Raw genomic sequence first — 57671 nt, 5'->3', positions numbered from 1 at the left:
GCCCGCGGCCTGGCCGCGCAGTTCGGCGAGGTCCAGCTTGGCGGGCATGAGCAGCGCCTCCGCCGAGCCGAGCGCGGCGTCGAACAGGGCCAGGCCCTCCGCGTCGGGCAGGCCGAGCATGCCGCCCCGCTTGCCGCGGTCGCGGTCGCCGCCGTCGAGGTGGGCGGTCATCCCGGTCGCCCCGGCCCACAGCCCCCAGGCGAGCGCGGTGCCGGGCAGTCCGGCGTCCCGGCGCAGCCGCGCGAGGCCGTCGAGGAAGGCATTGGCGGCGGCGTAGTTGGCCTGGCCGGGGTTGCCGAGGACACCGGCGGCGGACGAGTAGAGCACGAAGGCGGACAGGTCCAGGTCCTTCGTCAGCTCGTGCAGGTTCCACGCCGCGTCCACCTTGGGCCGCAGCACCTTCGCCAGCCGCTCGGGGGTGAGCGCCGAGACGACTCCGTCGTCGAGGACACCGGCCGTGTGCACGACCGCCGTCAACGGGTGCGCGATCGACTCCAGGAGTGTCCGGAGCGCGGTACGGTCCGCGGCGTCACAGGCCTCGATCCGCACGTCGGCACCCAACTCGGTGAGCCGGTCGCGCAGTTCGGCCGCGCCGTCCGCAGCCGGGCCCCGGCGGCTGGTCAGCAGCAGCCGTCGTACGCCGTGCTCGGTGACCAGGTGCCGGGCCAGCAGGGAGCCCAGGGTGCCCGTGCCACCGGTGATCAGGACCGTGCCGTCCGGGTCGAGGCGGCGGGTGTCGGAGGCGGGTGTCTCGCGGGCCAGGCGCGGGGCGGTGGCCTCGCCGTCGCGCAGCGCCAGCTGCGGCTCGCCGGTGGCGAGCGCGGCCGGCAGCAGGCCGGCGGACGCCTGGTCGGTGTCGACGAGGACGATCCGGCCCGGGTTCTCCGACTGGGCGGTGCGGACCAGGCCCCACACGGCGGTGCCGGCCGGGTCGGTCACGTCCCGGACCGCTCCGCTCGTCCGGACCGCCAGCCGGGACCCGTCGAACCGGGGCTCGCCGAGCCAGGCCTGGAGCGCGACCAGCGTCCGGGCGACCGCCTCGTGGGCGGCCGTGCCGTCGCGGCCCGTCTCCGAGACGTCCAGCAGCAGCAGTTCCGGCACCGACGCGGACTCCGCCAGCGCACGTACGGCGGACTCGTCGGCGACCTCGACCGGCGTCGCCCTGATCTCCGTGGGCAGCATCACCGGGACCCAGTCGACGCGGAACAGGGCGTCGTGGGCCGGGCCGGCCGCCGCGCCGAGCTGGTCGGCGGAGATCTCCCGCATGGCGAGTGTGCCGATGGCCGCCACCGGGGCTCCGGTGTGGTCGGCGAGGTCGAGCGCGAGACCGTCGGCGCCCGACCGGACCGCGCGGACGCGGAGGGCGGAGGCGCCGGAGGCGTACAGGGCGACCTGGTTCCAGGCGAACGGCAGCTTGGTGACGCCGTCCTCGTTCATGCCGAGGAAGCTGGTCGTCTGCAGGGCCGCGTCGAGCAGCGCCGGGTGGATGCCGAAGCCGTCCGGGGACTGGCCCTCGGGCAGGACGACCTCCGCGTACACCTCCTCGCCCTTGGTCCATACGGCCTGGACGCCCTGGAAGGCGGGGCCGTAGCCGTATCCGGCGGCGAGCTGACGGTCGTAGAAGCCGTCCAGGTCGACCTGTTCGGCCTGCGCGGGCGGCCAGCTGCCGAAGTCGAACCCGGCGTCCCGCGTCTGCTCGCTGAGGAAGCCGCTGACGTGCCGGGTCCACTCGGCCTCCGGGCCGGCGTCCTGCGGCGCCGAGTGGACGGCGACCGCGCGCCGGCCCAGCTCGTCGAGCGCCGCCACCGACACCTGGATGCGGACCCCGCCCTTCTCGGGCAGGACCAGCGGTGCCTCGATGACCAGCTCCTCGACCGCGCTGGTGCCGACCTCGTCACCGGCCCGCACCACCAGCTCGACCAGGGCCGCGCCGGGCACCAGGATCGTGCCGCCGACGACATGGTCGGCGAGCCACGGCTGGGTGCGCGCCGACAGCAGTCCGGTCGCCAGCACCCCGCCCGACTCGGGCAGCGTCACCCATGCCCCGACCAGCGGGTGGTCGGCGCCGGTGAGCCCGAGGGAGGCGGCGTCGCCGCTGCCGCCCCAGACCTGCGGCCAGTACCACTCGCGCTGGAAGGCGTACGTCGGCAGCTCCACGCGGCGCGCGCCGGTGCCGTCGAACAGCGCCTTCCAGTCGACCGCGCGGCCGGCGGCGTACACCGTGCCGAGCGCGGACAGCAGCGCCTCGGCCTCGCCCCGGCCGCGCCGCAGCAGGGTGGCGAGCCGGATGTCGGCATCGTCCAGGATCTCCTGGGCGAGGGCGGTGAGGACCCCGTCGGGGCCCGCCTCCAGGAAGGTGGTCACGCCCAGTTCGTGCAGCGCGGCCACACCGTCGGCGAAGCGCACGGCGTCCCGCACATGCCGCACCCAGTAGTCCGGGGACGTCAGCTCCTCCGCCGTCGCCAGCTTGCCGGTGACGTTCGAGACGACGCCGATGCGCGGGGTGTTGTACGTCAGCCCGGCCGCGATCTGCCGGAACTCCTCCAGCATCGGGTCCATCAGCAGTGAGTGGAAGGCGTGGCTGACCGTGAGGCGCTTGGTCTTGCGGCCCTGCGCCTCGAACGCGGCGGCCACGGCCTTCGCGGCGGCCTCCTCGCCCGAAACCACCACCGACGTAGGCCCGTTGATCGCCGCGATCCCGACCCCGTCGGTCAGCAGCGGCAGCACCTCGGCCTCGCACGCCTGTACGGCGATCATCGCCCCGCCCGCCGGCAGCGCCTGCATCAGCCGGCCACGGGCGGCGACCAGGCGGGCGGCATCTGCGAGGCTCCACACCCCGGCGACATGCGCGGCGGCCAGCTCACCGATCGAGTGACCGGCGACAAAGTCGGGCTTGACGCCCCAGGATTCCGCGAGCCGGTACAGGGCCACCTCGATCGCGAACAGCGCGGGCTGAGTGAACTCCGTCCGGTTCAGCTCCTCGCCGTCGACCTCCTTCAGCGGCTTCGGCAGATGCCGGTCCAGCTCCGCCACCACCGCGTCGTACGCCTCCGCGAACACGGGGTAGGTGGCGTACAGCTCCTGGCCCATGCCGATCCGCTGGGCGCCCTGGCCGGTGAACAGCACCGCCAGGCGGCCGTCGACGGTCGCCGGGCCGCTGTCGGTGGCGGCGAAGGCGCGCAGTCCGGCGATCGCCTCGTCGCGGTCGGCGGCGACCACCACGGCCCGGTGCTCCAGGCTCGCCCGGCTGTCGACCAGCGACCAGGCCACGTCCCGCAGGTCGGCCGGGTCCTCGGCGAGGTGGTCGGCCAGCCGGTCGGCCTGGGCCTTGAGGGCCTGCACCGAACGTGCGGAGACGACCAGGGGCAGCGGCCCGGTGAACTCGCCGCGCTCGACGGGCCGTTCCTCGACGGCCGGGGCCTCCTCGATGACCACGTGGGCGTTGGTGCCGCTCACGCCGAAGGAGGAGATGCCCGCGCGGCGCGCATGCCCTTCCTGGTGCGGCCAGGGCCGCGCCTCCGTCAGCAGCTCCACCGCACCCGCCGACCAGTCCACCTTCGGCGTCGGCTCGTCCACATGCAGGGTCTTCGGCAGCTCCTCGTTCCGGAGCGCCATCACCATCTTGATCACGCTGGCCACACCGGCGGCGCCCTGCGAGTGGCCGATGTTCGACTTCACCGAGCCGAGCCACAGCGGGTCGCGGTCGTCGCGGTCCTGGCCGTAGGTGGCGAGGAGCGCCTGGGCCTCGATCGGGTCGCCGAGGGCCGTGCCGGTGCCGTGTGCCTCGACGGCGTCCACGTCGGCCGGGGTGAGGCCGGCGCCGGCGAGGGCCTGCTTGATGACGCGCTGCTGGGAGGGTCCGTTGGGCGCGGTCAGGCCGTTGGACGCGCCGTCCTGGTTGACGGCCGTGCCCCGCACCACCGCGAGTATCTGGTGCCCGTTGCGGCGGGCGTCCGACAGCCGCTCCAGGAGGAGCACGCCGACGCCCTCCGACCAGGCCGTGCCGTCCGCGCCGGCGGAGAACGCCTTCACCCGGCCGTCCTTGGCGAGACCCCGCTGGCGGGAGAACTCGATGAAGGTGTCCGGGGTGGCCATCACCATCGCGCCGCTCGCCAGCGCCATCGAGCACTCGCCGCCGCGCAGCGCCTGTACGGCCATGTGCATCGCGACGAGGGACGAGGAGCAGGCGGTGTCGACGCTGAGCGACGGGCCTTCGAGGCCGAGGGTGTAGGAGACCCGGCCGGAGGCGACACTGCCCGCGGTGCCGGTCAGGCGCAGCCCCTGGAGTTCGGCGGGGGCCTGCTGGAGGCGGACGGTGTAGTCGTGGCTGATGATGCCGGTGAAGACACCGGTGTCGGTGCCGCGCAGGGCGGCCGGGTCGATACCGGCCCGCTCCAGCGTCTCCCAGGTGACTTCGAGCAGGAGCCGCTGCTGCGGGTCCATCGCCAGCGCCTCGCGCGGGGAGATCCCGAAGAAGCCCGCGTCGAACTCGCCGACGTCGTGCAGGAACGCGCCCCGGTCGACGTACGACTTGTCGACGGCGTCCGGGTCCGGGTCGAAGAGGGTGTCCAGGTCCCAGCCGCGGTTGTCGGGGAAGCCGCCCATGACGTCGACGCCCTCGGCGACCAGCCGCCACAGCTCCTCGGGGCTGGTGACCCCGCCCGGGAAGCGGCAGCCCATGGCGACGATCGCGATCGGCTCGTCGGTGTCCGTGGGGTGCCGGCGGGTGGTCGCGACGGCCGTCGCCGGCCGCTCCTCGATGCCCAGCTCGGTGCGGATGTGCCGGGCCAGGACGGCCGGGGTCGGGTAGTCGAAGACCACCGTCGCCGACAGCCGCACACCGGTGGCGGCGGAGAGCCGGTTGCGCAGTTCGACCGAGGTCAGCGAGTCGAAGCCGGCGTCCTTGAAGGCCTTCTCGCCGTCGATGGTGTGGGCGGCGGAGTGGCCGAGGACGGTCGCGGCCTGGCCGCGGACCAGGTCGAGGAGGTGCTGCTCCTGCTCCTCCGGTGACAGCGCCGCCAGCTCCTGGACCAGTGAACCGGTGGACGCCTGGCCGGACTTGGCGGCCTGCCGGGTCTGCCGGACCAGCCCGCGCAGCAGCAGCGGCACCGGGTTGCCCGCCGCGCGGGCCTGGAGCCCGGCGAGGTCGAGGCGTGCCGGGACCAGCGCGGCCTCGGGCGAGCGCAGACCCGCGTCGAAGAGGGCGTTGCCGATCTCGGCGGTGATGCCGAGCATGCCGTCGCGCTTGTTGCGCTGGAGGGCTGCGCTGTCCAGGTTCTCGGTCATGCTGCTGGTCTCGGACCAGAAGCCCCAGGCCAGCGAGGTGCCGGGCAGGCCGAGCGCGCGGCGGTGCCGGGCGAGGCCGTCGAGGTAGCCGTTGGCGGCGGCGTAGTTGCCCTGGCCGGGGTTGCCGAAGACGCCGGAGGCGGACGAGTAGACCACGAAGGCGGACAGGTCCAGGTCCTTCGTCAGCTCGTGCAGGTTCCAGGCCGCGTCCACCTTGGGCTGGAAGACCCTGGCCAGCCGCTCGGGGGTGAGCGCGGAGATCACGCCGTCGTCGAGGACACCGGCCGTGTGGACGACCGCCGTCAGCTGCTCGATCGACTCCAGCAGCGCCTGGAGCGCCGTACGGTCCGAGGCGTCGCAGGCCTCGATCCGGGCATCGGCGCCCAAGTCGGCCAGTTCGGCGAGGAGTTCGTCTGCTCCTTCGGCTGCCCTGCCGCGCCGGCTGGTCAGCACCAGACGCCGTACGCCGTGCTCGGTGACCAGGTGCCGGGCGACCAGGCGGCCCAGGGTGCCGGTGCCGCCGGTGAGCAGGACGGTGCCCTCCGGGTCGAGGGGGCGCGGCACGGTGAGGACGACCTTGCCGATGTGGCGTGCCTGGCTGACGAACCGGAAGGCCTCGGGGGCCTTGCGGACGTCCCAGACCCTGACCGGCAGCGGGGCGAGCGCGCCCTGCTCGAACAGGTCGACCAGGTCGGCCAGGATCTCCTGCACCCGGTCCGGGCCCGCCTCCACCAGGTCGAACGCCTGGTAGGCGACGCCGGGGTGGGCGGCGGCGACCTCGTCCGCGTCGCGGATGTCGGTCTTGCCCATCTCCAGGAAGCGTCCGCCGCGCGGCAGCAGGTCGAGCGAGGCGTCCACGAACTCGTGGGCCAGCGCGTCCAGGACGACGTCCACGCCACGGCCCTCGGTGACCTCGAGGAACCGCTCCTTGAAGGCGAGGTCGCGGGAGTTGCCGATGTGCCGCTCGTCGAGGCCGTTCGCGCGCAGCGCGTCCCACTTGCCGGGGCTGGCGGTGCCGAAGACCTCGGCGCCCGCGTGCCGGGCCAGCTGGACGGCGGCCATGCCGACACCGCCGGCGGCGGCGTGGACGAGCACCGACTCGCCCGCGCTCAGCCCGGCCCGGTCGAACAGACCGTAGTAGGCGGTGGTGAAGACGATCGGGACACTCGCCGCCTGCTCGTACGTCCACCCCGCGGGCATCCGCACCAGGTGGCGGTGGTCGGCGAGCGCCTGCGGTCCGAAGCCGTCGCGGAGCAGGCCCATCACCCGGTCGCCGGGCTTGAGCGAGGTCACGCCGGGGCCGGTCTCCAGGACCACGCCGGCGCCCTCGCCGCCGAAGTGCGCCTTGCCCGGGTACATGCCGAGCGCGATCAGCACGTCCCGGAAGTTGAGCCCGGCGGCGCGGACGGCGATCCGGACCTGGCCCTCGGCGAGCGGTTCGCCCAGCTCGGGGCTGGGCAGCAGCGCCAGGTTCTCCAGGGTGCCGGTCTCGGTGACGTCCAGGTGCCAGGCGTCGGTGCCGGCGGGGACGGGCAGCGCGTCGGAGGCCGTGGCGCGGGCCAGGCGGGGGGCGGTGACCCGGCCCGCGCGGACCGCCAGCTGCGGCTCGCCGGTGGCGAGGGCGGCGGGCAGGGCGGCGCGGGAGGCGGGCTCGTCGTCGAGCGCGACGACGGTGATCCGGTCGGGGTTCTCCGACTGGGCGGAGCGCAGCAGGCCCCAGACGGCCGAGGCGGCCGGGTCGGTCAGCGGGTCCCGGGTGAGGACGACCAGACGCCGGTCCTCGTGTTCGAGGTGGTTCTGGAGTGCGGCGAGCACCCGGGCCGTCAGGTCGAGGGCACCCGCGGGGCCTTCGGCGACGCCGGTCGGCTCGGTGAAGTCGGCGATGACATCGTCGGTCTCGGCCGCGCCGTCCTCCGTCGCCACCGGCGTCCAGTCGACCAGGAACAGCGCGTCGTGGACCGGTGTGCGGGCGGCGCCCAGCTGGTCCGCGGCGACCGGGCGCAGCACCATCGAGCCGATGGCCGCGACGGGGGCGCCGGACGCGTCGGCCAGCTCCAGGGAGACCCCGTCGGAGCCCGCCGGGACCGCGCGGACCCGCAGGGCGGAGGCGCCGGAGGCGTGCAGGGCGACCTGGTTCCAGGCGAACGGCAGCCGGGTCTGCTCGGCGTCGGCCTCCTGGCCGGGGCAGAACGTGCTGGACTGGAGGGCGGCGTCCAGGAGCGCCGGGTGCAGTCCGAAGCGGGCGGCCTCGGCGGCCGACTCCTCGGGCAGCGCGATCTCGGCGAACACCTCGTCGCCGCGCCGCCAGACCTGCCGTACGCCCTGGAAGACGGGCCCGTACTGGAGCCCGGCGGCGGCCCGGCCCTCGTAGAAGCCGTCCAGGTCGACCTTCTCGGCCCGCTCGGGCGGCCAGGCGGTGAAGTCGAACGCTGCCTCCTGCGGCTGCTCGGTGAGGCTGCCGGTGACGTGCCGGGTCCACGGGGTCTCCGCTCCGGCGTCCTGCGGGGTCGAGTACAGGCTGACGGTCCGTCGTCCGTCCTCGGCGCCGCCGACGACGACCTGGATACGGACGCCGTTCCTCTCCGGCAGGACCAGCGGGGCCTCGATGACCAGCTCTTCCACCGCACTGGCGCCGACCTCGTCACCGGCCCGCACGACCAGCTCGATCAGCGCGGCGCCCGGGACCAGGACGGTGCCCGAGACGGCGTGGTCGGCCAGCCACGGGTGGGTGCGCAGCGAGAGCAGGCCGGTGGCCAGCACCCCGCCGGAGTCCGGCAGCGGGGTGATCGCGCCGAGCAGCGGATGCCCGGCTCCGGCGAGTCCGGCACCGGAGACGTCGGCCGCGCCGCCGGCGTCCTCCAGCCAGTAGCGCTCGCGCTGGAAGGCGTACGTCGGCAGCTCGACCCGGCGGGCGTCCGTACCGGCGAACACGTTCTCCCGGTCGATCGCCACTCCGTGCTCGAACAGCCGGCCGAGGGCGGTCATCGCGGCCCGGGGCTCGGGCACGCCGCCGCGCAGCAGCGTGACGAACGCGGTGCCCTCGGCGTCCGGAAGGCAGCCCTGGGCGAGGGCGGTGAGCACCCCGTCGGGGCCCGCCTCCAGGAAGGTGGTCACGCCCAGTTCGTGCAGCGCGGCCACACCGTCGGCGAAGCGCACGGCGTCACGGACGTGACGGACCCAGTAGTCCGGGGAGGTGAGTTCCTCCGCCGTCGCCAGCTTGCCGGTGACGTTCGAGACGACGCCGATGCGCGGGGTGTTGTACGTCAGTCCCGCCGCGATCTGCCGGAACTCCTCCAGCATCGGGTCCATCAGCAGCGAGTGGAAAGCGTGGCTCACCGTCAGACGCTTGGTCTTGCGGCCCTGCGCCTCGAACGCGGCGGCGACCGCTTCCGCGGCGGCCTCCTCGCCCGAAACCACCACCGACGTAGGCCCGTTGATCGCCGCGATCCCGACCTCGTCGGTCAGCAGCGGCAGCACCTCGGCCTCCGTCGCCTGTACGGCGATCATCGCCCCGCCCGCCGGCAGCGCCTGCATCAGGCTGCCGCGCGCGGCGACCAGGCGGGCCGCGTCGGCGAGGCTCCACACCCCGGCGACGTGCGCGGCGGCCAGCTCGCCGATGGAGTGACCGGCGACGAAGTCGGGCCGGATGCCCCACGACTCGGCCAGCCGGTACAGGGCGACCTCGATCGCGAAGAGGGCGGGCTGGGTGAACTCGGTCCGGTTCAGCTCGTCCGCATGCTCGACGTTCTCGAACATCACGTCCTTGAGCGGCTTGGGCAGATGCCGGTCCAGCTCCGCCACCACCGCGTCGAACGCCTCCGCGAACACGGGGTAGGTGGCGTACAGCTCCTGGCCCATGCCGATCCGCTGGGCGCCCTGGCCGGTGAACAGCACCGCCAGGCGTCCGTCGGCGGCGACCGTTCCGCCCTCGCCGTCGGCGATCAGCCGCAGTCCGGCGATGGCCTCGGTCAGGTCATCGGCGACGACGGCCGCGCGGTGCTCCAGGGCGGCGCGGGAGGCGAACAGCGAGTGGGCGACGTCGAGCAGGTCGGCGGGCTCCGAGGCCAGGTGGTCGGCCAGGCGGGCCGCCTGGGCGCGCAGGGCCTGCTCGGAGCGGCCGGACACCACCAGAGGAAGCGGGCCCGTGAACTCGCCGCGCTCCACGGGCGGTTCCTCGGCGGCCGGTGCCTCCTCGATGACCACGTGGGCGTTGGTGCCGCTCACGCCGAAGGACGACACACCCGCCCGGCGCGCACGCCCCTCCTCCTTCGGCCACGGGCGGGCCTCGGTCAGCAGCTCCACCGCACCCGCCGACCAGTCCACCTTCGGCGTCGGCTCGTCGATGTGGAGGGTCTTCGGCAGCTCCTCGTTCCGGAGCGCCATCACCATCTTGATGACACCGGCGACACCGGCGGCGGCCTGGGCGTGCCCGATGTTCGACTTCAGCGAGCCGAGCCAGAGGGGACGGTCCTGCGGGCGGTTCCGGCCGTACGTCGCGATCAGTGCCTGTGCCTCGATCGGGTCGCCGAGCGTGGTGCCCGTACCGTGCGCCTCGACCGTGTCCACGTCCGCCGGGGTCAGCCGGGCACTGGCGAGGGCCTGGCGGATCACCCGCTCCTGGGACGGGCCGTTGGGCGCGGTCAGGCCGTTCGACGCGCCGTCCTGGTTGACGGCGGAGCCGCGGACGACGGCGAGCACGGGGTGCCCGTTGCGGCGCGCGTCCGACAGCCGCTCCAGCAGGACGACGGCGACGCCCTCGGACCAGGCGGTGCCGTCGGCGGAGGCGGAGAAGGCCTTGGCGCGGCCGTCGACGGCGAGGCCGCGCTGGCGGGAGAACTCGACGAAGACGCCGGGGGTCGGCATCAGGGCCGCGCCGCCCGCGAGGGCCATGGAGCATTCGCCGCCGCGCAGCGCCTGCACGGCGAGGTGGAGGGCGACGAGGGAGGACGAGCAGGCCGTGTCGACGGTGAGGGCGGGGCCCTCCAGGCCGAGGGTGTAGGAGACCCGGCCGGAGGCGACGCTGCCGGCGATGCCGATGCCGAGGTAGCCCTCGGTGCCCTCGGGGACCTGGTGGATGTCCGAGCCGTAGTCGTGATGCATCAGGCCGCTGAAGACGCCGATGTGCGAGCCGCCCAGCGAGGTCGGGTCGATCCCGGCCCGCTCGAAGGTCTCCCAGGAGGTCTCCAGGAGGAGCCGCTGCTGCGGGTCCATCGCGACGGCCTCGCGCGGGGAGATCCCGAAGAACCCGGCGTCGAAGTCGGCGATCTGCGGCAGGAATCCGCCGTGCCGGGTGTACGAGGTGCCGGGGTTGTCGGGGTCGGGGTGGTAGAGCCCGTCCAGGTCCCAGCCGCGGTTGTCGGGGAACTCGCTGACGGCGTCCACCCCGTTCGCGACCAGCCGCCACAGGTCCTCCGGGGTGACCGCGCCGCCGGGCAGCCGGCAGCCCATCGCGACGATCGCGATCGGCTCGTCGGAGACGGCGAGTTCGGGCAGCTCGGCCGGGGAGTCGTCGGACGGGGAGCCGATCAGCCGTCCGCGCAGATAGGCGGCGACCGCGACCGGCTTGGGGTGGTCGAAGGCGAGGGTGACCGGCAGGTGGAGTCCGGTGTCCTCGGTGAGGCGGTTGCGCAGTTCCACGGCGGTGGCCGAGGTGAAGCCCAGCTCCTTGAAGCTGCGGGCCGGGTCGAAGGAGGTCAGACCGGTGATGGCGCGGACCTGGGTGGCGACCAGCTCCAGCAGGGCGCGGTCCTGCTCCGCCTCGGGCAGCCCGGCCAGACGCGCGCGCAGCGCGTCGGTGGAGTCCTCGTCGGGCGCGGCGGCCGTGGTGGTGGGGGCGTCGACGACGTCCTCGAACAGCGCGGGCAGCGCGTCGGCCGCGAGCGGATCGAGGCGTACGGCGGTCAGCTGGGGCTGGGCGACGGTGTGCGCGGCGTCGAACATCGCCAGCGCCTCCTGCGTGCCCAGGGTGCCGGTGCCCGCCGGGGCCGGGGCCGGGGCGGTGTCGGCGGTGCCGTCCCAGGGGCCGAGCGCGAACGACAGCGCGGGCAGGCCGAGGGCGTGGCGGTGGCCGGCGAGGGCGTCGACGGCCGCGGCGGCAGCGGCGGCGGGGCCGTGGCCCGGGGCGCCGAGCAGGCCGTCCGCCGGGGGCACCAGGACGAAGGTCGCGAGGGTGGAGTTCTTGGTGAAGTCGTGCAGGGCGAGGGCGCCTTGGACGGCCTGGCGGCGGCCGCGCTCGGTGTCCAGGTCCTCGCGGCCGGCGGTGTGCACGATCGCGGTGACGGGGGCGGGGGCCTTCGGGAACACCTTGGCGAGGGACTTGCGGTCGGCGACGTCGGCCGCCTCCAGGCGTACCTCGACGCCCGCGCGGGCGAGGTCGTCGCGCAGGGCGACCGCGGCGGCGTCCTTGCGGCCGCCCCTGCTGACCAGCAGCACCCGGCGCGCCCGGTAGACGGCGACGAGGTGGCGGGTGAGGTGCTCGGCGGCGACCCCGTCGGCGCCGGTGACCAGGACGGTGCCGCTGGTGTCGGGGGCGGCGGCGCGGGCGCCGGGGGCGGTGGCGGCCGCGGCGCGGACCAGGCGGGGGCGCAGCACGACACCGTCGCGGACGGCGGTCTGCGGCTCGCGGGAGGTCACGGCGAGCGCGAGGGCGGCGGCGAGGCGGGGCTCGTCGGACTCCTCGTCGGCGCCGAGGTCGAGGATCAGGAACCGGTCGGGGTGGGCCGACTGGTAGGTGCGGACCAGGCCCCAGACCGCGGCGTGCGCGAGCCCGTCGAGGGCGTCGTCGGGGCCGGTGGCGACGGCGTCGCGGGTGGCGAGGACCAGCGGCACACCGGCGGTGCGCGGCTCGGCGAGCCAGGCGTCCAGGGTCTCGGTGAGCCGGGCGACCAGTGCCTCGGCGGCCTCGGCGCGGCGGGCCGCTCCGGTGCCGTGGGTGTCGTCGCCGAGCAGCAGCACGGCCACGTCGGGTGCGTCGGCGCCGCCCGCGAGTTCCTCGGTGAGGGCGTCGAGGGCGTCGATTCCGCAGGTGGCGTCGACATCGGCGAGCGCGGCGAGGCCGCCGAGCGAGAGGTGGGTGTCGACGGTCTGGCCGAGGGCCTCCAGGGCGGCGGCGAGTCCGGTGCCGTAGATGTCGCCGGCCAGCGCCCAGCGGGCGGGGGCGGCGGGCGGGGCGGGCACGGAGGGCAGCGGCAGCCAGTCGGTGCGGAACAGGGAGGCGTAGCGGCCGTCGCCGGAGGCGCGCAGCCGGGCCGGGCGCTCCAGAAGCACATGGCGCATGATCTTGCCGGAGGCGGTGCGCGGGACGCGCTCGACCTCGTACAGCTCCTCGGGGACCTTGTAGTACGCCAGGTTCTCCCGGCACACCTCGAACAGCCGCTCGAGGTCCAACCCCTGGGGTCCGGGGACCAGGAAGGCGACCGGGACCTCGCCGAGCACGTCGTGCGGGCGGCCCGCGACGGCGACGTCGGCGACGCCGGGCACGGTCCGCAGCACTTCCTCCACCTCACCGGGGTGGATGTTCTCGCCGCCGCGGATGATCAGCTCCTTGATGCGGCCGGTGACGGTGAAGTAGCCCTGCTCGTCGCGGCGGGCCAGGTCGCCGGTGCGGAACCAGCCGTCCTGGAGGGCCTCGGCGGTGGCCTCGGGCTGGTTGTGGTAGCCGACCATCACGCTGGCGCCCTTGACCCAGACCTCGCCCTCCTGCCCCACGGGCACGTCCTCGCCGGTGTCGGGGTCGACCAGGCGGACGTCGAGACCGGGCACGGGCAGACCGCAGGAGCCCTCGACGCGGGCACCGGTGGGCCAGTTGATGGTGATGGAGCCGCAGGTCTCGGTGGAGCCGTAGGCGTCGAGCAGCGGCGCGCCGAACGTCTCCTCGAAGGCGCGGCGCAGCTCGGCGGTGGTGATGGCGCCGCCGACCAGGCACATCCGCAGCTCGGGGGCGGTGAACCCGCGTTCCCGGGCGGCCTGGACGAGGTAGTGGTACATCGTCGGCACCCCGGCGAGGAAGGTGGCGTTCTCCTCGCGTACGGCGTCCAGGATCTCCCCGGCGGAGAAGCCGTCGACGATCCGGGCGGTGGCGCCGACGGCCGTCACGGTCAGCACGCAGACGATGTGGGCGAGGCTGTGGAACAGCGGCAGCGGCCAGACGACCCGGTCCTCGTGGGTGAGGCCGGGGATGGGGGCGTAGCAGGCGGCCACCGACGTCAGGCAGTTGCGCTGGGTGGACAGCACGCCCTTCGGCTTGCCGGTGGTGCCGGAGGTGTAGAGCATCCAGGCGACGTCGTCGAGCCCGAGGTCGTCGCGGGCGGGCTCGGCGGGCTGGGTCTCGGCGAGGGTCTCGAAGTGGACGGTCCCGGCGGGTGCGCCGACCGGTATGCCCTCGTCGCCGGTGACGACGACCTTCAGCTGCGGCCGCTCCGCCACGAGCCGGGAGACGACCTCCAGCTGCGCGGGCTCGGTGATCAGGACGCGGGCGCCGCTGTCGTCGAGGAGGTAGGAGAGTTCGGCCTCGGTGAGGCGCGGGTTGAGGGGGACGCCGATGGCCGCCGCACGGGTGATCGCGAGATAGCTCTCGACGAACTCCACACTGTTGCCGTGCAGGATCGCGGCCCGGTCGCCCGGTTGCAGTCGCAGGCCGGCCAGGTGACCGGCGAGCCTTCGAGTGCGGGCCTCCAGTTCGGCATGGCTCACACTCCGCCGCGCATCGCGGTACGCGACCTTGGCCCCGAAGCGATCGGCGTTCGCCCTCAGCAACTCGGGCACCGGCCGGATCAATTCGGTTCGCAGCATGGCGGACACCTCTCGTCGAGTGAAAGACTTCTGCAGCGGAGCCACCAGCGTCACATTTCCGCCGCCGATCGGATCCACTAAGAACCCCCCTAAGAAGGCCCTGTGTTGGCGCGTGACCGTGTGCCGGAATAGGGGGCTGTGACTCAATGCGAAGGTAATTGGCCCTGATCAAGAGCCACGCCGGTAAAGGCGATTCGAATGGAGCTGGCGATGATCTCGACTTCCCGTCCTCGTAATCAGGTCCCGGAGACTCCTGAGGTTCCTGTGATTACCGGAAGGACCCGACTCTTCGCGGTGCTCGGTGATCCTGTGCAACAGGTACGGGCGCCGGAAATGCTGAATCCGGTGTTCGCCGAACTCGGCGTGGACGCGGTGCTGGTGCCGGTGCACGCTCCGGTGGAGCACCTCGGCGAGGTGGTGCGCGGCCTGCAACGAGCGGGCAATGTGGACGGTCTCCTGGTGACCGTCCCGCACAAGGCGGCGGTGCGCGACTACGCCGATGTGCACAGCCCCGCGGTGCGGCTCGCGGGCGGCGCGAACGCGCTGCGCCGCGGGGCGGACGGGCGCTGGTACGCGGAGAACTTCGACGGCGCCGGCTTCGTGGCCGGCCTGGTCGCCGCGGGCCACCCGCCGGCCGGCAAGCGGGTGACGCTGCTGGGGGCGGGGGGTGCGGGTGGCGCGATCGCGGCGGCGCTGGTGACGGCCGGGGTGGCGTCACTGGATGTGGTGGACCTCGACGCGGCCCGGGTGCGGGCGGTCCTGAACCGCCTGACACCACACGCCGGGGACCGGATCCGCGGGGGCACCCCCGCAGCCGTACGCACGTCCGACCTGGTGGTGAACGCCACCCCCCTGGGCCTGCGCGAAACCGACCCGCTCCCCTTCGAACCGGCGGACCTGCTCCCTGGCACGGTCGTCGCGGACATCATCATGAACCCGCGAGAAACCCGTCTCCTCCGCACGGCCTCCGCTCTGGGCCTGCCGATCCACTACGGCGAGGCGATGCTGTCCCAACAGCTCAGGCTGTACAGGGAGTTCTTCGGGTTGCGGTCGGCATAGCCTGCGGGCGTGCGTGCCGCCTGGGGCGGCACAGCCGAACCGGGGGCAGTTCCCGGCCAGTGCCGCCACGGTGACCTCCCCATGGCCACCCCCTTCTTAGCCTGCGAGGCATGAATCCAACCATCGGCGACATGACGGCCCCGGGAGCCCCCGGCCCCCGGTTCCCCGAAGACATCGAAGCCCAGGTGAAGGCCGCGGTGGCCCGGCCGGCCGCCCAGCAGCCCGAGTGGCCGGATCCGTCCCGCGCCCGCGCGGCCCGGGACGCCCTGACCCAGCTCCCGCCCCTGGTCGTACCGGGCGAGGTGGACCGCCTCCAGACCCAGCTCGCCAGAGTCGCGAACGGCCAGGGCTTCCTCCTCCAGGCGGGCGACTGCGCGGAGACCTTCGACGGCAACACCGAGTCCCACGTCACCGCGAACATCCGCACCCTGCTCCAGATGGCGGTCGTGCTGACGTACGCCGCCAGCGTCCCGGTCGTCAAGATCGGCCGGATCGCCGGTCAGTACGCCAAGCCGCGCTCCAACTCCACGGACGCCCTCGGCCTGCCGGTCTACCGCGGCGACATCGTCAACTCCCTCGACCCGACCCCCGGCGCCCGCGTCCCCGACCCGCAGCGGATGCTGCGCGCGTACGCCAACTCGGCCGCCTCCCTCAACCTGGTCCGCGCGCTGTCCGGTTCGGGCCTGGCGGACCTGGGCCGGGTGCACGACTGGAACCGCGACTTCGTCCGCACCTCCCCCGCCGGCGAGCGCTACGAGGCCCTGGCCGCCGAGATCGACCGCGGCCTCGCCTTCATGACCGCCTCGGGCGCCGACCACGGCGCCCTGCACACCACGGAGATCTACGCCAGCCACGAGGCGCTGCTGCTGGAGTACGAGGACGGCCTGCTGCGCTGGGCGGCCTCCCCGGCCGGCGAGCAGCGGCTGTACGGCCTCTCCTCGCACATGCTCTGGATCGGCGAGCGCACCCGCCAACTGGACGGCGCGCACATCGCCCTCGCCTCACTGCTGGCCAACCCGGTCGGTCTGAAGCTGGGCCCGGGCACCACACCCGAGCAGGCCGTGGAGTACGTGGAACGGCTCGACCCGGACAACGTGCCCGGCCGGATCACCCTGATCACCCGGATGGGCAACGGCAAGGTCCGTGACGTCCTGCCGGAGATCGTGCAGAAGGTGGAGGCCAGCGGCCACCGCGTCGTGTGGCAGTGCGACCCGATGCACGGCAACACCGTCGAGGCGGCCAGCGGCTACAAGACCCGCCACTTCGACCGCATCCTCGACGAGGTGAAGGGCTTCTTCGAGGTGCACAAGGCCCTCGGCAGCCACCCGGGCGGCCTGCACATCGAGCTGACCGGCGACGACGTCACCGAGTGCCTGGGCGGCGCCGAGGAGATCGACGAGCAGGCGCTGGCCCAGCGGTACGAGACCAGCTGCGACCCGCGGCTGAACCCGAAGCAGTCCGTCGAACTGGCCTTCCTGGTGGCCGAGATGCTCCAGGCATGAGCCGAGCCCGAACAGCACGAAAGGGGGCGCCCGGAGAACTCCGGGCGCCCCCTTTTCTCGGCGCTCACTCGGGAATCAGCGCGGGGTGGTGCCAGGCGAGCGCGGTATAGCGGTCGGCCCGGTCCGTGGTGCTCTCGTCGGTGGTTCCGGAGTACGACCGGAGATTCCCGGTGAAAATGCTGATCGCGGCGTCGAGCGCGACGTTGAGCCCGATGCGCGGGTCTTCCCCTGCCGTGGAATCGGAGTGCTGTGCCTGCATTTTCCTGCCCCTCCCTGAATGGCCGCGAAACGTTCCTTCGTTCTGCTGAAGAACGTAGAAGTTCCGGCGCTTTCAGGGATCCCCTAGCCCACCCCAGAGGTTTCCCGAATTACCGCGAGGTGAGCGGTCGCTGGAGGGCGGGGCCGCGCGTCAGACCAGCTGCGGCCGGCGACCGAGGAGCCGCGGCTCCTGGTTGAGGATCGCGCGCTCCAGCTCCTGGAGGTCCCGCGTCGGGTCGAGACCGTGCACGTCTACCAGCGCCTGCCGGGTACGGCGGTAGGCGGCCAGCGCCTCGGTCTGCTGACCGCAGCGGTAGAGCGCGAGCATCAGCTGGTGGCAGAGCCGCTCCCGGGTGGGCACGACCGCCGCCATCTGCTCCAGTTCACCGACGAGTTCGCGGTGCCGGCCCAGCTCCAGCCCGGCGGCGGCCCAGTCCTCGTAGACGGTCAGCCGCTCCCGCTCCAGCTGGGCGAAGGTCGGCCAGCTGATGCCGGTCTCGGCGAGGTCGACGAGCACGGAGTCCCGCCACAGGGACAGTGCCTGGGAGAGCGAGTCGACCGCCGCGTCCGGGAAACCGGCGGCGAGTTCGGCACGGCCCTGGGCCGCCAGCCGGCGGAATCGGAAGGCGTCGACGGTGTCCGGCTCCAGGCGCAGCTGGTAGCCGTGCGGAGCTGTGGTCAGCCGGACGCCGCGCTCCTCGAGACCGTTGTGCTCGAAGATCCTGCGGATGCCCGAGACCGCGTTCTGCACCATCTTCCGCGAGGTCGTCGGCGCGTCGTCGCCCCACAGGGCGGTCACCAGCCTGCTGGTGGCGACGGTCTTGTTGGGGTTGAGCAGGAGATAGCCGAGGGTGGCCCGCTGGATGACGCCGCCCAGCGGCAGTGCTCGCTCTGCTGTGATCAGTTCGAGCGGACCGAGAAGGTTGAACCGCATACTATCCCCCACACATTGGACGGTTTCTCAACACACACTAGAAAACAAACCGGCTCCGCTGTTTGTCAAGCCGAATGGACGGAACCGTTGCGTGAACCTTGCTGCCACCCGCCCCGACCCTGGCGCCCAACTGGCATCAAGTGCCAATAAATCGGGCGCCTATGCCACGAGCACCTACCCTGCACCCAGCCAGGCGCCCTCCGCGAAACAGCGACTACAGTCTGATTTCGATCATTGCGTGGTCACCCGGCGGCCATGGAGCAGTAATCGCCCGTCCACCCGAAACGGCCCCGGGTGCCACCCGAGGCCGTGGATCTTTCCTGCCCCCCCTGAGCGCTGCCGCTACCGCTCGCCCACGGTGCTCGCCACCGGCACCCCGCACGGCGACGGCTCGTCCCCGACGTGCCCCGAGGCCACGAACAGATCGCGCGCCGCCGGGCCCACGACCCGTGGCAGCAGCAGGGTCCAGAAGCGCGTCAGCGTGGCCCGCTCCAGCCAGCGGCGGTCCCGGCCGCCCAGGGCCTCCAGACCGGCCGCCACGGCCACCACGGCCGTCGACAGGTCCCGGGTGGCCACCCCGGGCGTCAGGGCGCCCTCACGCGCGGCCTGTTCGACCGTGTCCTCCACCCACGCCTGCCAGTCCCCGCGCAGATCCCGGGCCGCCTCGGTGCGCTCGGGGCGGGAACCGAGCGCGAAGCCGGCGCGCAGGACGACATCCTGGGCCAGCCCCTGGACGAGGAGGTGACTGGCGTCGATCAGGACCTGCAGGGACAGGGCGTCGCGCGGCCGGGTGATCCACAGCAGCCGTTCCCCGGCCGCGTTCACCACCGCGTCCAGGAGTGCCGCCTTGTTGGCGAAGTGGAAGTGCAGCGCACCGCTGCTGACCCCGGCCTTGGCGCTGATGGTGGCGAGGGAGGCCACCTCGAACCCGTCCCGGTCGAACAACTCGGCCGCGGCGTTGATGAGTGCGTTGCGCGTCCGTATCGCGCGTTCCTGTTTGGCCATGGCGAACTCCGTTGCTCCACTGGGGGTCAGTGCTGCGGAAGACGGGGTTCCGTTCAGTCGCCGTCCGACAGCCGCAGACCCACCACTGTAACAAACCGGCGTCGCGGTTTCTGCCCCGCAACCGCCATCGACCTGGGAAAGCCCGGAAACACACCCGGGAGTTGCCGCCCCCGGGTGCGCCCGATGAGCGAGCACTGGACGCCCGCGGGGCAGACCCACCGTCGTACCGGATGCCCCGTACAAGCAAACGGGGCCCGCGAAAACGGGCCCCGTCCGGCACTACGGCACGCCGCGCTCCCGGCCGCCGCTCAGGGCGCGCCGGGCGCGAACTCGGCTCTCACGACGGTCTGTCCGCCGCCGTCGACCACCTCCACGATTGGCTCGATCCCACCCCCGGGCGGCGCTCCGCCCGGTCCACGACCACCCCGCGGCGGCGACTACCCCCGCAACCGCACCGGCAGCGCGCCGAAGCCGTTCAACAGGAACGTCGGCAGCGGGCGCAGCTCCTCCTCCGGGCAGCCCAGGACCAGGTCCGGAAAGCGCTCGAAGAGGGCGCGGAAGGCGATGGTGGCCTCCAGGACCGCCAGCGGGGCGCCGAGGCAGCGGTGCACCCCGTGGCCGAAGCCCAGCACGTCGCGGTCGGTGCGCAGCAGGTCGAAGCGAGCGGCATCCTCCCCGTGCCGCTCGGTCTCGCGCCCGCCCGCCGCGAAGCTGACCAGGATCGGGTCGCCCCGCCGGATCAGCACCCCGTCGAGGTCGATGTCCTCCACGGCGAACCGCATCGGCGAGTAGGAGGCCGGGCTGTGCACGCGCAGGGTCTCGTGCACCACGTCCTCCCAGCCGGCCCGGCCGGCCCGGATGTGCTCCAGCTGCCCGGGGTGGGTGAGCAGCGAGCCCACTCCGTTGACGATGAGCGTGGAGGTGGTGTCCTGCCCGGCGGCGATCATCAGGAAGAGCGTGCCGAGCAGTTCGTTCTCGCTGAGCCGGTCGCCGTCGTCCCGGGCGGCGATCAGCGAGGAGGTCAGGTCGTCCCCGGGCTCCCTGCGCTTGGCCGACACCAGCTCGGCCAGCAGGCGGAAGGCGGTGCCGCGGGCGGCCTCCATCGTCTCGGCCGTGACGCTGGAGGAGAACACCACCCGCAGGGCGCCGCACAGCGCGGTCCGCATCTCCCCCTCAGCGACGCCGAACAGCTCGCAGACGACCCGCAGCGGCAGCAGTTCGGCGAAGGCCGACCGCAGTTCCACCGGCCGCCCCTCCGCCCCGGCGTCCAGCGCGTCGAGGAGCGACGCGGTGATCTCCTCGACCCGCGGCTTCAGCGCGGCGGTCCGGCGGGCGGTGAAGGCGCCGGCGACCAGTCTGCGCAGACGCGCGTGCTCCCCGCCGTACGCGAAGAGCATGTTCTCGTTGGCGACCCAGGGAAAGAGCGGCCAGTCGGAGGTGATCCGGCCCTCGATGAAGGCGGGCCAGTGGCGCCGCGCGTCCTTGGAGACCCGCGGGTCCACGAGCAGGCGCTCCACCTGGCTCTGCCGCACGACCGCCCAGGCTCTTATCCCGCCCGGCAGTTCGACCTCGACGGCCGGGCCCCGCTCCCGCAGCATCGCGCCCTCGGCCGCGATGTCCCGGCCGGTCACGTCCAGCGCGTAGCGATCAGAAGTAACGTTCATTCTTTTGTGCTCCGTTCGGTCGTCGTCGCGTGCCGCCCCCAGCCGTACGCACACACACCGAGGAGATCGAGGAGCCCGGCGGCTGCTCCTCCCCCGTGGCGACGACCCGTCACCGGGCCGCGCCGTCACCGCGCGAACGCGTCGACATGTACATGTCACGCCGTCGACGCGCGCGCGTCACATCGCCGGCCGACGCGTGACAGCGCGTCAACCGGCTCCTGTTCCACGATTCCTGCCGGGCCGTAGTTCTACCGGGTCGCGCCCCTGTCGGGCAGGCGTTCCGGCGAACCGGTCATCCGTCGGCCGCGGTCGCGCCGGTCCGGCGCGCCGTCGGCCACTCCATGCTCGAACTTTCGTACGGCCGTCTGCCGTACGGTCACGCCGTCGCCGCGGTCCGGGCGGCCAGCTGCTCGTCGCGCAGCCGGACGGCCTCCTCGTAGACCCGCTCCGCACGGTCGGGAGCGAAGTCCAGCCGCACCAGGACACCCGGAACGGCGATGGCGGTGGTGAGGTTGCGCATCAGATCCGTCACCCGTTCCACCATGTCCGCGTGCCCGGTCATGATCTTGGAGAGCACCTGGACGCCGGTGAAACTACTGGTGAACAAGGTGGCCGTGGAGGTCACATCGACATGCGGCAGCAGCTCGCCGGCCGCCTTGGCCCGGGTCAGGACGTCGCTGTTGTGGTTGATCCAGCCCTGCATGGGCACCCGGCGGTCCAGTCCGTCCTGCGGGTTGCCCTGGTCCACGGTGAGCCGGATGCTGCCCCGCACCATCGGGTCACCGAGGCGCAGCAGATGGGCCAGGAGCAGCGCCTCGTCGACGCTCTGCTGGAGAAACAGCTCCTGCGGCGGGACCGGAGGCAGCGCGGACACCTGTCCGGCCAGCACCTCCTGGGCGAGTTCCTCCTTGGAGGAGAAGTGGAAGTACAGCGCGCCCTTGGTGACGCCGCACTTCTTCAGCACCTCCGAGATGGTCGCCGCCTCGTAGCCGACCTCGTCGAACAGCTCCGCCGCCGCCTTGACGATCTTCTGGCGCGTACGGATGGCCCGCTCCTGCTGTGCCACTGCATCCCTCCGTCACCTCTCGGCCAGGAAGAGACCGAGTGGTTTGTATTCCTGTCGCTCGCACGGAGTGATGAGTTGGCGCCCGGCCGCCCCACCCCCGTCGTCCTAGACCGGGCGCGCGAAACCGGTCAATTCACACGTCCGACCGGAAGAATAAAACCACCCAGCCGGTTTTGCAAGGTCTTGAAAACAAACCGTTTGGTCCGTAGTTTTTCTCCAGCGCCGCCAGCAACACCTACCTTTGGCTTGGCACTCACTGGGGGATCGTCGATGTTTCAGCAGGTTGAAGCACCGTTCAGAGGCACCGCTGAAGAATCAGACCGCGCGGACGGTTCTATTCCGCATCTGGGTACCACCGCACCGGTCATGACGACCGCACCGGTCATGGCGACCGCTCCGGTCATGACGACCGCAGCCGCCGGGACCACCGCGCCCGTCGAAGGCAGCGCCGTGGACGAGCTCACCCACCTGCTCTTCGAGGGCGACGAGCGGGACCGCGTCCACGGCCGGTGGCGCGCCCTGGTCGGGGGCGAGGAGTTCGCCTACCGTCCGGGGCTGACGCCCCAGGAGCGCGCCGAACTCTCGTACCAGCGGCTCCGCCTGGTCAACAGCGCCGTCCCGTCCGCCGAGACGCTCACCTACGACGCCCGCCGGCTCGCCGCGCTGCACGAGTGGACCGGCTTCGTCGACGGCGGCCTGTGCACGCTCGCGAGCATCCACTACAACCTCTTCCTCGGCAGCCTGCTCGACCACGACGGCTACCGCCGCGATCTGTCGCCCTACGCCGCCATGCGGCGCACCGGGGTGTTCCTGTGCACCGAGCTGGAGCACGGCAACGACGTGGCCAATCTCCAGACGGTCGCCCGCTACGACCGTGAGAGCGACGGGTTCGTCCTCCACACGCCGACCGTCGGCGCGCAGAAGTTCATGCCGAACACCAGCCTCACCGGCGGTCCGAAGAGCGCGGTGGTCGCCGCCCGGCTGCTGGTCGACGACGAGGACCAGGGCATCTTCCTCTTCCTCACCCCGCTGAGCGACGAGGCCGGTCACCTGCCCGGCGTTCGGGTCCGCCGACTGCCCGAACGCACCGGAACCCCGGTCGACCACTGCCTGACCTCCTTCGACCACGTCCGGCTGCCGCGCGAGGCCATGCTGGAGGCCGCCCACGGCCGGCTGGACGAGGACGGCCGGCTCACCAGCTCCCTCGGCAACCGCCGCAAGCGGTTCCTGCGGTCCGTCGGGCGCGTCACCGTGGGCAAGCTCTGCATGAGCGCCGGCACCCTCGGCATGGCGCGCGCCGCCCTCACCATCGCCGTGCGCTACGCCCACCACCGGCACATCGGCGGCACCAAGCCCGGCCAGCGCATCCCGCTGACCGCGCACCGCAGCCACCACGCCCGGCTGCTGCGCTCCCTGTCCACCGCCTACGCCATGACCTTCCTCCAGCGCTCGGTCGTCGACCGCTGGACGAGCCACGACGAGACCGACCGCGAACAGCGCGAGGAGATCGAGCGGCTGATCGCCATCGCCAAGGGCTGGATCACCTGGCAGGCCCGGGACATCACCGTCGAGTGCCGGGAGCGGTGCGGGGCGCAGGGCCTGTTCCCGCACAACAACTTGGCGGACCTTCAGCTGAACGTCGAGGGCGGTATCACCGCCGAGGGCGACAACCTGGTCATCTGGGTGAAGGCCGCCTCCGAGATGGTCTTCGGCCATGAGTCGGGGTCCGGACAGCCGGTGCCGCCCGCCGAACGGGACCTCGCCGACCTCGGCTTCCTGCGGGACCTGCTCGCCTCCGCCGAGCGGATCTGGCAGACCCGCGCCCGGGAGGCCCTGCGCGGCGGTCCGGCGGGCGACCCGATCGGCCGCTGGAACGCGACCTCCGGCGCCGCGCTGGAGATGGTCTCCGCGCACGCCCGCCTCCAGGCGGCGGACGCCCTGCTGGCCGCCGCCGGCCGGGCCCGCAACGCCCGCGCCCGGTTCCTGCTGGAGAACGTCTCCCGCCTCTTCCTGCTGGAGCAGCTGCGCCAGCACACCGGCGACCTGCTGGCCGCCGGGCTGATGACGCCGGAGCACGTGGTGTCCCTGCACAACACCGCGGACGGGGTCGTCGCCGATCTGGCGCCCCATCTGATGACGCTGGTCGACGCGTTCGACCTCCCGGAAGAGTTCCTCGCCCGGGTCCCGATCGCGGGCCCCGACTACGTCGGCCACTACCAGCCCGCCCCCGAGCCGGCCCGCCTCCCCATGGACCGCCCCGTCCCCGAGCCGGCGCTCGCCTGACCATCCCCCGCCCGCGAGGCCGCACCCACCCGGGTGCGGCCTCGCTCCCACACTCTTGACGTGTCCCTGGCGCGATGGCTTCATGGGAGCGTTCGTTCATGGGAGCGCTCCCACACCTTCTCTTTCCCACAGGTTTCTTGGCTCACTCTCTGGAGTCGCAGTGAGAACGACAAGAAGCACCACACAAGCCGCCTCACCGGGCACGACAAGAGCCGCCCGCCGCACCGGCCCCGTCACCGTCCTCCTGACCGCCCTGGCCACCCTCCTCGGCCTGCTCGCCCTGGCCCCGGCCGCCGCCCACGCGCAGCCGGCGCCGGACACCCCGGGTGCCGCCGCCACGGGCCTGCACATCAGCAACGGCCGCCTTCTCGAAGGCAACGGCAACGACTTCGTGATGCGCGGCGTCAACCACGCCCACACCTGGTACCCGGGCGAGACCCAGTCGCTGGCCGACGTCAAGAAGCTGGGCGCCAACACCGTCCGCGTGGTCCTCTCCGACGGCCACCGCTGGACCCGCAACAGCCCCGAGGACGTCGCCGCCGTCATCGACGACTGCAAGGCCAACCGCCTGATCTGCGTGCTGGAGGTGCACGACACCACCGGCTACGGCGAGGAGGCCGCGGCCGGCACACTCGACCACGCCGCCGACTACTGGATCAGTCTCAAGGACGTCCTGGCCGGCGAGGAGAACTACGTCATCGTCAACATCGGCAACGAGCCGTGGGGCAACACCGACCCGGCCGGCTGGACCGATCCCACCATCGCCGCGATCAAGAAGCTGCGCGCGGCCGGCTTCGAGCACACGATCATGGTGGACGCGCCGAACTGGGGCCAGGACTGGCAGGGCGTCATGCGCGCCAACGCCCAGTCGGTCTACGCCGCCGACCCCACCGGTAACCTGATCTTCTCGATCCACATGTACAGCGTCTTCGACACGGCCCAGGAGATCACCGACTACCTGAACGCCTTCGTCAACGCCAGACTGCCCATCCTCATCGGCGAGTTCGGCGGTCCGCCGGACCAGTGGGGCGACCCGGACGAGGACACCATGATGGCCACCGCCGAACAGCTCGACCTGGGCTACCTGGCCTGGTCCTGGAGCGGCAACACCGACCCGATCCTCGACCTGGCGATCGACTTCGACCCGGCGCGGCTCAGCTCCTGGGGCCAGCGCATCTTCCACGGCACCAACGGCATCGCCCAGACCTCCCGCGAGGCCACGATCTTCGGCGGCACCGGCCCCGACACCCAGGCCCCCACGGCCCCCGGCGCCCCGACCGCCTCCGCCGTCTCCCCCACCTCGGTCACCCTGACCTGGCCCGCCGCCACCGACAACGTTGCCGTCACCGGCTACGACGTGGTCCGCGTCAGCGGCACCGCGGAGACCGCCGCCGCTTCGACCACCACGAACCGCGTCACCGTCTCGTCCCTGGCCCCCGACACCACGTACACCTTCGCCGTCTACGCCAAGGACGCGGCCGGCAACCGCTCCGCCCGCTCGGCCACGGTCACCGTCACCACCGACGAGGACACCGGCACGCCGGGCGCCGGCTGCGCGGTCGGCTACCGCATCGTCAACCAGTGGCCCGGCGGCTTCCAGGGCGAGATCACCATCCGCAACACCGGCACCGCCGGCATCAATGGCTGGACCCTGGCCTTCGCCTTCCCGAACGGCCAGACCATCACCAACATGTGGGGCGGCACCCCGACCCAGAACGGCGCGGCGGTGACGGTCGCCGCGGCGTCCTACACCGCGTCGATCCCCACGAACGGCTCGGTGACGGTCGGCTTCACGGGCAACAGGTCCACGACGAACACGGCCCCGACGTCCTTCACCCTCAACGGCACGAGCTGCACGATCGCCTGACGCACGCTCCGGCCGGCCGGCGGGGACCCTTCGCTCCCCGCCGGCCGCCGGCATATCGCCGGGCTCTCAACGAGCGGCGCCCTGCCTCACAGGAGACGGTGCATCCAGCCGTGCCGGTCCTCGGCCATCCCCTCGTGCAGGGCGACAAGCCGCTCCCGGAGGTGCTCTGTCACCGGGCCGCACCGGTTGTCGTTGACGACGAACTCCCCGGTGGCGTGCTTGACCGTCCCGACCGGAGTGATCAGTGCCGCGGTACCGCAGGCGAAGACCTCGGTGAGTTCGCCGGACGCGGCCGTCTCCCGCCACTCGTCGACCGAGACGCGCCGTTCCTCCACGCCGTACCCGAGGTCGCGGGCCAGTGTCAGGATCGAGTCGCGGGTGACTCCGGGCAGCAGCGAGCCACTCAGCCGGGGAGTCACGAGCCGTGCCCGCGGGCCGGAGCCGAAGACGAAGAAGAGGTTCATCGCCCCCATCTCCTCCACCCAGCGACGCTCCACCGCGTCGAGCCAGACGACCTGGTCGCAGCCGTGCTCCGCCGCCAGCCGCTGTGGGGCCAGCGTCCCGGCGTAGTTGGCCGCGCACTTCACCGCGCCCGTCCCGCGAGGTGCCGCTCTGACGTAGTCCTCGGACAGCCAGACGCTCACCGGTTTGGCACCACCGGCGAAGTAGGAACCGGCGGGCATCGCCACGAGGACGTACAGGTACTCCGTCGCCGCGGCCACCGTCAGCTCGGTGGACGTGGCGATCATGAGAGGCCGCAGGTACAGCGACTGTCCTCCGCCGTCGGGCACCCATCGTTCGTCCTGGGCCACCAGTTCCCGCAGCGATTCCAGGAACAGTTCCTCGGGCAGTTCCGGCATCGCCAGGCGCCGTGCCGACGCCCGAAAGCGCCGCGCGTTGACCTCCGGGCGGAAGGACGCCACGGACCCGTCGGGCTGCCGGTATGCCTTCAGTCCCTCGAAGACGGACTGCCCGTAGTGCAGGACGGACGCGGTGGGGGCGAGCGCCAGCGGCTCGTACGGCCGGACGATCGCGTTGTGCCAGCCGCGGTCGCGGGTGTGCTCGATGGTCACCATGTGGTCGGTGACGTACTTGCCGAAGCCCGGATCGTCGAGCACCTCCGCCACGCGCTGCGGGCTCGCCGGGTTCGGATGGGCCATCCGGTCGAAGGACGGCGTCGTGACCACGGGGGACACCTCGACGGTCATATGCTCTCCCGCCTCTCGGTGCGTCTGGTGGCGACGAGCGGCAGGTGCTTCATGCCGGCGATGAAGTTCGAGTGCAGGTGCTGCGGCTCGCCCGCCGGCTCGAACCCGGAGAACTGCTGGAGGAGTTCCTCGAACAGCTCGTGGAGCGCGAGCCTGGCGACCGCGTGACCGACGCAGTAGTGCGGTCCGACGCCGAACGCCAGGTGATTACGGGGATCGCGCCGGATGTCGAACTCGTAGGGATCGGCGAACACGTCGGCGTCGCGGTTCGCCGAGCCGATCCAGGCCGCCACCGGCTCGCCCTGACGGATGGTCACACCGCTCAGTTCGACATCCGTCTTGGCGTAGCGGAGGAAGTGGCTGGCCGGGGAGGACCACCGCAGCGCCTCGTTGATGCCGCTCTCGAAGAGCTCGGGGTGAGCCGCCCAGTCGTCGTACTTGCCGTCCTTCGCGAGTTCCAGCATGGCCGCGTTCGGCACATGCGGTGTCGTGACGTTCGCGCCGAGGAGCAGGCTGTAGCAGTTGGAGACGATCTCGCCCGGACGCAGCTTGCGGCCGTCGTCCATCTCCATGGTGCGCAGGACGTCGATCAGGTCGCCGTTCCCCTCGCCCTTCCGTCGGCTCATCGACTGCTCGAAGGCGGCGAAGAGTTCACGGTGCGCACGCTGCAGGGTGGCCTCACCGCCCTCCGGCATGACGAACTCCGGGTCGTCCGGGGCGATGGCCTGGCTCGTCAGATAGGTCAGCTGCGGCCAGTCCTCACGGTCGAGGCCCATCAGGGTTCCGGTGACGGCCATCGGCAGCGCGCCGACGAGCTCGGCGAAGTCGAAGGGCTCACCGTCCGGCACGCTGTCGAGCAGGCGGTTCACCTCCTCGCGGATCGCCGGGCGGTGCCGCTCCAGGACCTTGCTGTTGAGCGCCCGCTGGACCGGAGAGCGCATCTTCGTGTGCCGGGGCGGGTCCGTCGCCGGCAGCTGTTTGCGGCTCGCGGGGTCCTTCTTGCCGAGCAGGTTCAGCAGGGTCCCGTGCTCGGAGGTGAAGACCCGGTGGTCCTTGAGCACTTTCGCCACATCGTCGTACGTGGTCGCCGACCAGTAGCCGAGGCGTTCGTCGACCTGCTGCCAGTGCACCGGCTCCCGTTCGCGCATGGCGTGCCAGATGGCGTGCGGATCGCCCTCGCCGTGCACGGCGGGGTCGACGAGGTCGACCTTGTCCAGGTCGACGGGCTCCTGTTCGGCCGGCCGCGTCAGTCTCATCGGTCATCCCTTCCTGAATTCGGGCTCGCGGTGCCATGGAATGCGGAAGGCGAGCAGGGCGCTCACGCCCGCTCGTTCTCCGTCGCGCCACCGGCGGGCGCTGTCGCCGGAGTCGCCTCGACGAGCTCTGCGAGCCCGGCCACCGTGGGGTTCTCGTAGAACAGCCGGGTCGCCGGCACGTCGACCGCCAGCGCCTTGCGGATCTGACTCAGTAGGTCGGTGGCGACCAGCGAATTGCCGCCCAGTTCGAAGAAATCGTCGTGCACGCCGACCTGTTCGACGCCGAGCGCGTCGGCGACCAGGTCGGCCAGCAGGCCTTCGACGGAGGTGCGCGGCGCCTCGTACTCGGCGTCCACCTCGCGAGGGGCCAGGTCCGGCGCGGGGAGCGCGGACCGGTCGATCTTGCCGTTGCGGGTGAGGGGGAAGCGGCCCATCACCACGATCGCGGCGGGGTTCATGTGCCGCGGCAGCCGCTGCCGCAGCGCGACGCGCAGATCGGGGACCAGGGTCTCGTCGTCGCCTTCCGGTACGACATACGCGACGAGGGCCTTCTCCCCCCGCGGGCCGTCCTCACGGACGATCACCACCGCTTCCTTGACGCCCGGCTGACCGGCCAGGGCGGCGACGATCTCACCGAGTTCGACCCGGTAGCCGCCCACCTTGACCTGGTCGTCGGAGCGCCCGCGGAACTCCAGGGCACCGTCGGGACCCACGCGCACCACGTCACCGACGCTGTACATCCGCTCACCGGGGAAGGCCGGGTCGGGGAGGAACGTCTGGGCCGTCTTCCGGGCGTCTCCCAGATAGCCACGGGCGAGGCCCTCACCGGCCGTGTACAACTGGCCCCACTCGCCGTCGGGGACGGCCCGGAGCTTCTCGTCGAGCACGTAGACACGGGTGCCGGTGATCGCCCGGCCGATCGGGACGGTGTCGCCGACCGGTTCCGTCACGTTGTGGCAGGTCGTGAAGCAGGTGTTCTCCGTAGGCCCGTACCCGTTGACGAGTCGCACGTGCGGGTGGGTCGCCCGGACCCTGTTGATGTGCGCGGGCGACAGGACGTCCCCGCCGGCGAGCAGTTGCCGCAGCCCGCCGAGGTCGTCGAGGTGGCCGTCGACCATGCGGTGGAAGAGGCCGGTGGTGAGCCAGAGCGTGGTCACCCGCTCGCGCTTGATGCATTCCGCGAGTTCGGGCAGCGACAGCGTTCCGGGCTCGTGGATGACCAGCCGGCCGCCGTGGAGCAGCGCTCCCCAGATCTCGAAGGTCGCCGGGTCGAAGGTGAGGTTGCACAGCTGCAGGAACGTCTCGTCAGGACCGAAGTCGGCGTAGTCGCCGTCCCGGACGAGCCGGCACACGCCCCGGTGGGTCACGCTGACACCCTTGGGCTGTCCGGTCGAGCCCGAGGTGTAGCACACGTACGCCAGGCTGTCGGCCGCGGTGCGCGGTGCGGGCAGGTCGGCGTCGGCGGGCGCCGGGTCCGCGGAGTCGTCGACGTTCACCACGGTGGCGTCGAGCTCGGGTATCCGGTCGATCAGGGGCCCGTGGGTGAGCAGCACCTGCGCGTCAGCCCGGTCGAGCATGTAGCGGAAACGTTCCTGGGGCTCGGTCGGATGCACGGGCAGATAGGCGCCGCCCACCTTGAGGATGGCGACCAGCGCGATCACCATCTCGAAGGAACGCTCGAAGCAGACGCCGACGACGCTTTCCTCACCCGCGCCGAGGGCACGCAGCCGACGCGCCAACCGGTCGGCACGCTCGTCGAGCTCGGCATAGGTCATGTCCTCGCCACGGAACCGCAGGGCCGTCGCGTCCGGGCGGCGGCGGACCTGCTCCGCGAACTGTGCGGTGATCGTGTCGCCCGGCAGGCCGGCCGCGTCATGCGCCGCCGCTTCTCCCCCATCGGCCCGGTCGGCCAGCGAAGCCGGCCGCATGTCCAGCCAGTTGGCCTCGACGTGGTCCAGGCACTCGGCACGTCCCGCCGGGCCGAACACCGTCTCCCATCCGGACGGCACCTCGGCGAAGTCGGGCCACAGCGCGTGCTGCTTCTCGGCGTTGACGACGACGCGGTAGGTGCCGTCCTGGTCTTCGAACAGGCTGGTCATTGTCTGTCCCCTGAAAAGTCTCTGCGGGCTGCTGCACGCGCCCTGTCTCGGTTGGGCCTTGCGGCGAGGTCGTGGACGCCGACCGGCGGTCCCGCGTGGGGCCTGACGAACACCACGAGCCGCTGCCCACGCCCAACGGGATTACCTTGGTCGGTCAGTACGTGGATGAGGTGGACGCCGTCCTCTTCCGGGCGCCGGGACGGTGCTACGGACCCGGATGGGCGTCCGCCCGGTGCTCAGAGGATGGCGAACAGGCCGGCCAGTGGAGCAGGTACGCGGTCGGGCTCGAGTGCCTCGACGAGGACGCGGCCGTAGTGGATCTTGCGTCCCTTCTTCGTGCCGAAAAAGCGCCGCAGCTGCTGCTGCGGAGTGCGGTCACGCTGTGCGGGCTGGCGCAGGAAGGTCGTCAGGGGGCGCAGTTCGCCCTCCTCCCGGACCAGCTCCTTGACCAGATCCGGGCCCAGCGCGCGGACGAGCTCGTCCTCCAGATCCGCCTCGCAGACGAAGAAGTCCTCCGGGTCGGCGTTGGCCCGCCACCAGCCGCGGGCGTAGAACTCGGTCTCCCCCTCGTCGCACAGTCCGGTCAGGCGCAGACCCAGGCCGGTCGGTCCGAGGAAGCGGGCGTAGCGGCCGACGCTCATCGCACCGCCCATCGCCAGGACGCAGACTCCCTCGGCCGCCAGGTCGCGGCCGTGGCTCGCGGCCAGCGCGTTGACCGCGGCGACGTCGCTCGGCCCTTCGAGCAGGACGGCCGTCCGGACGGGCAGTTCCTCGGCCAGCTCTTCGGCCAGCTCGCGTGCCAGGTCTGCGCCGACGCCACCGGCCGCCCACGCCGTGACCGCCTCACGGAACGACGTCATGTCAGCCATGGAACTCCTTCGCAGTGGAGAGCGACGCGACGGTCTGAGCGGTCGCCGGGCCGCCGTAGCCCACTCGGCCGCCGCGGTGATACGCCGAGCGCACGTGATCGCGGAGCCCACGTGGACCGGTGATCGGCGCGGCACGGACCGGCGTACGGTCAAACACTGTCACAGACCCGCCAGTTCGTCCCGCAGATCGTCGAGGCCGAGCGGGCCGAGCGACAACGCGGCCGTGTGCCAGGACTTCAGGTCCAGTCGCTCGCCGCGGGCCTCGTGCGCCGCCCTGGCCGCGGCCCGGCCGTCCAGCCAGGCCCGCTCACCGAGCTTGTAGGCGATCGCCTGGCCGGGCAGACCGAGGTAGCGCCCGATCTCGCTGTCCACGAACTCGGCCGTCTGTCCGCTGTGGGTGGCGAGGAACTCCTTCGCCAGCTCGGGCGTCCATCGCCGGCCCGCGCCGACGGGAGCGTCCTCCGGGAGGTCGAGCTCCAGGTGCGTGCCGATGTCGATGAGCACGCGGATGGCGCGCAGCATCTGCCAGTCGAGGAAGCCGAGGCGATCGCCGGGGGCGGACAGATGGCCGAGCTCGTCCATCAGCCGCTCCGCGTACATCGCCCAGCCCTCGGTGCAGGCGTCGATGCCGCCGAGGGTGGTCTGGTACGTCGACATCTGGTCGGCGAGGTACCGCCACTGGGCGAGCTGCAGGTGGTGGCCGGGCACGCCCTCGTGGTACCAGACGCTGCGCAGGCTCCACAGCGGGAACCGCGTGCGGCCCTGGGTCGGCAGCCACGTCCGGCCGGGGCGCGAGAAGTCCACGCTCGGCGGGGAGTAGTACGCCGCGGAGCCGCTGCCCGCCGGTGCGATGGCGGCCTCCACCACGCGCACCGGTGGCGCCAGCTCGAAGTACGTCCCGTCGAGGTCGTCGAGCGCCTGGTCCATCCACCCCTGCAACCGCAGGCGGATCTCCTCGACCCCGTCCACCGCTCCGCCGTGCTGGTCGAGGTGGCGCATCGCCTCGCGCGCCGTGGCCCCGGGCCGCACCCGCTCCGCTTCGGCTCGCATCTCGGTGCGGATCCTGCGGTACTCCGCCCAGCCCCACGCGTAGGTCTCGCGCAGATCGAGGTCGGCGCCGGTCCAGAACCGGGCCCACGTGCGATACCGATCGGGGCCCACCCCGTCGGGCTGGTCCTCGGCCTTGGGGAGATAGTCGCCGCGCAGCCAGTCACGCAGCTCGGCGACCGCGGCGGTGGCCAGGCCCGCCGACCTGTCCAGCTCGGAGCGCAGCGGCGGCGGCACGTCGGCGTCCGCGCAGAAGCCGGCGTACCAGCCCCGGCCGTCGCTGTCGCGGACCCATGCGTCGAGCTGGTCGGCGACGATGCGGACCTGTGCCGGCGCCGCGGTGAAGGTGTCCTTCTCCAGTGCCCTCGTCAGGGATTCGCGAAAGCCGTCGAGTGTCCTGGACACCCGGCTCATCCGCTGCGCGACAAAGGCCCAGTCGTCGGCGGTGTCCGTCGGCATCATCTCGAAGATTTCCTGGACGCGCTGTCGCAGGCCGTAGACGTTGACGATCTCACGCAGGTACTCGGCGTCGGCACTGATGGCCAGGTCGGCACCGAGGCGCTCGCGCAGCAACCGGCCGCACCGACGCTCCACGTCGCTCAACGGACCCGCGGTGGCCTCCTCGGCCCGGTCCAGATGGCGGAGGGTCGCGCGGGACAGGTCGTCCAGCGCGGCGCGACCCTCCGGCGACAGGTCGGGCATCTCGTCCTGCCCGACCGGCACGCCCAGGTAGGTCGCCGTGTCCGGGTCCAGGCGGGCCAGCTCATCGACGTAGGCGTCAGCCACATCCCGCACCACGCGGGATCCAGCCGGTATGTCGTCGCGCAATATCCGCACCTCACCATGCGTCAGTTGGTCAAACTGGATCCGCTCGGGGCACGTGGTCATATCCCGAACTCGCGGCAAGCCCCCTGTCAGCGGCAGCTGGAAGGTGTGCGCTCAACTGCCGACCAACGGATCATGGCGTGTAGACGCAACCACGTCAATCGTCAGATGGACGCCAACCCCGAACCGCCACAGGCCACGCCGACGGACCAACTGCCGTGCGATTGCGGGTCATTCGCCGGTCCTCGGAGCGAACGCGATCTCCTCGTTCCCGCTGATCCGCACCCGTCGGCGGCGCGGGTGCGGATCGGTCGAGGGGGCTCGTGGTCAGCGGGGCAGGAGCACACCGGTGTCCGCCTCGCGGGCGGCGGCGTGGACACGGGTTGCCAGGGCCACGTCGTGGACGCCCATGCCGAACGGGTTGATGACCGTCCGGTCGGTGGCGTTGATCGGGCGGGTGTAGGCGCCGGACAGCAGCGTGGCGAGGTCCGCGTCCACCTGGCGGGCGCCCGGGGCCTCGGTGCCCGGAGCGGTCGCCCGGCCGGCCTGGGCCAGGCGGCCCAGGAGCCGGGTGTCGTCCTCGCTGACCAGGTGCCAGTCGTCGACGAACAGGTGCTCAGCGCCCAGGAGTACGTCTTCGTCGGCGTCGTCCAGGGACACGTTGAGGAAGACGGAGCCCTCCGGCAGCCAGGCCAGCGGGACGTAGGAGGTCGTGGTCGTCGTGGTGGCCAGGGTGACCGGGGCCGAGCGGACCGCCGACTCCGGTCCGTCGGCGATCTCGACCTCGATCTCCGGCAGCGACGCGCGCAGTCCCCCGGCGAAGGCCGCGGCCCGGGAAGGCGACAGGTCGTAGGCGATCACCGACTTCATGGCGCCATGGGCCGCCAACAGGTCCAGGTGCGTGCGCGCCTGACGACCGCACCCCAGCACGGCCACCCGGTCCACCGTGGACAGCGGGCGCACGGCGCGCAGCGCCGCCACGGAGACCGCCGCGGTGCGCAGTGCGCTGATGTGCGCGCCCTCCATGATGCACACCGGTGCGGCGGTCTCCCGGTCGTACAACAGGATCAGGCCGGCGGCACGGGGCAGGCCGCGGTCCAGGTTGCCGAGGCAGGCATTGATGATCTTGCATCCGTACGTGCCCTCGTGCCGGGCGGGAAGGATGAGGCTGCGGGCCGCGGTTCCGTCCGGGGCGGTCCAGCGCAACGCCGCCTCGGCCGCCACTCCCGACCGGCCCGCGCGAACCCCGAGGAACGCCTCGGTGACCACCTCCAGCGGGTCGATCCGCGCGCACAACGACGCGACGGTCGCACCGTCGAGATACCTCAGCAGCGTGGACGAGTCCTGCATGGATACATCCTTTCTCCGTACGGAACAAGGGAATTGGGAATCTTGAAGTGCTCAGCCGACTCACTTACGGTCGTCCGCATGAGCCATCCGCAGTCCCGTCCCAAGAAGCCGCCCCGCTGGCTGCTGCGCCGTCCTGATCCGGACGCACCGGCCCGCCTCTTCCTGTTCCCCTACTCGGGCTGCGGGGCCTCGATGTACCAGGCGTGGCCGCGCCGCATCGGGGCGATCGACGTCTGTCTGATCCAGCCACCCGCGCGGCAGAACCGGATCGCCGACCCGCACTACGGGACCTACGAGAACATGGCGCAGGGGCTGATCGAGTACCTGCGGCCCTACCTGGACCGGCCGTTCGCGTTCTTCGGGCACTGTGGTGGAGCGCTCCCCGGTGTCGAGGTGACCAGGCAACTCGCCGCGGCCGGACTTCCGTTGCCCACCAGAGTCTTCGTCTCGGCACAGGTGGCGCCGCACGACGGACCGTACGGGCGGCTGCTGGAGCTGGACAGGGACGGGCTGCGCACCGAGCTCGAACATATCATCACCAACCTCGGCGGCCAGCCGACCGGAGCGCTCGTCGAGACGGGCCTCGAGGTCCTCGTCAACGACATCGAGGCCAACAAGCGCTACGCGCCGGGACACATCACCCTTCCCGCGGGCATCACCGCGATCGGCTGGAGCGAGGATCCCGAGATCCCCCCGAAGCTCATGGGCGGCTGGCAGGACACCTCGGCCGACCACCGGTTCGTCGAACTGAGCGGCGGACACTTCGAGTTCCTGTCGGCGCCGGAGGCGCTGCTCGCCGAGTTCCGGCGGGACTTCGGCGAGGTGGCGGAGGCCGGCGCGTAGGGACCGGCCCGCGGCCGCTCCCGCCCCTCCTCATCGGCTCTCCACCTCCCTGCCTTCCCTTCCCTCGAGCACGTCGGCGGTCCGGCCCGGGCGGAGTTCGTAGCCGCAGCCGGCCCGGCGTGCGCGGGGCGGAGGCGACGAGGGCAGGCCCGCCCAGCGGACGTGCCGGTCCGCGTAGTGCGGGCTGAGCGGGTGGCCGGACTGGCCGGCCGGCAGCTCGGCGGTGACGAGGTCGCCCGCCGTGACCACGACCCGCCCGGCCGCGCCGAACCCGGGCACGGCCGTGCGGACGCTGTGCAGCATCCCGGCCTGCGGGCGGGGGCGGATACCGAGCACGGCGTTCGCCCACGGCACCAGCGCGGTGAGCGGGTGTCCGAGGCCGACCCGGTTCAAGCGCCCCCACTTCGCCGGGCGTTCGCCCGCCGCCGCGTGCACGCAGTCGGCGACGAAGGCGTCGACGTCGGTGGTCCCGGCGGGCAGCAGCGCGACGTCACGGGCGTCCAGAATGGCGAGCAGCGGCCGGTCGAGGTCGCGGAACGGGAAGCGGAACGTGGGTTCATGCTCGCGGCAGACGGCGAGATACGGGGCGAGGACGCGCTCGGCGAGGACTTCCCGCAGCCGCACGAGCACGCCGAAGGCACGCGAGTCGGTCGCGGCGGTGCCGTCCCACTGCGCCAGCAGGGTGCGGACGGGGTCCGCGGGCCGCAGCGCGGCGACCGCGAGGTCGCGGTAGGGCAGGTACAGCTCGGCGGTGATGTCGTGCTGCAGGGCGTGCATCCCGGCCGCGTCGTGCCGTGCGGCCGCGCCGAGGACCGTACGGATCCGGCGGGCCCGGTGGCCGGGGTCGAGGTCGAGGCCGATCCGGAACTCGTCCTCGGGCAGGGCGGCGTCGTTGGCGGAGACGAGGATGCCGTCGGCCGGGTCCACGACGCGCGGGCGTTCCGGGCCGCGAAGGTGGCCGTCGGCCGGTTCGGTGCGCGGGCTGCCGGCGGGGCGGCGGGGCAGCAGCCCCGTCGCCAGGTGCGCCATCCGCTGCCGGTCCGTGACGAGGACGTTGAGGGCGACGCCGTGTGCGTCGTCGAGGACCGCGACGGCCTCGTCGAGGTCGCCGGCGTGGGCGAGACGCTGGAACCTGAGGTCGGCGGCCCGGGGGTCGTGGCCCGTCCAGCGGACGGCGACCCGCTCGCCGCACAGCGGGGTCTCGGACACGGGCGCCGTGCCGTCGGTGGTGATGTCCACGGCGACCGGTTGCCGGCCTCGTACGCGGATCTGCTCCGTCCTGGTGCGCAGGCCGTCGGGGCCGGCGGGCACCAGGTCGAGCACGTCGGCGGTGAGGTTGGTGACACCCCAGGCGATCCGCCCGTTGGTGCCGGCGAGCACGACCGGCAGACCGGGGCTGGCGAGTCCGCGCAGCCGGGTGCCGGGCCAGGCCAGATCGACCTCGTAGAGGACGTTGGGCAGGCCGAGCGCCAGATGCAGGTCGCAGGCGAGCAGCGGCTCGTCCCCCGGGGCGATCCAGCAGTTGGAGCCGGGGACGGCGCGGTCGAGCCCGACGAGGTCGGGCGCACCCGCTTCGCCGCGATGGCGCGCGAGGTCGGCGGGCAGGGCGGGAGTCTCGCCGCCGGGCAGGAGGAAGTCGGCGACGGGTGCGGGCAGTGCCCGGCGCACCACCGCCTCCGCCCGCTTGGCCTGCTCGTTCCAGGACAGCGAGTGGAACAGCAGGAGCGAGGTGAGCACGCTGTCCTCCACCCGCCACGGCCGCGGCCGGTAGGACAGGAACCGGCACTCGAACGGAGTCGCCTGCGCGAAGGCGGCGTTGACGCCGTCGGCGAACGCGGTGAGCAGCTCGCGCTCCGGCTCGGCGAGCCGCTCGGTCGCGGTACGGGCGGCCGCGGCGAGCCCGAGCCGGCGGTACTCGGTGTCCGACGCCAGGGCGGCGCGGCCCCACACCTCCGCGAGCCGGCCGCTTCCGGTGCGCCGCATGAGGTCCAGCTGGAAGCCGCGGTCACGGCCCATCGCGTGGCCGAGGGCGCGGACCGCGTCGAGGTGGGTCCGCGCGGTGATACGGATGACGCCGTCGGCGCCGCTCTCGGCCCGCACCGGCGCGGTCAGCCCGGGCACCTCGGCACCGTCCGGACACCCGGGCGCCGACTCCTTGAGGGCGCGCAGCATGCGGCGCTCGATGCCGATCCGGCCGCGGTTGCGGTGCGCGTAGCCGGCGAAGCCGGCCGCGCCCGCGACGGCCACGGCCGCCGACGCCCAGGGCCAGGCGAGCAGACCGGCCGCGAGCGCCGCCGTGGCCACGCCCGCGGCGCCCGCCACCCGCGCCGTGGGCAGCCGCCAGAGCCGGCGCAGGCGCGGACGGTGGGCCGGGCACGTCGTCACGCGGTCTCCAGGAGGGCTGTCGCGGTGTCCCGTACGGCGGTCACGACGGCGGTCAGCAGCTCGCCGGCCAGTTCCGCGGAGGTGGTCGCGGGCTTGTAGCGCAGCTCGAACAGCAGCTCACCGCCGACGGGTGCCATGCCGACGACGAAGTCGGACGCCGTGGCCACGACCCGGGCGCCGAGCACATCGCGCTCGGACCGGTACGGCGCGAAGACGAGACCGTCCCCGGGGGTGACGGAGGCGGTCTCCTCCTGTGCGACGAGCATCGCCTCGAACACCGGGCCCGCGTCCGGGTGCCGCTCGCGGATCTCGGCGAGCACCTCCTCGAACGGCAGCTCCTGGTGGTCGAGCGCGGCGACGCAGACCTCGCGGGCCTGGCGGCTGACCGCGACCGGGTCGGTGTCGTCCAGCCGCATGCGCAGCACGACCGTGTTGGCGACGAGTCCGACGACCTCGTCCAGGCCCGGCTCGACGCGGTTGGCGAGCATGGTGGCGACGCGGATGTCGCTCTGGCCGCTCCACGCTCGCAGCGTCGCCGCGTACGCGCCGAGCACGAGCATGAAGTCGGTCATGCCGTGCTTGCGCGCGGCGGCGCGGACGGTGCGCAGGTCGTCGGCCGAGAGCGTCGCCCTGGTCGACGCCGACCGCAGCCGTTGCACGAACGACGCCGTGCCGAGCGCGGCGAAGCGGCTGCCGGGGCCGTCGGCGAGGGCGGGCCACGGCGGGGTGAGCCGGTCGAGCCAGTACGCCCGTTGCCGGGCCGCCTCTTCGGTGGTGAGCCAGTCTGCCCGGTCCTCGGCGAGCCGGCCGCTGCCGCGGGGGGTCGGCCGGGGCGCGGGCGCGCCGTCGGTGGCCAGCTCGCGGTAGATCCGGTCGGCCTCGGACAGCAGCAGGGTCAGCGACCATCCGTCGCACACGATGTGATGGATGTTCAGGAAGATCACGTGCCGGTCGGCGGCGAGCCGGTGCGCGACGACCCGCAGCAGGGGCGCCCGGTCGAGGGGCAGCGGCTCGCGCGCGGCGGCGGCCATGAGCTGTTCGCAGCGGCGCTCGGGGCGTTCCTCGGCGGTGAGGTCCTGGAGGTCGACGGTGATCGTGACGTGGGGTTCGACGACCTGGACGGGGCCGTCGCCGGTGTCCTCGATCCGGGTGCGCAGCGCCTCGTGCCGTCTCGCCAGCTCGGCGAAGGTCCGCTCGAGGAGGGCCAGGTCGAGCGGGCCGTCGGCGCGCAGCGCGCCCGCCATGCCGAACAGGCCGATGCCGGGAAGCTGGTGGGTGATCTCCCACATCTGGCGTTGGGCGAGGGAGAGCGGATGGCGGGACGCCGCCGTGGCGGACGGGGCCACCGCCACGGCCGGCGAGGCCGGCGCGTCGCCGCCGCCGTCGGCGAGGGCGTCGGCCAGGCCCGCGATCGTGGGCGCCGCCATGAAGGTCCGCATGGACAGCGCGCCGTGGCGGGCGCGGAGGCGGCTGACGACCTGCATGGCGGTGAGCGAGTCCCCGCCCGCGTCGAAGAACGACGTCGTCGTGTCGAGGCCGGTGGTGCCCAGGACCTCGCTCCACACCTCGCGGACGCTCGCCAGCAGCCGGCTGCCGGACGGCGTGGGAGCCGGGGCGGCCGGGGGCGGGGCGACCTCCTGAGCCGGGGCGACCGGAGCGGTGGTGTCCGGAGCGGTGGTGACCGGAGCCGGGGCGACCGGAGCCGGGGCGGCCTTCGCCTGGGCGGCCGGGGCCGGGGCGGTCTCGGCCGGAGGCCGGCCGGACTCCATCAGCCGGGCCAGGTCGGCGATGCCGGGCAGCGGTGCGTCGCGGAAGGGACGCTCGGGGTCGGCGGTGATCGCGGCGAGCGCCCTGCGGTGCACCTCCGCCGCCAGCACCAGCGTGCTCTCCGGCAGCACCGAGGCGTCGTACTCCATCAGCAGCCGCAGCTCGCCGGTGCGCACGTCGACGGTGAAGGCCGAGCTGTAGGCGTAGTGGGTGGACTCCAGCTCGTCCGAGTCGAGCAGCTCCAGGACGCCGTCGCCGACCAGTCGGCGGGTGTTGTGGTAGTCGGTGAAGTTGAAGCTGGAGTCGAACATCGGCACGGCACCGTACGCGGCCTGGATCGCGGCGTTCGGATACCAGCGGTGGCGCATCATCGCCTGTTCCTCCTCGTGCGCGCGCACCGCCAGTTCCGCCCACGTCTGACCGGCGAGCGTCACCCGCAGGGGGAGCTGGTTGAGGAACAGGCCGAGCACGCGGTCGGAGTCCTGGGTTTCCGGCCGGCACGCGACCACCATGCTGGTGGCCACGTCGTCGGCGCCGGTCAGCCACGACACGACCCGCAGATGCGACGCGCACAGCAGGGCCTTCACCGGCACGCCCAGCCGTGCGGCGGTGGCGCGCAGGGCGTCGAGCTGTCCCGTGAAGGGCACGTGGAACTGGCGCATCACGGGCGTGCCCGACCGCTCCGGGGCGACCAGCCGGGCCTGCGTGACCGTCCGTCCCGCCCAGAACTCCCGGTGCCCCTCGTCGGCCGCGGCGCGCTGTTCCAGCGCCACGTAGTCGCCGAAGGTGGTGCGCGGACGCGGCAGCGGCGGCGCCGTGCCGGCGGCGAGCAGCGCGCGGTACTGGGTGAGCAGGTCCTCGAAGAAGATGTTCACCGACCAGCCGTCGAGGATGGCGTGGTGGTGGGTGAAGATCAGCTGGTAGTCCGCCGCGGACGTGGTGAGCACGACGAGCCGGAACAGCGGCGGCGCGGACAGGTCGAAGTCCGTGGCGGTCTCGCGCGCCACGACCTGCCGGATCCGCTCCTGCTGCTCGTCGGCGCCGAGCCGGGTGAGGTCCTCGAACTCGATGGGCGCGGTGATGCCGGTGTGCACCCGCTGCACGGGGCCCAGCGGGTTGGCGAGGTCGAAGCTGGTGCGCAGCACGGGATGCGCGTCGGTGACGGCCTGCGCGGCCGCGCGGAACGCGGCCGGGTCCATCACGCCGCGCACCCGGTAGCTGAGCATGATGTGGTAGACGCGGGCGTCTGGCGCCAGCTCCTGGTGGTAGATCATCCCGGACTGCAGAGCGGTCATCGGGAACGCGTCGACGACGTCCGGCGGGAAAGCGGTGTCCGCCGGCAGCAGCGCGAACGGCTCGCGTCCGGCGGCGAGGTCACCCGCGTCGGTGGCGCGCGCGGCGAGTGCGGTGACGGTCGGCGCGGCGTAGACGTCCTGCACGGTCAGGCTCAGGCCCCGGTCCTTGGCGAGGCCGACCAGGCGGATGGCGCGCATGGAGTCGCCACCGCCGTCGAAGAAGTCGGTGCCGGTGGTGACGGAGGGGTCGGCGAGCACGTCGCGGAACACGTCGAGCAGCACGGTCTCGCGCACGCCGGTGGGGACGGCACCGCCCTCGGTCGTCCTGACGGTGGTCGCGGCGGCGGCGACCACGGCCGCGCGGTCCAGCTTTCCGTTCGTGGTCAGGGGCAGTGCGTCCACCGCCACGACGGTGCGCGGCACCATGTAGCGGGGCAGCGTCCGGCGCACCGCGGCGAGCAGCTGCGCCGGTTCGGGAGCGGCGTCGGCGGCCGGGACGACGACGGCCACCAGGTGCGCGCCGCTGTCGTCCGTGGTGACGGCCGCGCCGGCCGCGGCGACGCCGGGCTGGGCGGACAAAGCGGCCTCGATCTCGGCCAGTTCCACCCGGAAGCCGTTGACCTGGACCTGCCGGTCGCGCCGGCCGAGGTAGGCCAGGGTGGTGCCGTTGCGCCGCGCGAGGTCGCCGGAGCGGTACATACGGGCGCCCGGTACGCGGCTGAAGGGGTCCGGCAGGAACCGCAGCGCGGTCTCCCGGGGCCGGCCGACATAGCCGTCGCTCACCTGGGGGCCGCCGACGTAGATCTCCCCGACGCACCGGTCGGCGACCGGCGTTCCGTCGTCGTGCAGTACGTGCAGGGCGGTGCCGGGCAGCGGTGTCCCGATGTCCGACTCGGCCGTGCGTACGTCGTCGGGGCGCAGCCATCGCCAGGAGGCGTGGACCGTGGTCTCGGTGATCCCGTACATGTTCACGAGCTGGGTGCGGTCCCCGACCTCCGCGTACCAGCGCTCGACGAGCCGCCGGTCCAGTGCCTCGCCCGCGAACAGCACGTAGCGGATGTGCGCGGTGGAGTCGGGGCGCGCGGCGAGCGCGGGGAGCATCACGGTGAGCGCGGACGGGGTCTGGCTGAGCACGGTCACCCGCTCGCGGGCGCACAGTTCGGCGAACTCCTCCGGCTCCCACGTCGTCAGCTGCGGGACCACGACGAGCCGCCCGCCGTGCAGCAGGCAGCCGAACATCTCGTACATGGACACGTCGAACGAGCAGGCGTGGAAGAGGGTCCACACGTCGTCCGGGCCGAAGCCGTATCCGCCCGCGGTCGCGTCGAGCAGGCTGAGCACGTTGTGGTGGGTGACCCGCACGCCCTTGGGCCGGCCGGTGGAGCCGGAGGTGTAGATCACGTAGGCGGCGGCGTGCGCGGGCACGGGGGCGAGCGGGGCCGTGCGCGAGGCGAGTTCGTCCAGAGTGGCGCGCTCCCCGGGCACGGTGTCGTCCGCGGTGAGGGTGAGCCGGGCGCCCGAGTCGTTCAGTACGTCGGTCACGCGCGCCGTCGGCCAGGACTCGTGGAGCACCAGGCAGGCACCGCCCGAGGCCATCACGCCGAGGATGGCGACAACGAGGTCGAGGCCGCGCGGCAGCGAGACGGCGACGACGTCCCCGGCCCGCACCCCGCGGGCGCGCAGCCCGCCCGCGGTGGCCTCGACCCGCTGCTGGAGGTCCGCGTAGGACAGGACGCCGTCCGGTGCGGTGACGGCCACCGCGTCCGCGCGGGTACCGGCGATCCGCGCGAGACGGCCGGTCAGCGACTCGTCGGCGCGCGGCACCCGGTCGGGCTCGGCGACGGCACCGGGCGCGGCCACGCCGAACGGACCGACGGCGAGCCGGGTGACCGGGACGGCCGGGTCGGCGGCAGCGGCGGTGAGCACGGCGACGGCGGTGGCGCCGAGGGCGGCGACGTCCGCGTCGGCCACGGCGCGCCGGTCCGACTCGATGTCCACGGCGAGGGTGTCGCCGTCGTCGCGGACCAGGAAGTTCAGGTCGTACTTGGCGCCGACCTGCTCCACCTCGATGTGCTCGATGGCCAGCCCCGGGAACTCGGGAGCGGGCGGGGTGGCTCCGAGGTCGGTGAGGATGACGTTGAACGAGGCGGCGGAGCCGGCGACGTCGTCCGGTACGGGTGCGTTGCGCACCGCGCCGAGGACGGCTGTCCTGGTCCGCCGGACGAGGTCGTCAAAGGGGGCGGCGCCGGCGTCGAGGCGTACGGGCACCATGTCGAGCAGCAGGCCCACGACCCGGTCGAGGCCGCTGCGGTCGCGGCGGGAGGTCGGCATGCCGACGACGAGGTCGTCGCGGCCGGTGTAGCGGGACAGGGCGACCGCGATGCCGGTGGAGACGACGGTGAAGAGGCTCGCCCGGGTCTTCTCGGCGAGACGCCGCAGGGCCGCGGTGGTGTCGGCCGGTACGACGACGCGATGGGCGCGGCCGCGCTCGGCGGCCTCTCCGTCGAGCGGCGGGGGCAGCGGGAGCGCGCCCAGCGACGCGTCGTCGAGCCGTTCGCGCCAGTAGCGGCGGGCGGCGGCCAGGTCGGCGTAGGCGAGGCGGTCGGCCTCCCAGCGGGCGTAGTCGACCATGGTCAGGGGCGTGTCGGCGGGCGGCGGCGCCACTCCCGCGACCCGGCTCGCGTAGCAGCTCGCCAGGTCGTCGAGGAGCGGGCCGAACGACGGGCCGTCGGCGATGACGTGATGGAGCACGACGAAGAAGACGTGGTCCTCCGCCGCCAGCCGGAACAGGCGCATCGCCACCGGGGGCGCGGTGTCCAGGGCCAGGGGCTGGTCGGCGAGCCGCGCGCACTCGGCCACGCACGCGTCCAGCCCGGGCGCCTCGACGACCGTGAGCGGGGGCTCCACCGACGGCAGGATGCGCTGCCGCGGCTCGCCGCCGGTCACCGGGAAGGCGGTGCGCAGCGAAGGGTGCCGCTCGTGGATGTCCCGCAGCGCGGCGACGAAGGCGTCCCGGTCGAGCGGGCCGCGCAGGCGCAGCGCCGCGCACAGGTTGTACGTGCCGTCCTCGGCGAAGTACGTGGTGGCCCACAGCGACCGCTGGGCGGCGGTCAGCGGCCCGGTGTCCCCCGCGGGCACCGGGGGCCAGGCCAGCCGCTCGCGCCGGCCGACCAGGTCGGCCAGTTCGTCGCGGTGCCGCTTCATCTCCGCCAGCAGCTCGGGCGGCAGCGCCTCGCCCCGGACGCGGTAGCGGAGGCGGTCGTCGGCGAGGGTGAGCGCCACACCGAGGTCGTCCAGGCGGCGCAGCACATCGCGCGCGGTCACAGCTCTCCCTCGAAGACCGGCTCGGCGGCGGGCCGGGCGGCCCGCAGGCGGTCCAGCTCGGCGGCGACCTCGGCGACCGTGCCCAGCTCGAAGAAGTCCTCCAGCTCCAGCTCCAGGCCGGTCAGTTCGGTGAGCCGGTGGAGCACCTGCACGGCGAGCATCGAGTGGCCGCCCAGCGCGAAGAAGTCCTCGTCCACGGGAACCGTGTCCAGCTCCAGCAGTTCACGCCAGACCGCGGCGACCTGATCCTGAGTCGACACCTTCATCACCTCTCGTCCAGAGCCAGTACCGCGTCGGGGTTCGCCGCGCCGGCCCGCAGCACGTCGGCCAGCGCCCGCGTCCAGCCGGTGACCGTCGCGGTGTCGAGCACCTCCGGCCAGAACAGGACCTCCAGGCGCAGCCGGTCGGTCTCGCCGGAGACGTCGATCATCAGATCCAGGTCCATCACGGGGTCCGCCAGCTCGCGCGGCACGACCTCCAGGTCCGCCAGCGACACCCCGGTCCGCCACGCGCCCTGGTGGGTGACCTTGACCTGGAACAGCGGGAACCGGCCGGCCTTGCGCGGCGGGTTCACGGCCGCGACCAGCTTGTGGAACGGCAGCCGGTCGTGTTCCTGCGCGCCGAGCACCTGCCGCCTGGTCAGGTCGAGCAGTTCGCCGAACGTCGGTGCGGCGCCGGGCGCGAGACGGACCGGCAGCTGGTTGACGAAGGTGCCGATCAGCTCCTCGCTGCCCGGCCACGAGCGGTTGACCGAGTCGATGCCGAGCACCAGGTCGGTGGCCGAGGTGGCGTCGCGCAGCACCACGTAGGAGGCGGCGAGCACCGCCATGAACGGGGTCGCGCCGTGGGCGCGGGCCGTCGCGGCGAGGGCGCTGGTCTCGTCCTCAGTGAGGCGGGTGACCACGTGGTCGGTGACGAACGCCGGCTTGGCCGGCCGCGGGCGGTCCAGCGGCAGGTCGATCGCCGGTGGCGCGCCGTCCAGCTGCTCGGTCCAGTACCGCGTGCACTCCTCGGCGTCCGGGCCCGCCAGCCAGGTCCGTTCCGCCTCCACGTACCGGGAGAACGAGGTGCGCGGCAGCGGCACGTCGGTGAGGCCGGCGAGCCACCGCTCGTAGTACTCGGCGATGTCGCGCTTGAGTACTTCCAGGGACCAGCCGTCGGCGACGAGGTGGTGCAGGGCGAACGTGAGGACGTGGTGGTCGTCGGCGACCCGCTCCAACCGGACCGTCGTCAGCGGCGGTTCGGGGGTGCGGGCGGAGATCTCGAAGTCGCCGAGCGTGCCCGTCTCCAGCACGATCTCGGCCTTGGGCCATACGACGGCCTTGGGGACTCCGCGCTCCTGCGTGAAGACGGTACGCAGCGGCTCGTGCCGGGCGACGACGGCGGCCAGGGCGTGGCGCAGCGCGTCCAGGTCGAGCCGCCCGCGCAGGTCGAGCGAGAGGATCAGCAGGTTGGGCGCCTTCTTGCGGTGCAACTGCTCGAAGAACCACAGCCGTTCCTGACCGGAGGAGAGCGCGCCGACCGGGCGCGGTGCCTCCTGCGGGGCGGCGGGTTCCGCGGCCTCGATCGCGGCGAGCAGGCCGCGCGGGGTGGGCCGGGACAGGAACGCCCGCAGCGAGGTGCCCTCCGCGCCGAACCGGGCCCGCGCGGTGGAGACCAGGGTCATCGCCAGCAGCGAGTCGCCGCCCGAGGTGAAGAAGTCGTCGTCGGGGGCGGCCGAGGCAGCGCCCAGGGTCTCGGCGACCAGGGCGCACACCGCGTCCAGGGTGGTGGCCGTGGCCGGGGCCGGTGCCACGTCCTCGGTGCGCAGGTCCTCCAGCGCCCGGTAGTCGATCTTTCCGGAGGTGTTGACCGGCAGCCGGTCGAGCACGGTGACCTCGTGCGGCACGAGGTACCGCGGGGCGGCGGCGCGCACCGCGGCGAGCACGTCGGTCTCGGCGTTCAGCGTCACGAACGCCCGCAGTCGGCCCGCGGTGTACACGCAGGCCGCCGAGCGCACCTCGGGGACGCGCAGCAGTTCGGCTTCCACGTCGCCCAGTTCGACGCGGTGGCCGCGGATCTTCACCTGCCGGTCGCGGCGGCCGTGGAAGTCGATCGTGCCGTCGGCGGCGCGGCTCGCGCGGTCGGCGGTGCGGTACAGCCGTGCGCCCGGGGTGCCGGACAGATGGTCCGGGACGAAGGCGAGCGCGGTGCGCACCGGGTCGCCGATGTAGCCGCGGCCGACCCCGTCGCCGCCGACCAGCAGCTCGCCCTCGGTGCCGGTCGGCACCTCGCGGCCGTCCTCGTCCACCACGTAGAGGCGGGTGTTGAGGATCTCCCGGCCGATCGACGGCCAGGGGCGTGCGGCGCTCTCGTCCGCGGTCACCACGTGGTGGGTGACGTCGTCGGAGCACTCGGTGGGACCGTAGGCGTTGACGATCGGGATGTCCGGACAGTGCTCGTACCAGCGGCGCGCGACCGCGCCGGGCAGTGCTTCCCCGGTGGCGATGAGGTAGCGCAGCGAGGAGAGTCCGGCCCGCAGGTCGTCGTCGAGCTGGGCGGTGAGCACGGCGAGGAACGACGGGACGATCTCCAGCACGGTCACCCCGTGCCGGCGGACCCACGCCACCAGCTCCGCGGGCTCGGCGATGTTCTGCGGCGAGGCGACCGCGACCCGCCCGCCGACGGTGAGCGCGGTGAGGGTCTGCCACACCGAGATGTCGAACGACAGCGGCGCGGTCAGGCCGATGGCGTCGGCCGGCCCCAGACCGAGGTCCTCGATCTTGGCGGCGATGTGGTTGTCCATGCCGCCGTCGGCGACCATGGCGCCCTTGGGGGTGCCGGTCGACCCGGATGTGAAGATCACATACGCGAGCCCGTCCCTCGGCCGGTCCGGCACCGGCACCGGCACCGGCTCAGCGGGCCGTTCCGTGGCGACGAGCACGCTCGGGGCCGGGTCGAGCCCGTCGGCGATCCGGGCGGCGAACTCCTCGTGCCCTGGCGCGACGAGCAGCACCCGTACGTCGGCCGACGCGCACATCTGGTGCGCGCGCCGCACCGGCACGCTCGGCTCCACGGGGACGAACGCGGCGCCGGCGAGCAGCACGCCGAGCATCATCGCCACATAGCCGGGGCCGCGGTCGGCGACCAGCGCGACGACGGTCTCGCGTCCGGCGCCGGCGGCCCGCAGCGCCGCCGCGTGCCCGCGGGCCACGGCGTCCAGCTCGGCGTAGCCGGTGGTCACGCCGTCGGCCACCACGGCGGGAGCGCCGGGACTCTCCTCGCGGCACCGGGCGAACCGCGACAGCACGGGACTCACGACCGGCTCGGTCATGATCAGCTCCTTTCCACCGCGTTGCTCGCGGGAACCAGCTCGGCGAGCGACGCGGCGTCGGCCGAGACCAGCGCCCGCACCGCGTCCTGCACCCGGCGGGCGAGCTCCTGGACGCCCGCGGCGTCGAACCTGCTCGTCCGGTAGCGATAGGACACCTGGTAGCCGCCGTCCCGCTCCTCGATGTCGACGAGCAGCGGGTACGGGGCGGCGACGGAGTCCAGGTCGGTCGTCTCGACCTCCAGGCCGGCCAGTTCGACCGGCCGGCCGGGCGGCTGCATCACGAGCATCACGTCGAACGGCGAGCCGTCGCCGTCCGGCGTCGGCGTGAGCAGCGGCACCAGTTCCTGGAACGGCACGTTCGCGGACCGGTAGGCGCGCAGCGCGCCCGCGCGGACGGCGGCCAGCGCGTCGGTGACCGGGTCGGCCGGGGACAGGTCCACGGCCAGGACGGAGACGTTCAGCAGCGGGCCGACGACCTGCCGCCACTCGGGCCGGTCGCGCTGGGCGATGAGCGTGCCGAGCATCACCAGCTCCCGCTCGTCCGATCCGCTGTGGGTGAGCGCGGCCAGCGCGGTCGCGAACACCATGTACGGGGTGACGCCGGTGCGGCCGGCCAGCTCGCGTACGGCCTCGGACAGGCCGGCGTCGAGCCGGTCGGTGTGCTTGCCGGCCTCCTCCTCGGCGGATGCGGGGGGCACGGCCCGGTCGGGCAGCGGGGACCGCGCCGCCGGGCGGCCGATGACGTCCTGCCACAGCGCGGCCAGTTCGTCGCGGTCGCGCTGGTCCCACCACGACCTCTCGTCGTGGCAGTAGTCCGCGAAGCCGTAGCCCGCCGCCGGGGGCGTCAGGCGGTTGTAGCGGTCGGCGAGGTCGCTCAGGAACACGGTGAGGGACCAGCCGTCGCACACGATGTGGTCGATGTTGACGAACAGGCCCCAGTCGCGTTCCCCGAGCCGCGCGAGCAGAGCGCGGAACGGCAACTCCCGCCGCAGGTCCGCGACCACCGCGGCCTCTTCGGCGACGAGCTGGTCGAACACCTCGTCGCCCAGTTCGGCCACCGGGCCGCGCAGGTCCAGGCGGGAGAGTTCGAACTCCTCGGCCGGGCGCGCGGTCCAGGTCAGTTCGCCGCCGTCGGTGGCGAACCTGGCCAGCAGCACGGGATGCGCGGCCAGGGTCGCGCGCAGCGCCGACTCCAGCGCCTCTTCGTCCAGCTCGCCGCGCAGCCGCAGCACGCCGGGCATGTTGTAGGTCGGCCGGCCGGGGTCGATCTCCCGCAGGAACCAGAACCGCTGCTGGGCGGCGCTCGCGGGCACCGGACGGGTCGGGTCGGCGGGTGTCCGCTCCGGTGCGCGGTGCGCGGTCGCCGGGTCGGCTGTGCGTACGGCGGCGACGAAGTCGCGCAGGCGGGGATGGGCGAACACGACGTCGACCGCCAGCCGCACGCCGATCAGCGCGTTGACCCGGTCGGTCATGGCGAGCGCGAGGAGTGAGTGGCCGCCCGACTGGAAGAAGCTGTCGTCCCAGCCGACCGCGTCCCGTTCCAGCAGATCCGCCCAGAGCGACCGGATGGTCGCGGCGAGGGGATCGTCCAGTTCCGTGGTCTCCCTCGTGGTCGCCGGAGCCGTGAACTCCAGCGAGCGGTAGTCGACCTTCCCGTTCTTGGACCGGGGCAGGCGGCCGAGCTCGGCGATGATCGTGGGGATCATGTGCCGGGGAAGCAGTTCGGCGAGCACGGCGCGGAACCTCTCGTCCTCGTCGAGATCGAGCACCGCGGCCGGGCCGTCCGGCGCGCCGGGACGGGCCACGTAGCCGACGAGCGAGGCGCCCGTCGGTCCGGTGTGGACCTTCACCGCGGCCTCGACGACACCGGGGCACTGCCGCAGGGCGGCCTCGACCTCGCCGGCCTCGATCCGCTGGCCGCGGATCTTGATCTGGGTGTCGGCACGGCCGAGGAACTCCAGGTCGCCGTCCGCGTTCACCCGGCCGAGGTCACCGGTCCGGTACAGCCGCCCGCCGGGCACGGCCGCGTACGGATCGGGCACGAACATCTCGGCGGTGCGCCTCGGGTTGCCGCGGTAGCCGCGGCCGACCGCTCCCCCGCCGACGTACAGGAGGCCGACCACGCCGGGCGGCACGGGCTGGAGGTGCTCGTCCAGGACGTACACGGTGGTGTTGGCGAGCGGGCGGCCGACCGAGGTGGTCATCGGCGCGTCCGGGCCGGCCGCGCACAGCCCCGCGGTGACGTCGTCGGTGCACTCGGCCGGTCCGTAGGCGTTGTGCACGGGGATGCCGGGCAGCTCCCGCACCCAGCGCCGCAGCACGTCGTGGGTCAGGCTCTCGCCCGTGGACAGCATCACGCGCAGCGCACCCGGCGTCGCGGCGAGACCGGCGTCGAGCAGCGCCATGATGTTGGACGGCACCAGTTCGAGCATCGTCACGCCGCCGTCCACGACGGCCTTCAGCAGGCCGGCGGGCGACTGCGAGTCCGGCTCGGGCACGATCCGCACCCGGCCGCCGATCATCAGCGGGGTCAGCAGCTGCCACACGGAGATGTCGAACGACACGGGCGCGGTCTGGGCCACGCAGTCGTGCTCGGTGAGCCCGAAGTGCTCGACCATCTGCCACATGTGGTTGGTGACGCCGTAATTGGTGGAGACGGCCGCCTTCGGCACACCGGTGGAGCCGGAGGTGTGGATGATCGTCGACGTGGCGTGGTCGTGGCAGAGCCGCGCCGGCCGCGTGGTGCTGCTGCCCGAGGCCAGCTCGGCGAGGTCGAACATCTCGCGGTCGCCGAACAGATGGCGCCCCGAGGGGGTGGCGATGATCGCGGCGGGCCGGACCGCTTCGACCATCGCCTCGGCGCGGCGGGGCGCCTCGCGCGGGCTGATGGGTACGTAGGCGCCGTCGGCCTTGTGCAGGCCGACCAGCGCGACCAGGTAGTCGGCCGACCGGTCGGCGCTCATCACCACGGCGCGGTCGGTGCCCACGCCGGCCGCCCGCAGCCGCTCGGCGACATGGTTGGCGCGGGCGTCCAGCTCGGCGTAGGTGAGCCGCACCCGGCCGTCGTCGACCGCGACACGGTCGGGGGTGCGGGCGGCCCATCGCTCGAAGGAGTCCAGGTAGTTCTCCGGCCGCGGCACGTCGGGACCGACGGCACGCCGGACGAGGTCCGCGGCCTCCTCCGGGGTCAGCAGCGGCAGCGGCGCGGTCCGTCCCGCGCCGATCGCGGCGAGCAGCGTCGGCAGCGTGCGCGCCACCAGCTCGGCCTGCTCGTGGGAAACCCTGGCGGAGTCGTACTGGAGCTGGAAGTCCAGCCGGTCGTCCCGGACCGCCACGTTCAGGCCGAGGTCGGACTGGGTGGTGTGGTCGGGGACGGCGTAGCCGTGCAGGGTGGCGGCGCCCGCGGGCAGTTCGGCGTGCTCGTCGCCCGTCACGACGGCCGCGGCGCCGGGCAGGGACGTGGTGTAGCAGGTGAACATGGCCTGGAAGATCGTGGCCGTCGCGGTGTCGCGGTCGGGGTTGACCAGCCGCACGATGTCGGACAGCGGCTGGTCCGCGTGGTCCAGTACGTCGAGGACGCGGCGGTGGGTGCCGGCGGCGAACTCGGTGAACGGCACCTCGGCGCGGTACGTCGAGCGGACCGGCACCACGTTGACCAGGTAGCCGACCCAGTCGGCGCGGGCGGTGTCGGCGCGCCCCGCGGTGGGGACGCCCACAAGCAGGTCGGCCTGCCCGGACAGGCGGTGCAGCAGCACCTGGTAGGTGGCGAGCAGCAGGTTGTGCAGGGTCAGCCCGTGCTCGCGGGCGAACGCGGTCAGCGGTGCGGCGGGCACGGAGAACGCGAGTGACGCGCGGGGCGCGCCAGGATCGGGCGTGCCGAGGTCGGGCAGGGTGAGCGTGGGCAGCTCGCCGTCGAGTTCGGCGCGCCAGAAGTCGCTGTGGTCGCGTGCCGGGGCCGGGGCGGACACCGGACGGGACGCGGGCGGTTCACCCGCCAGTTCCGCGGCCAGGTCGGCCATGACGATCGCGAACGACGTGACGTCGCACACGATGTGGTGCAGCGACAGCACGAAGAGCCAGTCCGCGTCCCGGCGCAGCAGCGCGGCCCGCAGCGGGGTGCCGCCGGCGAGGTCGAACGCGCGGGTCGCGAAGTCCCGGTACCACTCGGCTTCCCGCCCCGGCTGCCAGCTCCTCGCGTCCACGGCCGTCACGTCGACGGGGGCCGGGTCGCACACCTCGGCGTGCGGGGCGCCGTCGCGGGTGGTGATCGCCAGTCGCAGGCTCGGGTGGCGGGCGGCCACGGCCGTGAGCGCGGCGGCGAACGCGTCGGGTGCGACGGTGCCGGTGACACGGAACGCGCGGGTGACGTTGTAGTCGCCGCCGGGCGCGGCGCGGTGCAGGAACCACAGGGCGCGCTGGGAGGCGTTGAGTTCGTAGCCGCCGTCGTCCGTGCCGTCTCCGGGGACGGCCGGGGGCGTCGCGGTCGCCGCTTCGGCGAGTGCGGCGAGATCGGCGATCGAGTCCGCCCGCAGCGCGGCCGTCGGCGCCAGTTCGACACCGAGGGCGTCCTCCAGGGCCTGGCGGATGCGTACCGCGGTCAGGGAGTCGGCGCCCAGGTCGGCGAGCGAGGCGTCGGCCGGCGGCGGCTCGGGCAGGCCGAGCAGGTCCCCGATGTGGGCGCACAGCGCCGGCGTCAGCGCGTCGCCGGCCAGGCGTTCCGTGAGCGACGACGTGCGGCCGGTGAGGGTGTCGTCGAGCAGTACGGGCAGGGCGCCGTCGAGGTGGCGCTGCCGTGCGGCGTACCGCTGGACCTTGCCGCTGGAGGTCTTGGTGATGGTGCCGGGCGGCACGATGAGGACGGTGCGCGCCGTGACGCCGTGGACGCGGGACAGCGTGGAGCGCACCCGCCGGGCGATCTCGCCGTACCGCGCGGGCGGGGTCGTCGCCAGGACCTCCTGGCACACCACGACCGCCTCGTCGCCGTCGTCGTCGACGCCGAACACCGCGCACCGGCCCGGCCGGACGTCCGGGTGGCAGACGCCGGCGTCGGCCTCCAGGTCCTCCGGGTAGATGTTGCGGCCGCGCTGGACGATCAGGTCCTTGCTGCGGCCGACGACGAACAGCTCGTCACCGTCGCGGAAGCCGAGGTCGCCGGTGCGCAGGAAGGTCCCGAAGGCGGTCCCGCCCCAGTAGCCCGCGCCGTTGCTGTCGCCCGCGACGGCGATCTCGCCGACCTGGCCGGCGTCGCGTTCGGCGTCGCCGTCCGGGTCGAGCACCCGTACGTCGGCGTGGTCGGGCATCCGGTAGGCGGTCAGTTCCCGTCCGTCGTCGAACGTCCGGGAGAGCGCGGGGGCGCCGGTCGTCACGAGCAGGGTCGCCTCGGCGAGGCCGTAGCAGGGCAGGTGCGCCTCGTGCCGGAATCCGGTGTCGCGGAAGGCGTCCGTGAACGCCCGCAGGGTGCGCGGGTAGACCTGGGCCGCGCCGTTGAACGCCACCCGCCAGGCGGACAGGTCGAGTCCGGCCTTCTCCTCGTCGGTGACCTTGCGGACGCACAGGTCGTAGGCGAAGTTGGGGCCGCCGCTGATGTCCGCTCGCTCCTCGCTGATCGTCTTCAGCCAGCTCGCGGGGTTCCGCAGGAACGACAGCGGGTCGAGGATGACGCCCTTGGCGCCGGCGTACAGCGGTTGCAGCATCGCGCCGATGAGGCCCATGTCGTGGTGCAGCGGCAGCCAGCTGACGATCGTGGAGTCCCGGGTGACGCCGAACGACCGCTGGATGGCCGTCTCGTTGTGCATCAGCGCGCCGTGGGTCACGATGACGCCGCGCGGGGTGCTGGTGGAACCCGAGGTGTACTGGAGGAAGGCGATGTCCTCGGCCGCCGCGACCGGCAGGTCCGCGCCGTCGTCGGCGGCGGCGGGCTCGATCCGGTCGGCGAGCAGCCAGTCGTGTGCCGCGGCGAAGTCGCGCAGCTCCGGGTCCTCGCCCACGGTGACCAGGTCCCGCACGAACGACGGCGCCACGACGAGCGAGACGTCGCAGTCCCGCGCCACGTTCAGCACACGCCGGCGCGCGCCCTCGTCCATGGGCAGCGGTACGGGCACGGCGATCACGCCCGCGCCGAGGCAGCCGAGGAACGCGGGGGCGAATTCCGGAGCCGTCGGGAACAGCAGCAGCACGCGCGCGCCGGGCCGCACCTTCGCGGTGAGCGCACGGGCGACGGCGAGGGTCCGGGCGCGCAGCTCCGCGTAGGACAGCTCGACTCGGGGACCGCCGCCGACGGGCGCGACCGACAACGCCACCTTCTCGGGTGAGCGTCGGGCGTGCTCGTCGAGCCGTGCGACCAGTCCTCCGGGAACGAACCCGGTCATCCCTCTTCCTTCCAGTCGAAGCGAACGGCCGCCTCACTCGCGCCGAACATGAGCCGTGGGTCGAGCAGGCGCGTGCCCGCCGGGTCGACCGCGAAGTCCACCGTGGTGTCGAGCAGTCGGCGCAGCGCGGCGCGGATCTCCACCCGGGCGAGCGGCGCGCCGAGGCAGTAGTGGATGCCGTGGCCGAAGGCGATGTGCGGGTTGGGCGAGCGCTCGATGTCGAAGACGTCCGGCCGGTCGAAGACCCGCGGGTCGCGGTTGGCGGCCGCGATCCACACGGACACCGTCTGCCCGGCGGGGATCTCGTGCCCGCCGATCACGACGTCCTGGGTGGTCTTGCGATCCACCCTCGTGGTCTCCGACCGGTATCGCGAGACCTCGTCCACGGCCGAGTTGAGCAGGTCGGGCCGGGCCCGCAGCAGGGCCAGCGACTCCGGGTGCCGGGCGAGGACGATCATCGAGTTCACCAGCGTGAGGGTCGCGGCCTGTCCGGTGGACATCAGCAGGGCGACCAGGCCGGCGATCTCCTCGTCGCCCAGGCGCTCACCGTCCACTTCGGCCGTGATGAGCCCGCTGGTCAGGTCATCCGCCGGGGCTGCTCGCCGCTGGGCGATGAACCGGTGCAGGAACGCCTCGGCGATCTGCGTCTTGGTCAGCACGTTCTGCAGGCCGTTGCGCTCGGCGCCCGGGTCGGCGAGCGCGAGCAGCGCCCGCGACCACTCCTGGAACAGCCGGAGCCCGTTGCCGGGGATGCCGAGCATCCGCGCGATGACGGTGGCCACGACGGGTGAGGCGAACTCCTGCACGAAGGACACCTCGTCGCGGCCCCGGATGCGGGTGAGGAACGTCTCGACGGTCTCGTGGACCATCCCCTCGAGCCCGGCGACGTAGCGCGGGGTGAAGACCTGGCTCACCAGGGCCCGCAACTGCCGGTGCCGGGGCGGGTCCATCCACGTCAGGTTGCCCGTGCGGTACAGGCGCATCGGCGAGTCGTCGGGCACCGGACGCACCACGGCGCTGGAGAACGCGCCGTGCTGGGCCAGCACCTCCTTGACCTCCGGGTAGCCGAAGACATGCCAGCCCCCGCCGCCCGGTGCCCGCTCGATCGGGTCGCGGGCGCGCAGCCAGTCGGCCAGCGCCGCCTCGTCGGCGGGCGGGGTCGTCCACACGCTCGTCGTCACGCGCCTGCTCCCTTGGTCGCGACCGGTGTCAGGTGTTCGGCGACCCAGTCGTCCGCGTAGACCGTGTCCGCGTAGGGTTCGCCCTTGTCGGCGCAGAGGAACGCCACCACCGGCTCCGGACCGCTGTGCCCGTCGAAGTGGCGGGTGATCGCGGCGTAGACGCAGCCGGTGGAGCCGCCCGCGTAGATGCCGTGGTCCCGCAGCAGCGCGCGGCAGCCGGCCACCTCGTCCCGCTCGGACAGCACGACGACCTCGCCGATCCGCGCCGCGTCGACCAGCGGCGGGCGGATGCTGGAGCCGAGCCCCGGGACGAGCCGGCGGGCCGGCGGGGCGCCGAAGATCGCCGAGCCCTCGACGTCGACGGCCACCACGGTGGCGTCCGGTTGCTCCTCGCCGAGCCGGTGCGACAGCCCGTTGATCGTCGCGCCGGTGCCGACGCCCACGAACAGGTAGTCGACACGTCCGACGTCGGCGAGCAGTTCCGCCGCGGTCAGCTCGTAGTGGCCGCGCGCTCCGTCCTGGTTGGTGTACTGATCCGGCCAGTACACGTCCGGCAGCTCCGCGCGTAGCTCGGCGACCCGCGCGAGCCGGCTGAGCAGATAGCCGCCGGTGCCGTCCGGCTCGGTGACCTTCTCCACCCGCGCGCACAACCGCCGCAGGGTCCGCTCGGTGGCCGCGTTGACGTTCGGGTCGAGGACCGGAACGAACGGCATGTTCAGCACGTTCAGGAACGACGCGAGGGACAGCGCGAAGTTCCCGGAGGACGATTCGACCACCGTGGTGTTCCGGGTGATCTCGCCGCGCCGCACCGCCTCGCGCAGGATCCAGATCGCCGCGCGGTCCTTGGCGCTCCCGGTGCGGTTCTCCGACTCCATCTTGGCGTAGAGCCGGATGCCCGGGTGGGGCAGACGCACCACCCGGGTCTTGGGCAGATCGCGCAGCAGTGCGTCCACACGGTCGAGCAACGGCTCGTCGATCCGGATGGCCTGCTCCTGACGTTCCGTGTTCTCCCGGCCGCCGCGCTCAGCGGGCGCAGACACGGAAGCCCATGTCGTAGCAGCTGTAGTCGGGCAGGTTGTAGATCCGCACCCAGGCCAGGCAGCCGCGGGGGTCGCAGTTGTTGTAGAAGGAGCCGCCGCGGATGACGCCCAGCTCGATCGTGCCCGCCCGCGTCTTGATGACCCGCCTCGGCTTGCTCTCGTCGTACGGGTAGCGGTGGAAGCCGGTGGACATGATCTCCCACACGTTGCCCACGATGTCGTCGACTCCGTACGGGCCGGCCCCCTTCGGGTAGGCGCCGACGGGGGTGGTGTCACCGACGTTCATGGTGTGGTTGCAGTGCTCGGCGGTCGGCTCCTCGTTGCCCCACGGGTAGAGGCGGCCGTCGGTGCCGCGCGCGGCCTTCTCCCACTCGGCCTCGGTGGGCAGCCGGGTGCCGGACCACTCGCAGTAGGCGACGCAGTCGTCGTAGGTGACGTGGGTGACCGGGTGGTCGTCCTTGCCCTCGATGGTGGAGTCCGGGCCGTGCGGCGTGCGCCAGGTCGCGCCGTCGATCTCCTTCCACAGGTAGTCCTGGTCGGGGACGACGACGGCCGGGTCACCGATCCACACCCAGCTCTTGCCCGCCTTCTCCGCGGTGGTCACATAGCCCGTCGCCTCGACGAACTCCCGGTACTCCCGGACGGTGACGAGGTGCCTGGCCATGCGGTACTCGGGTATGTCGACCTGGTGCTCGGGCGCGGCCGACCGCGGTTTGCCGTCGTCCCGGAGCTCGTTGGTGCCCATGATGAACGGTCCACCGGGGATGGTGACCCAGTAGTCCGCGGGGAATTCCTTGGCGGGCATGACTTCGGCCGTCACCTCGGTCACGGATTCTCCTCACTTGGTCATGGATGCGGAAGGAACGCTTCTGCCGTCGAGGTAGTAACGCCACACGGTGGAGAGCGGCGCGCTGCCGCACCGCACCAGCCGGTCGTGGAAGGCCTTCAGGTCGGCGGGCGAGTCACCGACACCGGCCCGTTCGCGCCACCGCCGGATGTGCAGTTTCCCGAGCGTGTACATGGCTCCGGCCGGCTGGGCGGTCACGGCCAGCACCTCGCGGCCGGCGCGCTCCGGCGACCACCCGCACAGCGTGGCGGCCTGGGCGACGGCGGCGCCGAACTTGCTCCGTCCGGAGTGGACGGAGAGGAAGACGAGCAGCCGGGTGGCGGCCTCCAGGGCGAACCGCAGGGCGGCCACCTCCACGAGCGGACGGTCCTCGGCGAGGCCGCGCTCGATCGCCAGTTCCTCGGTGTAGTGCGCCCACCCCTCGGCGACCCCGGGGAACCACGGCACACACCGGCGGATCGCGCCCGCCTGCCCGGCTGTGGCCTCGTGGTGCAGGTAGTGGCCGGGGAAGACCTCGTGCACGGCGATCATCTCGAGCGTCGGCTCGTTGAGATAGTCGCGCAGCGCGGCGGGATCGCGCGGCTCCGGCACGTGCAGCACGTGCGGCTGGGGCACGCTCTCGAGCGGACCCCCGATGTCGAAGACGACCACGGCGGAGGTCGAGAGGTCGCGGACGGGCCGGATGTCGAGCCGCTGCCTGCCGGTCAGGGTGACGACGTCCTGCTCGGCCCAGAACCCCTGGAGCCGGTCGATGATCCGCGACAGCGCACCGACCACCGAACCCTCCGGGACCCGGGCGCCCAGCAGGTCGTACGCCTCCTGCCGGGTCCGCACGCCCAGTCGTGCGGACAGCGCGTCGAGGCGCGCGGACAGGCGCCCGACCTCGGCCTCGGCCTCGGCGAGCAGCTCGTCCACCGGGGTGTCGACGCCCTCGGCGGCT

General features: G+C 73.0%; 26 protein-coding genes (2 of these 26 only partly in view). 5 read left to right on the top strand and 21 right to left on the bottom strand.

The genetic code is table 11. The features are described from left to right. Positions 1–14076, bottom strand: the 5' portion of a protein-coding gene (locus ACZ42A_RS27995; RefSeq protein ID WP_468530039.1) for an SDR family NAD(P)-dependent oxidoreductase. It extends 630 nt beyond the left edge of the window; the window shows 14076 of its 14706 coding nt (coding positions 1–14076); it begins with the start codon at positions 14074–14076; the stop codon falls past the left edge of the window. A 333-nt stretch (positions 14077–14409) separates the two neighbouring features. On the opposite strand from ACZ42A_RS27995, the gene ACZ42A_RS27990 reads away from it, so the two are divergent. Continuing rightward, on the top strand, positions 14410–15135 hold the full coding sequence (locus tag ACZ42A_RS27990; protein ID WP_468530038.1) for a shikimate dehydrogenase family protein: 726 nt from the start codon (positions 14410–14412) through the stop codon (positions 15133–15135). A gap of 110 nt (positions 15136–15245) precedes the next feature. After that, positions 15246–16637, top strand: a complete 1392-nt coding sequence (locus ACZ42A_RS27985) for a class II 3-deoxy-7-phosphoheptulonate synthase (protein WP_468530037.1) — start codon at positions 15246–15248, stop codon at positions 16635–16637. A gap of 64 nt (positions 16638–16701) precedes the next feature. Here the strand turns inward: ACZ42A_RS27985 and ACZ42A_RS27980 are convergent, their stop codons facing one another. The 5 genes from ACZ42A_RS27980 to ACZ42A_RS27960 all read right to left on the bottom strand — a co-directional run bounded on the left by ACZ42A_RS27980 (position 16702) and on the right by ACZ42A_RS27960 (position 21564). Beyond that, a complete protein-coding gene (locus ACZ42A_RS27980; protein ID WP_468530036.1) occupies positions 16702–16896 on the bottom strand; it encodes a hypothetical protein in 195 nt (64 codons plus the stop codon). A gap of 150 nt (positions 16897–17046) precedes the next feature. Beyond that, the gene (locus tag ACZ42A_RS27975; protein ID WP_468530035.1) at positions 17047–17829 is read right to left on the bottom strand and encodes an AfsR/SARP family transcriptional regulator; all 783 of its coding nucleotides are present in this window, start codon (positions 17827–17829) and stop codon (positions 17047–17049) included. A gap of 342 nt (positions 17830–18171) precedes the next feature. Next, entirely contained in the window at positions 18172–18834 is a 663-nt protein-coding gene (locus ACZ42A_RS27970; RefSeq protein ID WP_468530034.1) for a ScbR family autoregulator-binding transcription factor, read from the bottom strand. A 437-nt stretch (positions 18835–19271) separates the two neighbouring features. Continuing rightward, entirely contained in the window at positions 19272–20498 is a 1227-nt protein-coding gene (locus ACZ42A_RS27965) for a cytochrome P450 family protein (protein ID WP_468530033.1), read from the bottom strand. Positions 20499–20874: 376 nt separating this feature from the next. Then, the gene (locus ACZ42A_RS27960) at positions 20875–21564 is read right to left on the bottom strand and encodes a ScbR family autoregulator-binding transcription factor (protein ID WP_468530032.1); all 690 of its coding nucleotides are present in this window, start codon (positions 21562–21564) and stop codon (positions 20875–20877) included. 366 nt (positions 21565–21930) lie between these two features. Here ACZ42A_RS27960 and ACZ42A_RS27955 point away from each other — a divergent pair, with 366 nt between their 5' ends. Then, on the top strand, positions 21931–23847 hold the full coding sequence (locus tag ACZ42A_RS27955) for an acyl-CoA dehydrogenase family protein (RefSeq protein WP_468530031.1): 1917 nt from the start codon (positions 21931–21933) through the stop codon (positions 23845–23847). 244 nt (positions 23848–24091) lie between these two features. After that, on the top strand, positions 24092–25714 hold the full coding sequence (locus ACZ42A_RS27950; protein ID WP_468530107.1) for a cellulase family glycosylhydrolase: 1623 nt from the start codon (positions 24092–24094) through the stop codon (positions 25712–25714). An 86-nt stretch (positions 25715–25800) separates the two neighbouring features. Here the strand turns inward: ACZ42A_RS27950 and ACZ42A_RS27945 are convergent, their stop codons facing one another. The 6 genes from ACZ42A_RS27945 to ACZ42A_RS27920 form a co-directional block, all read right to left on the bottom strand. Beyond that, positions 25801–26922, bottom strand: a complete 1122-nt coding sequence (locus ACZ42A_RS27945; RefSeq protein WP_468530030.1) for a branched-chain amino acid aminotransferase — start codon at positions 26920–26922, stop codon at positions 25801–25803. Next, positions 26919–28178, bottom strand: coding sequence for a cytochrome P450 (locus ACZ42A_RS27940; RefSeq protein WP_468530029.1), 1260 nt, complete (start codon positions 28176–28178; stop codon positions 26919–26921). The genes ACZ42A_RS27945 and ACZ42A_RS27940 overlap by 4 nt, the downstream gene beginning before the upstream one ends. 62 nt (positions 28179–28240) lie before the next feature. Next, positions 28241–30277: an amino acid adenylation domain-containing protein gene (locus ACZ42A_RS27935; RefSeq protein WP_468530028.1), complete on the bottom strand. Its 2037-nt coding sequence runs from the start codon at positions 30275–30277 to the stop codon at positions 28241–28243. 236 nt (positions 30278–30513) lie between these two features. After that, positions 30514–31146, bottom strand: coding sequence for a TOPRIM nucleotidyl transferase/hydrolase domain-containing protein (locus tag ACZ42A_RS27930; RefSeq protein WP_468530027.1), 633 nt, complete (start codon positions 31144–31146; stop codon positions 30514–30516). Positions 31147–31305: 159 nt separating this feature from the next. Further along, positions 31306–33081 (bottom strand): DUF885 domain-containing protein, encoded by a 1776-nt coding sequence (locus ACZ42A_RS27925; RefSeq protein ID WP_468530026.1) that lies wholly within the window; start codon positions 33079–33081, stop codon positions 31306–31308. A gap of 264 nt (positions 33082–33345) precedes the next feature. Next, positions 33346–34368, bottom strand: a complete 1023-nt coding sequence (locus ACZ42A_RS27920; protein WP_468530025.1) for an ornithine cyclodeaminase — start codon at positions 34366–34368, stop codon at positions 33346–33348. 78 nt (positions 34369–34446) lie between these two features. On the opposite strand from ACZ42A_RS27920, the gene ACZ42A_RS27915 reads away from it, so the two are divergent. Beyond that, positions 34447–35211 (top strand): thioesterase II family protein, encoded by a 765-nt coding sequence (locus ACZ42A_RS27915; RefSeq protein ID WP_468530024.1) that lies wholly within the window; start codon positions 34447–34449, stop codon positions 35209–35211. A 30-nt stretch (positions 35212–35241) separates the two neighbouring features. On the opposite strand, the gene ACZ42A_RS27910 is transcribed toward ACZ42A_RS27915, so the two are convergent. The 9 genes in view from ACZ42A_RS27910 to ACZ42A_RS27870 are tightly spaced (at most 9 nt apart) and all read right to left on the bottom strand, a layout consistent with a single transcriptional unit that may run on beyond the window. Then, positions 35242–37596 (bottom strand): penicillin acylase family protein, encoded by a 2355-nt coding sequence (locus ACZ42A_RS27910; RefSeq protein ID WP_468530023.1) that lies wholly within the window; start codon positions 37594–37596, stop codon positions 35242–35244. Next, a complete protein-coding gene (locus ACZ42A_RS27905; protein ID WP_468530022.1) occupies positions 37593–43982 on the bottom strand; it encodes an amino acid adenylation domain-containing protein in 6390 nt (2129 codons plus the stop codon). The genes ACZ42A_RS27910 and ACZ42A_RS27905 overlap by 4 nt, the downstream gene beginning before the upstream one ends. Continuing rightward, the gene (locus tag ACZ42A_RS27900) at positions 43979–44242 is read right to left on the bottom strand and encodes a phosphopantetheine-binding protein (RefSeq protein ID WP_468530021.1); all 264 of its coding nucleotides are present in this window, start codon (positions 44240–44242) and stop codon (positions 43979–43981) included. Before ACZ42A_RS27900 ends, ACZ42A_RS27905 begins: the two co-directional genes overlap by 4 nt. A gap of 5 nt (positions 44243–44247) precedes the next feature. Beyond that, entirely contained in the window at positions 44248–47295 is a 3048-nt protein-coding gene (locus tag ACZ42A_RS27895; protein WP_468530020.1) for an amino acid adenylation domain-containing protein, read from the bottom strand. A 2-nt stretch (positions 47296–47297) separates the two neighbouring features. Further along, entirely contained in the window at positions 47298–53663 is a 6366-nt protein-coding gene (locus ACZ42A_RS27890; protein ID WP_468530019.1) for an amino acid adenylation domain-containing protein, read from the bottom strand. Continuing rightward, positions 53660–54844, bottom strand: a complete 1185-nt coding sequence (locus ACZ42A_RS27885) for a cytochrome P450 (RefSeq protein ID WP_468530018.1) — start codon at positions 54842–54844, stop codon at positions 53660–53662. Before ACZ42A_RS27885 ends, ACZ42A_RS27890 begins: the two co-directional genes overlap by 4 nt. Continuing rightward, the gene (locus ACZ42A_RS27880) at positions 54841–55884 is read right to left on the bottom strand and encodes a pyridoxal-phosphate dependent enzyme (protein ID WP_468530017.1); all 1044 of its coding nucleotides are present in this window, start codon (positions 55882–55884) and stop codon (positions 54841–54843) included. The genes ACZ42A_RS27885 and ACZ42A_RS27880 overlap by 4 nt, the downstream gene beginning before the upstream one ends. Further along, complete coding sequence (locus tag ACZ42A_RS27875; RefSeq protein WP_468530016.1) at positions 55868–56713, bottom strand: formylglycine-generating enzyme family protein; 846 nt, start codon at positions 56711–56713, stop codon at positions 55868–55870. The genes ACZ42A_RS27880 and ACZ42A_RS27875 overlap by 17 nt, the downstream gene beginning before the upstream one ends. A 9-nt stretch (positions 56714–56722) precedes the next feature. Next, on the bottom strand, positions 56723–57671 hold the 3' portion of the coding sequence (locus ACZ42A_RS27870; RefSeq protein WP_468530015.1) for a DUF885 family protein. It continues 632 nt past the right edge of the window; the window shows 949 of its 1581 coding nt (coding positions 633–1581); its start codon lies off the right edge, out of view; the stop codon is at positions 56723–56725.

The organism is Streptomyces sp. NPDC030838 (genome assembly GCF_055572035.1).
The sequence above is the reverse complement of the archived record's forward strand: the minus strand, read 5'-3'. Positions and strand labels throughout refer to the sequence as shown.

What these genes read in the sequence shown, in the direction of transcription:
- ACZ42A_RS27990 (WP_468530038.1), top strand. Translation starts at nt 14,410, where the DNA reads ATGCTGAATCCGGTGTTCGCCGAACTCGGCGTGGACGCGGTGCTGGTG.
- ACZ42A_RS27985 (WP_468530037.1), top strand. Translation starts at nt 15,246, where the DNA reads ATGAATCCAACCATCGGCGACATGACGGCCCCGGGAGCCCCCGGCCCC.
- ACZ42A_RS27980 (WP_468530036.1), bottom strand. Translation starts at nt 16,896, where the DNA reads ATGCAGGCACAGCACTCCGATTCCACGGCAGGGGAAGACCCGCGCATC.
- ACZ42A_RS27975 (WP_468530035.1), bottom strand. Translation starts at nt 17,829, where the DNA reads ATGCGGTTCAACCTTCTCGGTCCGCTCGAACTGATCACAGCAGAGCGA.
- ACZ42A_RS27970 (WP_468530034.1), bottom strand. Translation starts at nt 18,834, where the DNA reads ATGGCCAAACAGGAACGCGCGATACGGACGCGCAACGCACTCATCAAC.
- ACZ42A_RS27965 (WP_468530033.1), bottom strand. Translation starts at nt 20,498, where the DNA reads ATGAACGTTACTTCTGATCGCTACGCGCTGGACGTGACCGGCCGGGAC.
- ACZ42A_RS27955 (WP_468530031.1), top strand. Translation starts at nt 21,931, where the DNA reads ATGACGACCGCACCGGTCATGGCGACCGCTCCGGTCATGACGACCGCA.
- ACZ42A_RS27945 (WP_468530030.1), bottom strand. Translation starts at nt 26,922, where the DNA reads ATGACCGTCGAGGTGTCCCCCGTGGTCACGACGCCGTCCTTCGACCGG.
- ACZ42A_RS27940 (WP_468530029.1), bottom strand. Translation starts at nt 28,178, where the DNA reads ATGAGACTGACGCGGCCGGCCGAACAGGAGCCCGTCGACCTGGACAAG.
- ACZ42A_RS27935 (WP_468530028.1), bottom strand. Translation starts at nt 30,277, where the DNA reads ATGACCAGCCTGTTCGAAGACCAGGACGGCACCTACCGCGTCGTCGTC.
- ACZ42A_RS27930 (WP_468530027.1), bottom strand. Translation starts at nt 31,146, where the DNA reads ATGGCTGACATGACGTCGTTCCGTGAGGCGGTCACGGCGTGGGCGGCC.
- ACZ42A_RS27925 (WP_468530026.1), bottom strand. Translation starts at nt 33,081, where the DNA reads ATGACCACGTGCCCCGAGCGGATCCAGTTTGACCAACTGACGCATGGT.
- ACZ42A_RS27920 (WP_468530025.1), bottom strand. Translation starts at nt 34,368, where the DNA reads ATGCAGGACTCGTCCACGCTGCTGAGGTATCTCGACGGTGCGACCGTC.
- ACZ42A_RS27915 (WP_468530024.1), top strand. Translation starts at nt 34,447, where the DNA reads ATGAGCCATCCGCAGTCCCGTCCCAAGAAGCCGCCCCGCTGGCTGCTG.
- ACZ42A_RS27895 (WP_468530020.1), bottom strand. Translation starts at nt 47,295, where the DNA reads ATGACCGAGCCGGTCGTGAGTCCCGTGCTGTCGCGGTTCGCCCGGTGC.
- ACZ42A_RS27890 (WP_468530019.1), bottom strand. Translation starts at nt 53,663, where the DNA reads ATGACCGGGTTCGTTCCCGGAGGACTGGTCGCACGGCTCGACGAGCAC.